Consider the following 56,189-nt stretch of genomic DNA (forward strand, 5'->3'; position numbering starts at 1 on the left):
GCTGGTCGCCGGTGGCGGCATCATCAACGCCGATGCCTGCGACAAGCTGGTGGAGTTCGCCGAGCTGACCGGTATCCCGGTGATCCCGACCCTGATGGGCTGGGGCATCATCCCCGACGATCACCCGCTGATGGTGGGCATGGTCGGCCTGCAGACTTCGCACCGCTACGGCAACGCCACCATGCTCAAGTCCGACGTGGTGCTGGGTATCGGCAACCGTTGGGCCAACCGTCACACTGGCTCCGTTGACGTTTACACCGAAGGCCGTCGCTTCATTCACGTCGACATCGAGCCGACCCAGATTGGCCGGGTATTCACCCCGGATCTGGGTATCGTTTCCGACGCTGGCGCCGCCCTGGACGTGTTCCTCGAAGTGGCCCGCGAGTGGAAAGCCGCCGGCAAGCTCAAGGACCGCAGCGCCTGGCTGGAAGATTGCCAACAGCGCAAATCGAGCCTGCAACGCAAGACCCATTTCGACAACGTGCCGGTCAAGCCACAGCGCGTTTACCAGGAAATGAACCAGGTCTTCGGCAAGGACACCTGCTACGTCAGCACCATCGGTCTGTCGCAGATCGCCGGCGCGCAGTTCCTTCACGTCTACAAGCCGCGTCACTGGATCAACTGCGGCCAGGCCGGCCCGCTGGGCTGGACCATCCCTGCCGCCCTCGGCGTGGTCAAGGCTGATCCGACCCGCAAGGTCGTGGCGCTGTCGGGCGACTATGACTTCCAGTTCATGATCGAAGAACTGGCAGTGGGCGCGCAGTTCAACCTGCCGTACATCCACGTGCTGGTGAACAACTCCTACCTGGGGCTGATCCGCCAGGCTCAGCGCGGCTTCGAGATGGATTACTGTGTGCAGCTGGCGTTCGAGAACGTCAACGCGCCGGAGCTCAACGGTTATGGCGTCGATCACGTCGCGGTGGTCGAAGGCCTGGGCTGCAAGGCTCTGCGCGTGACCGAACCTGGCGAGATCGCCCCGGCCCTGCTCAAGGCGCAGAAACTGGCCGAAGAGTTCCGGGTACCGGTGGTGGTCGAGGTTATCCTCGAGCGCGTGACCAACATTTCCATGGGCACCGAGATCAACGCGGTCAACGAATTCGAAGACCTGGCGCTGGTCGGCAACGACGCGCCAACCGCGATTTCCCTGCTCGACTGATCGCTGCGAAGGCCCTGCTGCCGGGTGCACAGGGCCCCTTTTTGCAAGGAGACAACCATGCCACGTTTCGCCGCCAACCTGTCCATGCTGTTCACCGAGCAGGACTTCCTCGCCCGTTTCAAGGCTGCTGCCGACGCTGGTTTCAGCGGTGTCGAGTACCTGTTCCCGTACGACTTCAGCTCGGCTGAAATCAAGCAGCAGCTCGATGCCCACGGCCTGACCCAGGTGCTGTTCAACCTGCCGGCCGGCGACTGGGCCAAGGGTGACCGCGGGATCGCCTGCGACCCGGCCCGAGTCGAGGAATTCCGTGCCGGTGTCGATCTGGCCATCGCCTATGCCCAGGTGCTGGGCAACACCCAGGTCAACTGCCTGGCCGGCATCCGCCCACAAGGCCCGGACTGCGCCACGGTGCGCAAGACCTTCGTCGACAACCTCAAGTTTGCCGCCGACAAGCTGCAGGCGGCCGGGATCAAGCTGGTCATGGAAATGATCAACACCCGCGACATCCCCGGCTTCTACCTGAACACCACCAAGCAGGCGCTGGACATCCAGGCGGAAGTGGCCAGCAGCAACCTGTACCTGCAATACGACATCTACCACATGCAGATCATGGAGGGCGACCTGGCCCGCACCGTGGAAAGCAACCTGGCCAAGATCAACCACATCCAGCTGGCCGACAACCCGGGCCGCAATGAGCCGGGTACTGGCGAGATCAACTATCGCTTCCTCTTCGAACACCTGGACCGCATCGGTTACCAGGGCTGGGTGGGCTGTGAATACAAGCCGCTGACCACCACCGAAGCGGGCCTTGGCTGGCTGAAGAGCCACAACGCGATCTGACGCACTGACGGGCCTCGACCATCCCTGTGGGAGCTGGCTTGCCAGCGATGAGGCCCTCACAGCTACACCGCATTGTTCCCATCGCTGGCAAGCCAGCTCCCACAGGGGCCCGGCCCGCCAGCCGAGATTGAATAATTACAAGAGGCATTTCTCATGGCTAAAATCGGATTTATCGGCACCGGCATCATGGGCCGTCCAATGGCGCAGAACCTGCAAAAAGCCGGTCACAGCCTGTTCATCTCCACCCACCACGATGCCGCGCCTGCCGACCTGGTCGCCGCTGGCGCCGTGGCCCTGGCCAACCCGAAAGAAGTGGCCCAGGAAGCTGAATTCATCATCGTCATGGTCCCCGATACCCCGCAGGTTGAAGCGGTGCTGTTCGGCGACAACGGCGTGGCCCAGGGCGTTGGCCCGAACAAGGTGGTGATCGACATGAGCTCGATCTCGCCGACCGCCACCAAAGCCTTCGCCGAGAAGATCAAAGCCACCGGCGCCACCTACCTCGACGCGCCGGTTTCCGGTGGCGAAGTCGGTGCCAAGGCCGCGACCCTGAGCATCATGGTCGGCGGTTGCCCGAACGCTTTCGAACGCGCCCTGCCGCTGTTCCAGGTCATGGGCAAGAACATCACCCGCGTCGGCGGCAGCGGCGACGGCCAGACCGCCAAGGTCGCCAACCAGATCATCGTTGCCCTGAACATCCAGGCCGTGGCCGAAGCCCTGCTGTTCGCCGCCAAGAACGGTGCAGACCCGGCCAAGGTGCGTGAAGCACTGATGGGCGGCTTCGCCTCCTCGAAGATCCTCGAAGTGCACGGCGAGCGCATGATCAAGGGCACCTTCGATCCGGGCTTCCGCATCAGCCTGCACCAGAAGGACCTGAACCTGGCCCTGCAAGGCGCCAAGGAGCTGAACATCAACCTGCCCAACACCGCCAACACCCAGCAAGTGTTCAGCACCTGCGCCGCGATCGGCGGCGCCAACTGGGACCACTCGGCATTGATCAAGGGCCTGGAACACATGGCCAACTTCTCGATCCGCGACGACAAATAAGACCCCGGGCAACACCGCCCCTGGGTCAGCCTGCACGGAGGCGGGCCCAGGGGCGTTTTTGATTCCGAAGAACAATAAGATTGGAGCCTGCCATGTCGGTCGATCCGCAACACTTTCTGCGCGAGCTGTTCGCCACGGCCATCGATGCCGCGCATCCCCGCCAGGTCCTTGAAGCCCACCTGCCCAGCGACCGCAGCGGTCGCGTTATTGTCATCGGCGCCGGCAAGGCCGCTGCGGCCATGGCCGAAGTCGTCGAACGCGCCTGGAAGGGCCCGGTCTCCGGCCTGGTGGTCACCCGCTACGGCCACGGCGCCAGCTGCTCGAAAATCGAAGTGGTCGAAGCCGCCCACCCGGTCCCGGACGCCGCCGGCCTGGCCGTGGCCAAACGGGTGCTGGAAATGGTCAGCAACCTCACGGCTGACGACCGGGTGATCTTCCTGCTCTCCGGTGGCGGTTCGGCGCTGCTGGCGCTGCCTGCCGAAGGCCTGACCCTGGCCGACAAGCAACAGATCAACAAGGCCCTGCTCAAATCCGGCGCGACCATCGGCGAGATGAACTGCGTACGCAAGCACCTCTCGGCGATCAAGGGCGGGCGCCTGGCCAAGGCCTGCTGGCCGGCCACCGTCTACACCTATGCGATTTCCGATGTACCGGGGGATCTGGCCACGGTGATCGCCTCCGGCCCGACCGTGGCCGACCCGAGCACTTCGGCCGAGGCCCTGGCGATCCTCAAGCGCTACAACATCGAAGCGCCCGCGGCGGTTACCGCCTGGCTGAACAACCCGGCTTCCGAGACCGTCAAGGCCGATGACCCGGCCCTGGCCCGCAGCCACTTCCAGCTCATCGCCCGGCCCCAGCAGTCGCTCGAAGCGGCGGCGGTCAAAGCCCGCCAGGCCGGTTTCAGCCCGCTGATCCTCGGCGACCTGGAAGGCGAATCACGCGAGGTGGCCAAGGTCCATGCCGGCATCGCCCGGCAGATCGTCCAGCACGGCCAACCGCTGTCGCCGCCTTGCGTGATCCTCTCCGGTGGCGAGACCACCGTGACCGTGCGCGGCAATGGCCGTGGCGGGCGCAATGCCGAATTCCTGCTGAGCCTGACCGAAAGCCTCAAGGGCCTGCCCGGGGTCTATGCCCTGGCCGGTGACACCGACGGCATCGACGGCTCCGAAGACAACGCCGGCGCGCTGATGACTCCGGACAGCTACGCCCGCGCCGCGGCCCTGGGCCTGTCGGCCAGCGATGAACTGGACAACAACAACGGCTACGGCTACTTCGCCGCGCTCGATGCCCTGATCGTCACCGAGCCGACGCGGACCAACGTCAACGATTTTCGCGCCATCCTGATCCTCGAGAGTGCCTGACATGACGCCCGATAAAAAAGTCAAAATCCTTGCCACCCTCGGTCCTGCGATCAAGGGCATCGACGACATCCGCCAGCTGGTCGAGGCCGGGGTGAACATCTTTCGCCTGAACTTCAGCCACGGCGAGCACGAAGACCACGCCCTGCGCTACCAGTGGATCCGCGAGGTGGAGAGCCAGCTCAACTACCCGCTGGGCATCCTCATGGACCTGCAAGGGCCCAAGCTGCGCGTTGGCCGTTTTGCCGAGGGCAAAGTCCAACTGCAGCGCGGCCAGACCCTGCGCCTGGACCTGGACAGCACCCCGGGCACTGCCTCGCGGGTCAACCTGCCGCATCCGGAAATCATCGCCGCCCTGGAACCGGGCATGGACCTGCTGCTCGATGACGGCAAGCTGCGCCTGCGGGTGACCGCCAAGCACAGCGATGCGATCGAGACCGAAGTCCTCAACGGCGGCGAGCTGTCCGACCGCAAGGGTGTCAACGTGCCGCAAGCGGTGCTGGACCTCAGCCCGCTGACCGCCAAGGACCGCCGCGACCTGAGCTTCGGCCTGGAGCTGGGCGTGGACTGGGTGGCGCTGTCGTTCGTGCAGCGCCCGGAAGACATCGTCGAAGCGCGCCAGCTGATCGGTGACCGCGCCTACCTGATGGCCAAGATCGAGAAACCTTCGGCGGTCACCCAACTGCGCGCCATTGCCGAGCTGAGCGACGCGATCATGGTCGCCCGTGGCGACCTGGGCGTGGAAGTGCCGGCCGAAAGCGTGCCGCAGATCCAGAAGAGCATCATCAACACCTGCCGCGAACTGGGTAAACCGGTGGTGGTGGCCACGCAGATGCTCGAATCGATGCGCTTCTCCCCGGCCCCGACCCGCGCCGAAGTCACCGACGTGGCCAACGCCGTGGCCGAAGGCGCCGATGCGGTGATGCTCTCGGCCGAGACCGCCTCGGGTGACTACCCGCTGGAAGCGGTGCAGATGATGAGCAAGATCATCCGCCAGGTGGAGAATGGCCCGGACTACCAGGCTCAGCTCGACGTCGGCCGGCCGAAAGCCGAAGCCACCGTATCGGACGCCATCAGCTGCGCGATCCGCCGCATCAGCGGCATCCTGCCGGTGGCGGTGCTGGTCAACTACAGCGAGTCGGGGGCTTCGACCCTGCGCGCCGCCCGCGAGCGGCCACGGGCACCGATCCTCAACCTGACTCCCAACCTGTCCACCGCCCGGCGCCTGAGCGTGGCCTGGGGTGTGCACTCGGTAGTCAACGATCGCCTGCGCCAGGTCGACGAGATCTGCTCCACCGCCCTGGAAATCGCTCAGGCCCAGGGCATGGCCAGCCGTGGCGATACGCTGTTGATCACCGCCGGTGTGCCTTTTGGCAAGCCCGGGTCGACTAACACGCTGCGGATCGAGAGCTTGATCTGAGTTGAACCCCATCGCTGGCAAGCCAGCTCCCACAGGTGCTGTGCACACCGAACCTGTGGGAGCTGGCTTGCCAGCGATGAGGCCAGACCGGCCAACAACAATTCCGGTGGGACAACCCGGCCCAAAGAGGCTCCCCACTCCACATCAACCCAGACTGCCCCCATGTACACCAAGAATTTCGTCAACCCGTGCCCCGACTGGGCCACGGCCTTGCTCAACGGCTTCAGCCAGGTGCTGCTGCAGCGCAACCCGCTGTGTGGCCTGTGCTGCCTGCTGGCGATCACCCTGACCGCGCCCGACCTGGTCGGCGGCGCGCTGCTCGGTGCCCTCGCCGGGCTGCTGACCGCGCAACGCCGCGGCTACAACCGCAGCGACCGCCAGGCCGGCCTGTACAGCTACAACGGCGTGCTGATCGGCCTGTTGATCAGCTATGCCCTGCCCTGGTCGGCGATCCTGCCGCCACTGATCATCGCCGCCGGCGGCCTGAGCAGCATGCTCGTGCACCAGTGGCTCAAGCGCGGCCCCAAGCAATTGCTGCCCGCCTACACGGCGCCGTTCGTGTTGCTCGGCTGGGCTGCGCTGACCATGGCCGAACCCGCCGGCGCCGCCAGTACCGGCGTCGAGGCCAACCCGCTGTTTGCCCTGGCCCGTGGCCTCGGGCAGATCTTCTTGCTCGACCAGCCCCTGGCCGGCGTGCTGATTGCCATCGGCCTGCTGATCTCCAATCGCTACGCGGCAGTCTGGGCCTTGCTCGGCTCGGCCATCGGTGGCAGCGTGGCGTTGATCGGTGGCGAGGCCACGGCGGCCTATAACGGCCTGTTCGGCTTCAACGCCGCCCTGGCCGCCCTGGCCTTCAGCCAGGAGCGCCAGCGGCCCTGGTTGCCGCTGCTGGCCATCGTCCTGGCGATTGCCCTGCAACCGCTGTTCAGCCTGCTGCCGGTCGCCGGCCTGACCGCGCCGTTCATCCTCGCCTGTTGGCTGCTGCATGCCGGTGGCCGCCTGCTACGCGTGCCGGCGTCCCACAGCCGGCGTCGCTTGCACAGCTGAGGTGCAGCCCCTAGGCTCTGCCCATCTGCCTTTGGAACGAGCCTATGGACACCCCTTCGAGTTGGCGCGAGCAGCTCTACGTCATCGTCTTTCAAACCGACACCGTCGCCGGCCGACGCTTCGACAAGATCCTGCTGCTGATCATTCTCGCCAGCCTGGTGACGGTGATCCTGGACAGCATCGACGAGGTGCACCAGAGCTACGCCGGGCTGCTGGCGGCCATCGAGTGGGGCTTTACCGCGATCTTCCTGGTCGAGTACCTGATCCGCCTGTACTGCTCGCCCAAGCCCTTGCGCTACGCCTTCAGCTTCTATGGCCTGGTCGACCTGCTGGCCATCGTCCCGGGGATCATCGCCCTGTATTACAGCGACGCCCAGTACCTGCTGATCATCCGCGTCATCCGTATGCTGCGGATCTTCCGGGTGCTCAAGCTCAGCCCTTACCTGAAGCAGGCCAACTACCTGCTCACGGCGTTGCGCGGCAGCAAGCAGAAGATCATCGTCTTTTTGCTCAGCGTCTCGACCCTGGTGACCGTGTTCGGCACCCTGATGTACGTAGTCGAAGGCCCCGAGCATGGCTTTACCAGCATCCCCAAGGGCATCTACTGGGCCATCGTCACCCTGACCACGGTCGGTTTTGGCGACATCGTGCCCAAGACTCCGCTGGGCCAGGTGCTGTCGTCGATGGTAATGATCACCGGTTATTCGATCATTGCCGTGCCCACCGGGATTTTCACCGCGGAGCTGGCCAACGCCATGCGCGGCGAACAGCTGCAGCACGACTGCCCGGTGTGTCGGAAAAACAGCCATGAACACGGCGCCGCGTTCTGCTCCCGTTGCGGTAACGCACTGTTCAATAAAACGTAATAAGCAAAGCACTTTTTAATCTTTTAGCGCCTAAGGTCCAACCGCTATAGTCGCTGGCATAATGCCTTTAACGCCAACTCGAACAAGGAATGCGCAGTGAAAAAACTCTTCAGTGCCTCGCTTCTGGCCGCCGGCCTCGCCTTCGGCTCCGTGGCCCAGGCTGCTCCGGCACCTTTGCTGAACGTCTCGTATGACGTGATGCGCGACTTCTACAAGGACTACAACGCCGCGTTCCAGAAGCACTGGGAAGCCGAGCACAAAGAGAAGATCACCGTGCAGATGTCCTTCGGTGGTTCGAGCAAGCAGGCCCGTTCGGTGATCGATGGCCTGCCGGCTGACGTCATCACCATGAACATGGCCACCGACATCAATGCCCTGGCCGACAATGGCAAGCTGGTGCCGGACAATTGGGTCAGCCGCCTGCCGAACAACAGCGCGCCGTTCACTTCGGCCACCGTGTTCATCGTCCGCAAGGGCAACCCCAAGGCCCTGAAAGACTGGCCCGACCTGCTCAAGGACGGCGTCCAGGTCATCGTGCCTAACCCGAAAACCTCCGGCAACGGCCGCTACACCTACCTCTCGGCCTGGGGCTATGTGCTGAAGAACGGCGGTGACGAGAACAAGGCCAAGGACTTTGTCGGCAAGCTATTCAAGCAGGCGCCAGTGCTCGACACCGGTGGCCGCGCCGCGACCACCACCTTCATGACCAACCAGATCGGCGACGTGCTGGTGACCTTCGAGAACGAAGCCGAAATGATCGCCCGCGAGTTCGGTCGCGATCAGTTCGAAGTGATCTACCCGAGCGTCTCCGCCGAGGCCGAGCCGCCAGTGAGCGTGGTCGACAAGGTGGTCGACAAGAAAGGCAGCCGCGCCACCGCCGAGGAATACCTGAAGTACCTGTGGTCGCCAGAGGCGCAGGAAATTGCTGCCAACAACTACCTGCGTCCGCGTGATGCGGCGGTACTGGCCAAGTACACTGACCGCTTCCCGAAAGTCGACTTCCTGTCGGTAGAGAAGACCTTCGGTGACTGGCGCACCGTGCAGAAAACCCACTTCAACGATGGCGGGATTTTCGACCAGATCTATACCGGGCAGTAAGGGCCTCATCGCCGGGCAAGCCCGCTCCTACTGAATGTGTAGGAGCGGGTTTGCCCGGCGATTGCTTCGCGCAATACAACCCGCCGCCGCTGAAACTCACCGAACAACAGGCCTGATTCGGCTTTAACGCCTGCGGGCATCGGTGCTAAAGTCGCGGCCATGAACCGCACCCCCTCCGACCGCCCGCTGATTGCCTGGACCTTGTACTTCTGTGTCCTGTTCAATCTGTTCGCCTGCGGGATCGGTCACGGGCAGATGATGGGCCTGCAGCTCAATGGCATTGGCGGCGCCTATTGCTCAGCCATGGGCAGCGCCGGGCCGACACTGAAAAGCGATTTCGACGACCAGTCGGTGGCCGGCTGGGACAGCATGCAAACCTGCCCGGTGTGCGCCGCCGCCGTAGTTTGCCTGGGCCTTGCGCTGGTCATCGGCTGGCTGCTGGCGGTCACTCGTGTACGTCGCTATCACCGTGAGCTGCGCAGCAAAGCACCGCCGCGCTATTGCTGGCCCGCCGCCAACCCCCGCGCCTCCCCGCTTCTGGCTTGAACCTCCTGGCAGCTCCCCGGGCTGCCTGAACCGGCCGTTTTTGCTGCGCCTGCCTGACAGGTGCAGGCGGCCGCTGGCTCAATTTCCAGAGTGTGATTCATGCCCTACTCCTATCGCCTTTCCGGTTGCGCGGCGCTGCTGTGCGCGCTGTCCTTCAATGCTGTGGCCGAGGCGCCGCTGACCCTGCCCGACCTGCGCATCAACGGCCGCGCCGACGCCGAAGACGGCGTACTGCTCGACACCCCGTCGCAAACCGGCTCACGCCTTGGCCTGACGCCACGGGAAACCCCGGCTTCGGTGAACATCGTCAACCGCCAGCAGATTCAGCAGCGCGGCGCCCAGACTACCCAGGACGTGCTCAACGGCGTGCCCGGCATGACCGCCGCCTCGCCGCCCGGCTCTGCCGGCTCAGTGGCTTATCGGGGCTTTTCCGGGGCACAGATCACCCAGCTGTTCAACGGCATCAGCGTGCAATACGACTCCATCGCCGCGCGCCCGGTGGACAGCTGGATCTATGACCGGGTCGAAGCCGTCGGCGGGCCGTCGAGCTTCCTCTTCGGTGCCGGTGCCGTGGGTGGATCGATCAACTACATCACCAAGCTGGCCAGCCGCGACGAGAACTTCAACGAGGGGCGAATCAAGTACGGCTCCTATGACAGCAGCGAGACCTCGTTCGGCTTCAACCATGCGCTCAACGACGGCGACGGCATCCGCAACTACGCCCGCCTGGATTTCAGCCACAGCAAAAGCAATGGCTATGTCGATCGCGAAGAGCGCGATGCCTGGACCGTGGCGTTCTCCCTGCTCACCGACATCAACGACCAGCTGTCCCACACCCTGGCCGTGGAGTATCAGAACGAAACGGTCGACAGCCCCTATTGGGGCAGCCCGGTGCTCAACCCGCTGGGTGGCGAAATGAAGGTCGACGAGAGCCGCCGCTTCGAGAACTACAACGTCGAAGACGGCCGCTACGAACAGCGCGTGCGCTGGCTGCGCTCGATCACCGACTACCGTTTCAACGACAACACCTCGCTGCGCAACACCCTTTACCACTACAACACCGAGCGTAACTTCCGTAACCTCGAAACCTACGCCTACAACGCCGACAACAGCCGGGTAAACCGCTCCAACGCGCTGCTGCAACGCCACGACCAGGAACTCAACGGCAACCGCTTCGAGCTGCTCCACGAAGGCCAGTTGTTCGGCTTGAACAGCCAGTGGTCGGCGGGCCTGGACTACAGCCACAACGTGCAGATGAGCTACCCGCGCTCGATCACCGGCATTTTCGACAGCGTCGACCCGGCCACCTTCGAACCCGGGCATTTCTATGATCTGAACGGCATGGTCCCGGGCTATCAGAAGAACCGCGAGAACACCGTCGACACCTGGGCGGCGTTCGTCGAAAACCGTCTGCAACTGACTGAGCGCCTGTCGCTGCTCACTGGTTTGCGCTACGACCATATCGACCTCGATGTGCACAACTACCGCACGGTCGATGCCAACAACCCGCTGGACTTCCAGCGCAGCTACGAGCCCACCACCGGGCGCATCGGCCTGGTCTACGAACTGACCCCGGCGGCCAACGTCTACGTGCAGTACAGCACCGCCGCCGACCCGCCCTCGGGCATGCTCAGCACCGCCAGCTTCGCCTCGGTACGCGACTTCGACCTGAGCACCGGCAAGCAACTGGAAGTGGGCAGCAAGTTCAGCTTCCTCGACGGCCGTGGTGCCGCTACCGTCGCCGCCTACCATATCGAGCGCAAGAACCTGGCCACCGCCGACGCCGCCAACCCCAGCGTCACCCAGCCGGTGGGCAAGCAATCCTCACGCGGGGTCGAGGTGGCCGCGTCGCTGCACGTCACGCCGAAGCTGCTGGCCGAGGGCAACTTCGCCTATGTCGACGCCCAGTACGATGAGTTCAACGAGAACGTCGGCGGCCGCTCGATCTCGCGCAAGGGCAACACCCCGACCAACATCCCCGAGCGGGTCGCCAACCTGTGGCTGACCTACGACATCGACCCGAGCTGGCAAGTCGGTGCCGACAGCCGCTATGTATCTTCGGTGTATGCCGATGCAGCCAACACCCGCTATGCGCCGTCATACACGATCTTCGGCGCCTTCCTCGGTTTCAAGGTCGATGACGACACGCGCATCACCGCCCGGGTGCGCAACCTGACCGACGAGGTGTACGCCCGCTGGACCTCTGCGAGCATGCTCTACCTCGGTGCCCCGCGCACCCTGGAGCTGGCCGTGCAGACGCGCTTCTAGGACGCCACCGATGAAACGTTACCTGTACCTGTGGCACCGCTGGCTGGGCATCGGGCTGTGCCTGTTCATGGCCCTGTGGTTCTTTTCGGGGATGGTCATGCTCTATGTCGGCTACCCCAAGCTGACCCCGCGCGAGCACTTCGCTCACCTGCCGCAGTTGCGCCTGCAGGATTGCTGCGTCGACCTCGGCACTGCCCTGCGCAGCGCCGATGCCGAGCGCAACCCGGCAAGCATCCGCCTGATCATGGTGGCCGGCACGCCGCGCTACCTGTTCGGCTATCCGGGTCACGCCAGCGTGGCGGTGGATGCCCGCACGGGCCAGCGCCTGCAACCGATCGACCGCGACCAGGCGCTGGCCAGTGCTCGTCAGTACGACCCGGGGGCAAAGGCCAGCTATCGCGGCGCAGTGAGTGAGGACCTGTGGAGCCACTCGCGCGCCCTGGACGCCGAGCGGCCGTTACAGCGGGTCCAGCTCGACGATGGCGAGCGTACCCTGCTGTACATCTCCGGCCATACCGGTGAAGTGGTGCGCGATGCCAGCGCCCTGGAGCGCGGCTGGAACCTGGTCGGCGCCTGGCTGCACTGGCTGTACCCGTTGCGTGGCATTGGCGCGGACGGCCTGTGGAGCAACCTGGTGATCTACCTGTCGCTGGCCGGCACGCTGATGGCGCTGCTCGGCGCGGTGATCGGCATCCTCCGTTGGCGTCTGCGCCAGCCCTACCGCAGTGGCTCGCGCTCGCCCTACCGCGGGTTTGCCCGCTGGCACCATATCGGTGGCTTGCTGTTCGGCGTGCTGGCGATCACCTGGATCTTCAGTGGCTTGATGTCGATGAACCCGTGGCGGCTGTTCAGCAGTTCAGCGCCCTTGAACGTTGCGGCCTATCAAGGCGGGCCTTTGACCGCGGCGGCTTTCCCGCTCTCGGCCAACGAGGCGCTGGCGCGGTTTGGCCAGCAAGGCTTCAAGGCCCGTGAACTTGAGTGGCGCTTGATCGGCGGTGCGGGCTATCTGGTCGGCCATGAGGGTGCTGGCCGAACCCGGGTGCTGTCGATGGCCGACGGGCAGGTACTCGAGCGCCTGCCACGGGACGTACTGGAGCGTGCAGCGCAAGCGATTTTGCCTCAGGGCCAGATGCACAGCGAGCAGCTAGAAACCTACGACTTCTACTACTACGCCAGGGCCGAGCACAGCATGCTCGGCCACCTGGAAAAGCGTTTGCCGGTGTTGCGCGTACGCTTTGAAGACCCGCAGCAGAGCTGGCTGCACCTGGACCTGTACACCGGCGAGATGCTGGGCGTGCTGGACCAGCCCCGGCGCGTGTCGCGCTGGTTGTTCTCATTGCTGCACAGCTGGGACTGGTTGCCATTGCTGCAACAGCGGCCGCTGTGGGATGCCTGGATGATCCTGTTCAGCCTGGGCGGGCTGGTGCTGAGTGTCAGTGGTGTGGTGCTCGGCTGGCGACGGTTAGCCAAGTAGGAGCGGGCTTGCCCCGCGATGCGCGATGGCTGACAGAATGCTATCGCGGGGCAAGCCCGCGTCTACACAAGGTCCCTGAATACCAGGGCCTTGAGCCCGCCCGCCGGATCGCTGTCGGGGAATTCCGGCGGGTTGCCCAGGCGTTCGACGAAGGCCAGCCCCGGCGCTTCTGCGGCCATGCCTTCGATGAGAAAGTCCGGGCCGATCGCCGGGTCGTTAACGCAGGCCAGCACCGTGCCGCCGTCGTTCAACAGCTCCGGCAGGCGCCGCAGGATCTTGCGGTAATCCTGGGTCAGGACGAAGCTGCCTTTCTGGAAGGTCGGCGGGTCGATGATGATCAGGTCATAGGGCCCGGACTTGCGCACCTTGCCCCACGACTTGAACAGCTCATGACCAAGAAAACTCACCTTGCCCAGGTCATGGCCGTTATGCCGATGGTTGTCGCGCCCACGGCTCAGCGCTGAACGCGCCATGTCCAGATTCACCACCTGCTCGGCGCCACCGGCAATCGCCGCCAGCGAAAACCCGCAGGTATAGGCGAACAGGTTGAGCACACGCTTGCCCGCCGCCTGCTCGCGTACCCAGCGCCGGCCATAACGCATGTCGAGGAACAAACCGGTGTTCTGCTTCAGGCCCAGGTCCAGCTGATAACGCAGGCCGTCCTCATCGATCAGCCAGTGCTCGCTGGGCGTACCCAGCAACCATTGGCCGGGGCTGTCCGGCAGGTAGCGGTGCTGGATCAGGATCGCCTGGCCGCTCCAGCACGGCGCTTCGGCCAGGGCCAGGAGCATCTGCTCCAGCGCCGGCAACTGGCCTTCGGGCGGCTCGCGAAACAGCGACACCAGCAGCACACCCTGCAGCCAGTCCACGGTGATCTGCTCCAACCCCGGCCAGCAGCGCCCGCGGCCATGGAACAGGCGGCGGGTTTCGCCCGGCGCCGGGTCAAGGGCGGCGAGCAGGTGCTGCTGGAGGGTATCGATCACGGAAGTCATGGGCACAATCAGTTGGCTAAAGGCGCCCATTCTACCTTGCCCGGCCCGTGCTGGCAGGCCGTTCGGCCATCGATGAAGGGGATGGGAGGATTAGCTGCACTTTTGTCGCTTTTTTCTCCCCCAGCCGCTGTGGATAGTGCCTCCATCCCCTCTGCTATCGGGTCACTACCATGTCCTCCTTGAAAGTCGAATTTTTCCACGATGTCGTCTGCGGCTGGTGCTTCGTCCTCGCCCCGCGGCTCAAGCAGCTGCAAGCCGAACTCGACCTGGATATCCAGCACCGCAGTTTCATTCTGCAAACCAGCCGTGAGGCGATGATCGAGCGCTTCGGCTCGATGCCCCAGGCCAAGGACACCATCCTCGGCCACTGGCAAGCCTGCGCCCGCGCCGAGGATGAAAAACGCATCAACATCGAAGGCATGCGCCAGCAACCGTTCGAATACCCCAACGGCCTGCTCGCCGCCCGCGCCTGCCAGACCGCCAATGCGCTGGGGGGCAATGCCGCTCACGAGCAGATGTTCGATCGCCTGCAACTGGCGCACCTGGTGCAAAGCCGCAACATCGGCGACAAGGCCACGGTACTGGCGATTGCCGCCGAAGCCGGCTTTGACCCGCAGGCCTTCGAGCACGCCTTCGAGCATGACGCTCCGGCCCTGCTCGAACAGGACCTGCGCCTGGGCCGCCACCTGGGCATCAGCTCGGTGCCGTCGCTGGTGATTGCCGATCGGTACCTGATCCCAGGCGCCCTGGGGCTTGAGCAACTGCGCCAGTCACTGAACAACATTCGTCAGGAACTGGCGGCCAAGCCAGAAGGAGCGGTGCAATGAAAGCGCGCTACTGGGTAGGTTCAGGCAGCGCCGTCGCGGCATTGGCGGCAGCCTTCATGGTCTGGTCGCCAAACGGCGTCAGCGACACCAGCGCACCGGCACCGACCGCGGCGCCAGCTACCCCGGTGGCCGTGGCCAATGTGCAGTCGGGGCCGATGCCGGTGGTGCTGTCCAGCGTCGGCACCCTGGCCGCGGTGCAACAGGTGCAGGTATCGCCGGAAGTCGGCGGACGCATCGTCGAACTCAATTTCACCGCCGGCAAGGCCGTCAGCGCCAACCAGGTGCTGCTCAAGCTCAACGACGGCCCGGAGCAAGGCGACCTGGCCAAGCTCCAGGCCCAGGCCAAGAACGCCAAGCTGGCCCTGGAGCGCACGCGCAAGGTGTTGCTGCTGGCCTCGACCCAGTCGCAACTGGACCAGGCCCAGGCCAACTACGATCAAGTCCGTGGCGAGATCGCCCGGGTCCAGGCGGTGATCAACCAGAAGACCATCCGCGCGCCGTTCGCCGGCGTGCTGGGGATCCGCAAGGTCGACCTGGGCCAGTACATCAGCCCCGGCGACAGCGTGGTGACCCTGACCCAGCTGTCGCGCCTGTACGTGAACTTCTCGCTGCCGGAACAGGCCGCCGCCCAGTTGCAACCCGGGCAGCTGATCAACCTCAAGGTCGACGCCTGGCCGCAGCGCCCGTTCCAGGCCACGGTCACCACCCTGGAGCCGCAGATCGACCCCGGCGCCCGTTCGATGCAGGTCCAGGCGACCCTGGACAACCCCGAACTGCTGCTCAAGCCGGGCATGTTCGCCAACGTCAGCGTCGAGCTGCCGAGCCTGGCCGATGTGCTCAGCGTTCCGGAAACCGCGATCAGCTACAACGCCTACGGCAACTCGCTGTTCGTCCTGCGCGAGAACAACGGCCAGCTGAATGTCGAGCAGGTCTTCGTCAAGCTCGGCGCGCGGCGCAATGACCGGGTGGTGGTACTCGATGCGATCAATGCCAACGACCGGGTGGTGGTCTCCGGGCAGATCCGCCTGAGCAACGGCATGCCAGTGCGCCTGACCCAGGATGCCATGGCCGCCAGCGACCTGAAGAAACCCGACGTGGCCCAGCAACTGTAACGCCGACCTGCGCCTTGCGTGCCTTTGAAAGGGACTTGTTCCGCTATGAAATTCACTGACCTGTTCATCCGTCGGCCAGTGCTGACGCTGGTCGTCTGTTCGATGATCGTCATGCTCGGCCTGCTGGCCTTGCTGAACCTGCCGATCCGCCAGTACCCGCAGCTGGAAAGCGCGACCATCACCGTCACTACCGAATACCCGGGGGCCCGCTCCTCCTTGATGCAGGGCTTCGTCACCCAGCCCATCGCCCAGGCGGTCGCCTCGGTGGACGGCGTCGACTACCTGAGTTCGACCTCGACCCAGGGCAAGAGCGTGATCAGCATCCGCCTCAAGCTCAACGCCGATTCGAACAAGGCGCTCACCGAGATCATGGCCGCGGTCAACCAGGTGAAGTACCGCCTGCCCGAAGGCGCCTATGACTCGGTGATTGCCAAGTCCTCGGGGGAAGGCACGGCGGTGATCTATGTCGGCTTCTCGAGCAAGGAGATCGGCCTGCCGGCCATCACCGACTATATCTCGCGGGTGGTGCAACCGCTGTTCGCCTCGGTGGACGGCGTCGCCGAAGCGCAGATCCTCGGCGGGCAGAAACTGGCCATGCGCCTGTGGCTGGACCCGGCGCGCATGGCGGCGCGCAACATCTCTGCCAGCGATGTCGCCGAAGCGATCCGCAACAATAACTTCCAGGCCGCCCCAGGCCAGACCAAGGGCCAGTACGTCTCGGCCAACATCAACGTCAACACCGACCTGACCAGCGTCGAGCAGTTCCGCCAGATGGTGGTCAAGACCCAGGGCGACACCCTGATCCGCCTCAGCGATATCGGCACCGCCGAGCTGGGCGCCACGTCCTTTGACACCAGCGGCATCATGGACGGTGAACCGAGCGTGTTCATCGGCCTGCACCCGACCCCTACCGGCAACCCGCTGACCATCGTCCAGGGGGTCAAGGACCTGATGCCGCAAGTTCGCGAAAACATGCCGCCGGGCATGACCGCGAACATCGTCTTCGAGGTGGCGCGCTTCATCCAGGCGTCGATCGACGAAGTGCTCAAGACCCTGGTCGAAGCGGTGATCATCGTCGCCGTGGTGATCTTCCTGTTCCTCGGTTCGCTGCGCACCGTGCTGATCCCGCTGGTGACCATTCCGCTGTCGCTGATCGGTGCGGCGGCGATCATGAGCCTGTTCGGTTTCAGCATCAACCTGCTGACCCTGCTGGCCATGGTCCTGGCCATCGGCCTGGTGGTCGACGATGCGATCGTGGTGGTGGAGAACGTCCACCGCCATATCGAGTCGGGCAAGTCGCCGCTGCATGCGGCGCTGGTCGGCGCCCGGGAAATCGCCGGGCCGGTGATTGCCATGACCCTGACCCTGGCGGCGGTGTATGCACCGATCGGCCTGATGGGCGGGCTGACCGGGGCGCTGTTCAAGGAGTTCGCCTTTACCCTGGCCGGGGCGGTGGTGGTGTCCGGGGTGGTGGCCCTGACCCTGTCGCCGGTGATGAGCTCGTTCCTGCTCAGCCGCCAGGTCAACGAAGGGCCGATGGCCCGCGCCGCCGAACGGTTCTTCCACAGCCTGGGCAATAGCTACCGGCGCCTGCTGGACATCTCCCTGCACCATCGCAGCGTGACCCTGGTGGTGGCGGCGGCGGTGTTCATCAGCCTGCCGGTCCTGTACCTCGGCGCCCAGCGCGAACTGGCGCCGGTCGAAGACCAGGCCCAGGTGCTGGCCGTGGCCAAGGCGCCGCAATACGCCAACATCGATTACACCGAAGTCTATGCCATGAAGATGGACCGCCTGTTCGCCAGCTTTCCGGAAACCGACATCACCTGGGTGGTCAATGGCAACGATGGCCCGCGCACCGCTTTCGGCGGCGCCAACCTCAGCGTCTGGGAAGAGCGTGAACGCAGCGCCGACGAACTTCAAGGCGAGATCCAGAAGGCGGTCGGTGAAATCGAGGGTGTCAGCATCTTCGCCTTCCAGCTGCCGTCGCTGCCAGGCTCCACCGGTGGCCTGCCGGTGCAGATGGTGATCCAGAGCTCCCAGGAACACCGGGTGGTATTCGAGGCGATGGAGAAGATCAAGCAGGCCGCCATGGCCAGCGGCCTGTTTGCCGTGGTCGACAGCGACCTGGACTTCAACAGCCCCTTGGTCAACATCACCATCGACCGCAACAAGGCCAACGACCTGGGCATCAGCATGCAGGCCATCGGCGATGCCCTGGCGGTACTGGTGGGCGAGAACTACATCAACCGCTTCGCCCTCAACGGCCGTTCCTACGATGTGATTCCGCAGGTGCTGCGCAACCAGCGCATGTCCGCCGAGATGCTGGTCGGGCAATACGTCAAGGCAGCCAACGGCGCACAGATCCCGCTGTCGACCCTGGTCAGTTTCGACATGTCGATCGAGGCCAACAAGCTGACCCAGTTCAACCAGCTCAACTCGGCCACCCTGCAGGCCGTGCCGGCGCCGGGGGTGAGCATCGGCGCTGCGGTGCAGTTCCTCAGCGCCCAGGCCGACAACCTGCCGGTGGGCTTCAGCCATGACTGGCTGTCCGACGCCCGCCAGTTCGTGCAGGAAGGCAGCGCCCTGGTGATCACCTTCATCTTCGCCATCCTGGTGATTTACCTGGTGCTGGCCGCGCAGTTCGAAAGCCTGCGCGATCCGCTGGTGATCCTCATCAGCGTGCCGATGTCGATCTGCGGTGCGCTGATCCCGCTGTACCTGGGCTATGCCACGGTGAACATCTACACGCAGATCGGCCTGGTGACCCTGATCGGCCTGATCAGCAAGCACGGCATCCTCATGGTCGAGTTCGCCAACGAACTGCAACAGGCCGAACAGCTCGACCGCCGCAGCGCCATCGAACGCGCCGCAGAGATCCGCCTGCGGCCGATCCTGATGACCACCGCGGCCATGGTCGTCGGCCTGGTACCGCTGCTGCTGGCCAGTGGCGCCGGCGCCCACAGCCGCTTCAGCCTGGGCCTGGTGATCGTGGTCGGGATGCTCATCGGCACCCTGTTCACCCTGTTCATCCTGCCGACCGTGTACTCCTTGCTGGCCAAGGACCACCGCGCCGCCAACCAGTCGCCACGCCACCAGGAACTGGCCGACGTGAGCGCCCTGGCCTGACTTCAACCGGGCACGGCCTGCGCCCTGCCCGCCTGTTTCCCTCCGCCATCCCCGGTGGCCCCCAAGGGCTGCTGCGGGACCGGCTTGGTAAAAAAAGAGAACCGCACATGTTTCGAAAGTCGATCCTGACCCTGCTGATCCTGGCGCCGCTGGCCCAGGCCGAAGAGGCTAACCGCAGCAGCCTGATGTCGGTGTACACCCAGGTGGTGGCACACAATAGTGAAATGGCCGCCGCCCGGGAGAACTACCTGGCGCGCCAGGAGGGCGTGCCCCAAGCCCGCGCCGAGTTGCTGCCACAGGTGGCCCTGGAAGCTGATGCCGGCAATCGCCGCAGCGACCGCCATAATGTCGAGGAACGCAGCGGCAGCCTCTATCGCCTGACCCTCAACCAGCCGCTGTTCGATGCCTCGCGCTGGTTCACCTTCAAGGCTGCGCAAGCCGAGAGCGAGCAGGCCGAGCTGGATTTCTCGGCATTCCAGCAGCAGTTGATCCTGCGCACCGCCGAGGCCTACTTCAACACCCTGCTGACCGAGGACAACCTGGCCGCGACCAAGGCCGAACTGCGCGCCTTCGAGCGCCAGTTGCGCCAGACCCGCCAGAGTTTCGATGCCGGCCTCTCCGACCAGAACGACGTGCTCTCGGCCCAGGCCAGTTTCGACCGCGCCAACGCCAACCTGATCGACAGCCAGCGCCGCAGCGATGATGCCTACCAGGCCCTGATGCGCCTGACCGGGCAGGCGCAGCCGCCGCTGATCGGCATCCGCCACAGCCTGCCGGTGGTGGCGCCGGTGCCGAACCAGGTCGAGCCCTGGGTTGACCAGGCGCTGAGCCAGAACCTGCGCCTGCGCGCCAGCCAGTCGCAATTGAAGGTTGCCGAACAGACCCTGCGCAGCAGCAAGGCCGAACACCTGCCGACCCTAAACCTGGCGCTGGGCTATGCCGAAGGCGACAGCGACCTGATGGACAACCCCAGCCACTTTGGCCAGCGTGCGGGCAACCAGCGCGACAGTTCGGTGATGGTGCAGTTCAAGCTGCCGATTTTCAGCGGTGGCGGCACCAGCTCGCGAGTGCGCCAGGCCAGCCATCGCCTGGACCAGAGCGAATACGACCAGACCAGCCTGCAGCGGGAAGTGGTGGAGCGTTCGCGCAACGCCTTTCGTGCGGTCAACAGTGATGTCGAGCAGGTACGGGCGCGGCGCCAGACCATCATCTCCAGCCAGGGTTCGCTCAAGGCCACCGAAGCCGGTTACGAGGTGGGCAACCGCAACATCGTCGATATCCTCGATGCCCAGCGGGATCTGTACAACGCCGTGCGCGACTACAACATCGCCCGCTACGGCTACATCCTCAATGGCCTGCGCCTCAAGCTTGAGGCCGGCAGCCTCAACCCCGGCGACCTGCAGAGCCTGGCCCAGTTCCTCAAGCCCGACTACGATCCGGACAAGGATTTCCTGCCCGCCGACCTGGCCCGCCAGGGCTGAACCAGGCCGGCGCCGGTTCAGCTGACCAGGCGCTGCGCGCTGTCCTTGTGCTGCTGGCACAGCTCACGAATGATCTGCGCCATCAGCCGCACCTCCGGGCTGTGCTTGAACTCTTCGGCATAGCCCATGTACATCGGCACTTCGCGCTCGCGCTGGTGCTGCAGCGGCACTCGGCGCAGGCTGCCGTCGGCCAGCTCGTCGGCGATTACGTGCTCTGGCAGCCAGGCAAAGCCCAGGCCGCGCTCGACGAAGGTCTTGGCCGCCGCCAGGCTGCTGACCGTCCAGCGCTGCGAGGTACCGAGCCAGCCGCTGTTCTGCGAACTGCGCGTACCCGAATCGCGGATCACCACCTGGCGGTGAGTCTTCATGTCATCCAGGCTCAGCTCGCCCTCGACCGCCGCCAGCGGATGGTCGGCGGCCACCACGCAGATCAGCGAGACATTGAGCAGGAACTCCTGCAGGTAACCGGATGGCAGGCTGCTGGCGATACCCAATTCGACCTTGCCGTCTTCCAGCAGCTCGCGGGCTCCGGACAGGGCGGTTTCGTACAAACGGATGCGGTGGTCCTTGAAGGTCGAGGAGAACTCATGCAAGCCCTGCTGGAGCAATTCGATGGGAAACAACACGTCAACCGCCATCGCATGCTCGGTAAACAGTCCCGGCTGATACTGGTTGGCCAGGTGCTCGAGCTTCTGCGCCGCCCCCAGCAGGTGCTTGGCCTGGGGCAACAGGGCCTTGCCCAGCGGCGTCAGCACCGCCTTGCGCCCCTCGATGATGAACAGCTCCTGGCCCAGCAGCATCTCCATGCGATTGACCGAATGGCTGATCGCCGACTGGGATTTGTACATGTGCTCGCCAGCCTGCTGAAAGCCGCCGCACTCCACGGTGGAGACGAACGCGCGCCACTGATCGAGACTGATCTTGGAAAACATGCCTACCTCCTTGTATGACCGGCATCGGGACGTCAACTACGTCACCCCGGCGTTTGTACCACAGGCGCAGCGGATACATGAAGCGGGTGACCGGTTCAGCGCTACTTAATTCACTTTTCCCGGCCTTCGCCTTCATGCGACAACTGAATAGCAAAGCGATTGTTCAATCAGGGATGAAACGCCGACCTTCAGGGAGAACGCTATGGATTCAGCGACTCAGGCACGAACAACTAAAGCAACAGCGAAACGGGTGTACAGCGCCCGCCCCTACCGGCATAAACATTCAATAAAGCGACCTCCACCCGGCGCCGCCTGATTATTTAAATAAACAGTTATTGTCGAACAAACCGGCAAAATAAAATAATACTTGTCTTTCACCTGTTCTTTTCGCTTCGTGCTTGCGCGAGGCTTTAGCCTGCCTGTTACAAAGCCCTGCATAGCTGAATGAATACGACACCAGCGCCGTAAAACAACGGCTGCCTGTCATAAAAAAACAACAGTCAACAACCCATGAACCCCCCTCATGAATCCTATCTGAATATTTCGCTTTTCCTGATTGAACCTTCAGCCGCAATAATTCTACCGCCACTTGCAACTGGATAAGTCGGCACCGGAAAACTACAACCCGGGCGTGTATCTGGAACTTCTCGAACGAATAATAAATGGGCATACACATGAAAATCGGCATTGACGATATTGGGCTGTTTGTACCGGAGCACTTCTTTCCACTCGATGAACTTGCCGCACGGCATAATATCGACCCTAATAAATACCTGGTGGGTATTGGCCAGGAACTCATGGCCGTCCCCGCCCCTGACGAAGACATCGTCACCCTGGCGGCCAACGCTGCACTGCCGTTGATCGACAGCGCAACCCGGGCCAGCATTGCCACGGTGATCCTGGCCACTGAAAGCGGCATCGACCAGTCGAAATCGGCCGGTCTGTTCGTCCATAGCCTGCTCGGCCTGCGTGCCGACTGCCGGGTGGTGGAGTTCAAGCAGGCCTGCTACGGCGCCACTGCCGGCTTGCAGATGGCCTGTGCCCTGGTCCGCCAGCGCCCACAGGAAAAAGTCCTGGTGATCGCCACCGACATCGCCCGCTACGAGCAGAACTCCGAGGGTGAATGCACCCAGGGCGCCGGCGCCGTGGCGATGATCGTCAGCGAAAACCCGCGCCTGCTGGAGATCCATCCGCACCAGGGCCGCTACAGCCTGGACGTCATGGACTTCTGGCGGCCGAACTACCGCAGCACCGCGCTGGTGGACGGCAAACTGTCGATCGATGTCTACCTCGAGTCGCTGCAACACGCCTGGCAGAACTACCGTGCCGATGGCGGCCTGGCCCTCACTGACATCAGCTACCTGTGCTTCCACCAGCCGTTCACCAAGATGGCGAAAAAAGCCTTCTCGGTGTTCGAGAATATCGAGCCGGAAGCCGCCAAGGCCCTCGGCGACAAGGCCTACAGCACCAGCCAGCTATACGGCAAAGCCATCGGCAACTGCTACACCGCCTCGCTGTACATCGCCCTGCTGTCGCTGCTGGACAAGACCGAGGAAGACCTCAGCGGCCAGCACATCGGCCTGTTCAGCTACGGTTCGGGCAGCGTCGGCGAGTTCTTCAGCGCCACCGTGGTCAAGGGTTACCAGGCCCATTCGCGACGCCAGCAACATGCGCGCATGCTCGCCCAGCGCACGCGCCTGAGCCACGCCCAGTACAGCGACTGGTTCTACGGCAACAACCAGCCGGCCAGCGCCGACTACAGCACCCCGCGCGTGACCACTGGCGCCTTCCGCTACTGCGGCGCCGAAGGTTACCGCCGTCTGTACGAAAGCACCGCCCAGCAGCTGCAGATGGCGAGCTAGGCCATGAGCGAAGTGCTTCTGAGCTGGCTGCAGCCGACGGTTGCCTGCCTGACCCTGAACCGTCCCCATGCCGGCAACGCCCTCAATGAAAGCCTGTTGCGGGCCTTGACCGGGCATCTGGATGAACTGGCCAGCCGCCCCGGGCTGCGGGCCCTGGTGCTGGACGGCGCCGGCGAGCATTTCTGCACCGGTGCCGACCTTGAGTGGATGCGTCGCAGCCTGGCTTTCAGCGAAGCCCAGAACCTGCAGGACGCCGGCCTTCTGGCCGCCGTCCTGCAACAACTGGACAACTTCCCGGTGCCGGTCATCGTCGTCGCCAAGGGTTCGGTGTTCGGCGGTGCCCTGGGCCTGCTGTGCTGCGCCGACTATGTGCTGGCAGCCGAACAGACGCGATTCTCCTTCAGCGAAGCGCGCCTGGGCCTGGCGCCGGCGATGATCAGCCCCTACGTAGTGCGCGCCATGGGCCTGCGCCAGGCGCGGCGCTACATGCTGTCGGCAGAGATTTTCGACGGCGACAGCGCGGTGCAGCTGCAACTGGTGCACAAGCAGGTGCCGCTGCAGGTGCTTGAGAGTTGCCGCGACCGTTGGCTGGGACTGCTGCTGCAGACCGGCCCCCAGGCCAGCCGCGCGGTCAAGCACATGCTCCTGCGCCTGGGCCGCCAGGACGGCCTGCTCGAAGAGCAACCGGAAAACCTGCGGCTGATCGCCCGCCTGCGCACTTCGCCAGAAGGCCAGCACGGACTCAACGCTTTTTTCAATCGCACCCGGCCTGACTGGGTGGAGTGAACCCTGATGTGTTGCGGGTGAGTTTGCCCCCGCTACCCGGCGCCGCCCGATGACGACGCCCGACCTCATTCAAAAAGGAATTTGCCATGTGTGGTTTTATCGGTGTGTATCAGTCCAATCGCCACAATGTTCCCGACCAGGCAGTGCTTGATGCCCTGGTCGCCATCAATCACCGCGGTCCGGACGAACACAGCCTCTGGCGTGACCCCGGCGAGCACGCCGTGCTCGGCCATACCCGTCTGAGCATCATCGGCCTGGACAACGGCATGCAGCCGATCGTTGCCGACGAAGGTGACCTGGTGATCGTGGTCAATGGTGAGTTCTACGACCACGAACGCATCCGCGCCGAGCTCGAAGCTGACGGTGCCACCTTCAAGACCGCCTCGGACAGCGAGATCGCCCTGCACCTGTACCGCCGCTCGGGCCTGGCCGGGCTCAACCGCCTGCGCGGCGAGTTCTCGATGGTGCTGTTCGACCGTCAGCGCCGCCTGATGCTGGCAGTGCGTGACCGCCTGGGGATCAAGCCGCTGTTCTACGCCCAGCATGAGGGCAACTGGTACTTCGCTTCGGAGATCAAGGCCCTGGTGGCGGCCGGTGTCAGCGCCGAGTGGGATGAAAACGCCTACGCCAGCCGCGCCTTCTACCTGCGCGATCACACCCTGTTCAAGGGTGTACGCAGTGTGCAGCCGGGCTGCTGGATCATGGTCGACCACGGCGGCTTGCACAGCGGCCGCTACTGGGACATGGAGTTTGCCCGCCGCGACGCAGTGGCACCGTCCGACGAAGCCGGGATGATCCAGGCAGTGCGCGAAGCCATCGAGGAATCGGTGCGCCTGCGCCTGCGTGCCGATGTGCCCATGGGCGTTTACCTGAGCGGCGGCATCGACTCCTCGGCCATGCTCGGGATCGCCACCAAGCTGCATGGCGAGCCGCTGGATGCCTTCAACCTGTCGTTCACCGACATGGACGACTACGACGAGAACCGCTTCGCGCGCCTGGCTGCCGAGCACAACAATGCACGCTTCCACACCATCGAAATCACCCAGGACCACCTGGCGGACAATTTCGAGCAGGCCCTGTGGCACAACGAAACGCCATTCTTCAACGCCCACGGCGTGGCCAAGTACATCCTCAGCCGCGAAGTGCGCAAGGCCGGCATGAAGGTCGTGCTGACCGGTGAAGGCGCCGATGAAGTGTTCGCCGGCTACCCGCATTTTCGTCGCGACATGCTGCTGTACAACAACGAGCAGCAGGACCCGAAAGTCATCAGCCTGCTGCGCCAGCGGATCAAGGACAACGAACAGGGCTACACCGGCGCCAACATGCCCCATGACATCCACTGGATGGTCAATCAGCTCAAGCACGGCGTGTCCTGGCTGGACAACCAGGCCGGCTGGTTCAAAGCCCTGGAAGGCCTGTACCGCGCCGATTTCCGCGATCACTTCGCCGGTATCGACCCGTACCGCCAGTTCTTCGACCGTCTCGACCACAGCAAGCTGCAAGGCCGCGATCCGGTGCACAACTCGATGTACCTGTGGGCCAAGTCGTACCTGCCCAACTTCGTCCTCACCACCCTCGGTGACCGCATGGAGATGGCCAACAGCATCGAAGGCCGGGTACCGCTGCTGGACCACCACGTGGTCGAGCTGGCCTGCCAGATGCCAGTGTGGATGAAGGTGCGTGGCGCCACCGAGAAGTTCGTCTTCCGCGAAGCCATGCGCCCCTACCTGCCGACTGCACTGTACGAGCGCAAGAAGCACTACTTCCGCGCGCCGCCGGCCACCCTGCAGCAGCAAGGACGCCTGTATCAACTGGTCCAGGACACCCTCAACAGCAGCGACCTGGACGCCCTGCCGTTCTTCGATGCGGCCAAGGTGCGTGCCCTGCTCAACCAACTGCCGAGCCTGTCGGCCCAGGAACAGGGCCTGCTTGACCCGATGCTGATGGAGCTGACCAGCCTGTGCCTGCTGCAACGTCGCTACCGCATGACCAGCCAGCAATGGAACCCCCTGGATGCAGGGGTGGCGGCATGAAAATCGCGATCATTGGCGCGGGCCTCAATGGCCTGGCCTGTGCCCTCATGCTCAAGCGCTTCGGCCTGGACTGCACGGTCTACGAACGCAGCCACGGGCCACGGGATTCCGGGACCGGGATCTACGTCTGGCCCCAGGGCGTGCAGGTGTTGCGCTTTCTGTTCAACGATCGTGAGTTCATGCAGCACGGCAAAGCCATCGAGTACCTCGACACCCATGGTCGCGATGGCCAGTTGATCCACAGCCAGCCGGTGCGTCCGGCCGGGCTGGGGATCCCGGCACCGGCGGTGATGTTCCCGCGCAGCGAGCTGTTCGGCCTGCTGCGCGAGAAGCTCGGTGGCGAGCAGGTACGCTACGAAATGGGCTGCGAGCGGATCGAGAACCTCGGCGATCGGGCCCGGGTGCACTTCAGCAATGGTCATCAACAGGACTTTGACTTGGTGATCGGCAGCGATGGCGTCGGCTCGACCGTACGCCAATGCCTGGAGCCGGGGCTCGAGCCCTACGACACCGGCCTGGTGGCCAGCCGCGGCATGGTCGAGTTCGACTCGCCGCTGCTGCACAGCGACCGCTGCCAGATCTTCACCTCGGCCTTCTCGCGGGTGGTCACCTACCCGCTGGCCGCCGACCGGCCGTACCGGTACTGGTTCGCCGCTTACCAGCACCACAACCAGCCGTTGCACGACCGTGACGGGCTGCTGGAGCTGTTCGCCGACCTGCCCGCGGACATCCTGCGGATGATCGAGCGGACCCCGCACGAGCAGATCCTCACCCACAAGATGATGGCCCTGACCGGCGCCGGGCGCTGGCACAACGGCCGGGTGGCGATGCTCGGCGACAGCATCCACGCCATGCTGCCGACGCTCGGCTATGGCCTGACCCTGGGCCTGGAGAACGGCTTCATGCTCGCCCAGGCCCTGGTCGGCCTGTGCGACGACAGCCTCGATGCCGCCCTGCAGCGCTACGAAGTGCGCGCTGCCGAGCGCTCGCGGGTGATGCTGGAAGTGATGCGCGACATGACCGACCTGTACTACTTCGAAGAAGACAGCGCGGTCACCCCGGCGCGCATCCTGCCGATCGTCAACCGCTTCCACGACCTGGCCCATACCACCGTATTCTGAGGGAACGAGCATGAGCGAAGCCTATCGCAACGACGTGCGCGCCTTTGTCAGCCAGCACATCAGCCCCAATGTGGCGCAGTGGGAAGAGTCCGGGGCCTACCCGCCACAACTCAATCAACTGGCCGGCGAAGCCGGGTTGCTCAACCTGGGCCATACCAGCGCAGTGTTGCCGGACGATCCACAGCGCCTGGCGATCCTGGTCGAGGAACTGACCCGCAGCGGTGCCCAAGGCATCACCATGGGCCTGGGTTCGCACCTTGTGAGCCTCAAGGCCCTGCAGGCCAGCGCCCCGGAACTGGCCGCCGACCTGATCCCGGCGGTGCTCGATGGCCGCCAGAGCATCGCCCTGGCGATCACCGAAAGCCAGGCCGGCTCCGACCTGCGCGCCCTCACCTGCCGCGCCGAACGCCACGCCGACGGCTACCGGTTAAGCGGCCACAAGGCGTTCATCTGCAACGGCGCGCGGGCCGACTGGCTGTTGCTGGTCGGCCACTGTGAAGACGGCCTGGCCTTGTTCCTGGTCGACGGCAAGGCCGCCGGTATCAGCCATACGCCGCGCCAATGCCTGGGCTGGCGCTGCCTGCCGCTGGCCGACCTGAGCTTCGACAACACCCCCGTGGTACGCCTGACCCAGGGCGGCGGTGTCGGCCGTCTGCTGCAAGGTAGCCTGCAGCAGGAGCGTCTGAACCTGGCGGTAATGGCCAGCACCTCTGCCGATATCGCCCTGCAGCAAGCCATTGCCTGGTGCAGGCAGCGCAAGGTCGGCGGCAAGGCCCTGATCGACAAATCGGTGATTCGCCATCGCCTGAGCGAGCACTACGCGCAACTGAGCGTCAGCCGTCATTACGTGCAGGCCTGCGTGACCTTGCAGGCCGCCGGCCAGTTGAGCCCGCACCAGGTGGCAATCGCCAAGAACAGCGCGGTACAGACCCTGGAAACCATCGCCCGCGATGCCGTGCAATTGCAGGGCGCCCACGGTTGCATGGCGCCCAACGGCGTCGAACGCATTCACCGCGACGCCCGCCTGCTGGCGATCGGCGGCGGTACCCACGAAATCATGCTGGAAATCATTGCCCGGCAACTGTGAAGGAACACAGCCATGAGTCAGATCAGTGAACACGCCGCCGCCCACTCCAGTGCGCTGCTCGAACACGCCTACCAGCGCTACTGCGGGCTCGAACTGCTGGAGCAATCGCCTGGCGCCTGCACCTGCCGCCTGCGGGTCACCGAAGCCATCGACAACCTCAGCCACACCCTGCACGGCGGGGTGATCTATTCGATGCTCGATGTGGTCAGCATGCTTGCCACGCTGCCGATTCTCGGCCCCGAGGAATATGCCCTGACCAGCAGTTTCAATACCATGCTGATGTCGGCCAGCCCCTTGCACAGCGAGCTGGAGTTCAAGGCCCGGGTGATCCGTGACGGGCGCAATCTGATCTTCACCCAGGCCGACGCCTGGCGGCTCAATGCCGATAGCAGCCGCACCCAGGTGGCCAGCGCGCAACTGACCAAGTTTCGCCTCAAACACCAGTGGTAAGGGCTGCTCCCGCAGCCCCGGCAAACAGCCCGGTAGCGCACTCGCCTGCGCCACCGGGCTGTTTGCGTTGGGGGCCGGGAAATACATGAAGACCCTTGAAGTTTGAACCTGAATATATGCGCTATTTTTGTCCGGCCAATTGTTAAAAACTCTAGTGACTCCCTCATCACAAGAGTTCAAGCCATGAATCACAAAGTATTGGTCATTCGTTCTTCGATCAAAACCGACGGCGGTTTTTCCGGGCAACTGGTCGACAACTTCCTTGCAGAACTCAAGGAGGTGATTCCAGAAGCCTCGATTGTCGTGCGCGACCTGCACGCCCAGCCGATCCCGCACCTCAACGCGGTGACCATGGATGCCCTGTACGGCGGCGATGCCAGCAGCGCCGAAGCCAGCGCCGCGCTGAAACTGTCCAACGAACTGATCGAAGAACTGCAGGAAGCCGACCGCGTGGTCATCGGCCTGCCCCGCTACAACTTCGGCGCACCGTCGATCCTGCATGCCTGGGTCGACTATCTGGTACGCGCCGGCGTCACCTTCAACTACGTCGATGGCGCCCCGGTCGGGTTGATCAACGACAAACCGGTGCATGTGCTCAACACCAGCGGTGGCGTCTACAGCCAGGGCAGCGACAGCCTGGCCGGCTGGCTCTCGCAGACCCTGGGCTTCATCGGCCTGCAGCACGTCGAATTCATCTACGCCGAAGGCCTGGGCATGGGCGAGGAAAGCCTGGCCAACGGCCTGGCCGCTGCCCGTCGGCAGATCCAGCACAGCATTGAATCCATGGGCGCACGCCCGCGCCTGAGCCTGGCTGCCGCGCAAGGGAGGTAACATGTCCAAAGCGAACGACAACACCCTGGGTGAAGCGCTGATCCTCAGCGAACTGGTGGCCGAACCCAACCGCTATCACCTGTACATCTCCCACGCCTGCCCATTCTCGCACCGCGTGCACCTGGTGCAGAGCCTGCTGGGCCTGGGCGATGCGCTGGATGTCACCTCGGTGGCGGCGCGTCGCTACGACAAGGGCTGGGAGTTCGATGAACGCGACCAGGATCCACTGCACAAGGACGTAACGCTGCTGTCGACCCTGTACCAACGCTCGCACCCGGACTTCAGCGGCAACCAGTCGGTGCCGGTGCTCTGGGACCGGCGCAAGGACTGCATCGCCCACAACGATTCGGCCGAACTGGCCCTGCAGATGGCCACCCGCCTGCTGCCCCTGGCGCGCACCCCGCTGGACCTGGTGCCGGAGCGCTCCAGCTGCGACATCGTCGAGCTCAACAGCTGGCTGCACACCAACATCAACCGCATGGTCTACCACATGGGCTTTGCCCCCGACCAGCACAGCTACGACAAGGCCTACGCGCAGTTCTTCGCGGCCATGGACAGCCTGGAAAACCGGCTGCGCAAGCAGCCTTACCTGGTCGGTGGCACGCTGAGCCTGAGCGACCTGTTCCTGCTGCCGACGCTGATCCGCTATGAAGCGGTGTACTACGTGCACTTCAAGGCCAACTTCAAGACCTTGAGCGAATACCCGGCGCTGTATGAGTACCTGTGCCGCCTGGTACGGATTCCGGAGATCTACCGCACCATCGACATGGCCCATATCAAGCTGCATTACTACTACTCCCACGACCACATCAACCCGACCCGTATCGTCCCCCAGGGCCCAGCCCTGCCCTGGCTGAACTGACCTGGGCCTGTCGCGGCGCCGTGGCCCGCGGCAGGACTCCTCGCAATCAGGCAGGAGCGTCTACACTGGCTTTCCCACCCTTAGCTGGAGAACGGCCATGAGCGACACCCCATCCATTGTCCTGGTTCATGGTTTCTGGGGCGGCGCCGCCCACTGGAGCCGGGTCATCCTTGAGCTGTCACGCCTGGGCCACCGCAACCTGCATGCGGTGGAAATGCCCCTGACCTCGCTTGCCGACGACGCCGAACGCACGCGCAAGATGGTCGCCTCAATACCCGGCAAGGTGTTGTTGGTCGGTCATTCCTATGGCGGCGCGGTGATTACCCAGATGGGCAACCAGAAAAATGTCGCGGGCCTGGTCTACATTGCCGCCTTTGCCCCTGATAACGGCGAGAGCCCCGGCGGCATCACCGCCCAGCACCCGCCGGAAGCGGCCGCCAACCTGCAACCGGACGGCGATGGCTACCTGTGGATCAAACCCGACAAGATGCATGAGAGTTTTTGCCAGGACCTGGGCAAGGACGAAGGGCTGGTCATGAGCGTGACCCAGAAAGCGCCGCTGGCCAGCACCTTCGGCGACACCATCGGCGACCCTGCGTGGAAACACAAACCCACCTGGTACCAGCTCTCGACCCACGACCGGATGATCCACCCGGACAACCAGCAACTCATGGCTCAACGCATGCAACCCAAGGAGCTGCTCAAGCTGGACGCCAGCCACGCCTCACTGGCCTCCAGGGCCGCCGAAGTGGCAGCCCTGATCGACCGTGCGGCGGTCAGTCTGGCTTGACCGCCGGGACCTTCAGCGCGGGTTTGAACCACCAGCCTTGCTGCATGCCGGCCGCGGCCAGCAGGATCGCGGCCACGCCCAGCCATTGCAGTGGTTCAAGCCGATGGCCGAAGGCGAACCAGTCGACGAAGATCGCCGCGATCGGGTAGATGAACGACAGCGCCCCGGTCAAGGCGGTCGGCAGTTTCTGGATCGCGCCATACAGCAGCACGTACATCACCCCGGTGTGAACGATGCCCAGGGTCACCAGGCTGGCGAGCGCGCCGACATCGCCTGGCAGGCCGCTGGTGTTGGCCCAGGGCGCCAGCAGGAGAATGCCGGTGCACACCTGGATCAGGGCGATCAGGTGCGGCGGGGTGCCGCTCAGGCGCTTGATGATCAACGCCGCCACTGCATAGAGAAGCGCCGCGCCCAAGGCCAGGGCGATGCCCAGCAGGTAATCGTTGCCACTACCGCCCTGGCTGCCATGGGCACTGACGATCGCCAGCATCCCGGCAAAGGAAACCGCCAGCCAGAACAGCTTGGGCACGGTGATCTTCTCACCGAGAAACAGCGCCGCCAGGCCGACCAGCATGAACGGTTGGACGTTGTACACCGCGGTACCGATGGCAATCGAGGCGCGGGAATAAGACGCGAACAGCAACACCCAATTGCCGACGATGGCCACGCCGCTGAGCACCGCCAAGGCGAAGGTGGTCAGGGTCAGGAGGCTGGGCTTGAGAAAGCCCATGGCCAGGCAGATCAGCAACAAGGTCCCGGCACCGAACACGCAGCGCCAGAACACCACATCCAGCACCGGTTGCCCGGACACCAGCACAAACCAGCCAATGGTCCCGGAAATCAACATCGCGGCGACCATTTCGAACGACCCACGGCGTATTGAACTGTCCATCACTCACCTCCTTGACGATGGGCAAATTATGGCAAGGGTGCCGGGGCCCGTTCCAGTTGATAAAACAGGCTAGACTGACTCTCTACCTTTACTATCAAGGCAGTTTTCGATTTTTGCCTAACGAGGCCCGTATGACCGACGACATTGACCAGCTGTTGATCAAGGCACTGATGGAAGACTCGCGGCGCTCGCTCAAGGCCCTGGCGCAGCTCAGCGGTTTGTCTTCGCCCAGCGTCAGTGAACGCCTGCGCCGGCTGGAGGAGCGCGGCGTGCTCAAGGGCTACACGGTGGAGATCGACCCGCGCTGCTTCGGTTACCAGCTGCAGGCCATTGTGCGGGTGCGGCCGTTGCCGGGGCAGTTGCAAGAGGTTGAACGGCAGATCATGGCCATCCCCGAGTTCACCGAGTGCGACAAGGTCACCGGCGATGACTGCTTTATCGCACGCTTGCACGTACGCTCGATGGAAGAGCTCGACACCGTGCTGGACAAGCTCAACAGCCATGCCGAGACCAACACCGCAATCGTCAAGAAAACCCCGGTGAAACGGCGCTTGCCACCGATGGCCTGAACGATCCGCGGCCACTGTGGGAGCTGGCTTTGCCAGCGATCGAGCGCGCAGCGGTCGCAGTCAGGCCGCAGATGGGGTGCTGACCGCACTGGCCTCATCGCCGGCAAGGCCGGCTCCCACAGTGGCGCTGTGTGTCCCCTGCAAGAGCTGGGGCGTTACTGCACCGGCTCACTCGAGGGCCTGGCAATCAGGCCCTTCAGTTCACTGGTCATCGGAAACTCCAGGTTCAGGCCATTGGGCGGGATCGGCTGCTGGAACCAGCGGTTGTAGATTGCCTCGATGCGCCCGCTGCGATAGACATCCGCCAGCGCCTCGTTGACCAGCGCCAGCAAGCCGTCATCACCCTTGCGCACCATGCAGCTGTAGATCTCCTTCGATTGCGCCTTGCCCACCACCACCCAGTCGTGCGGGTTGCGCGCCTTGGCCCGCTCGCCGTACAGCAGTGCATCGTCCATGTAGAACGCCGCAGCGCGCCCGGACTGCAGCATCATGAACGCCTCGCCGTGGTCCTTGGCACTGATCACCGAAGCCCCCAACTGGTGCTCCAGGTTGTAGTTCTTCAGGTACTTCTCATTGGTGGTGCCCGCCGTGCTCACCACATTCTTGCCCTTGAGGTCATCCAGGCCCTGGATGCCGCTGTCCTTTTTGGTCAGCAGCTGGCCTTTGACGAAAATAAAGCCATAGGAGAAATCCACCTGCTTCTGCCGCTCGGCAGTAACCCCGGTGGTTCCGCACTCCAGATCGACCGTACCGTTCTGCACCAGCGGGATACGCGTCTGTGAGGTCACCAGGTTGTAGCGCACCTTAAGCGGTGGCACTGCCAGCTTAGCCTGCAGGTGCTTGACGATTTCAGCCGCCAGGTCGACCGAGTAGCCCATGGGCTTGCCGCTGTGATCGCCCACATAAGAAAAAGGAATGGACGAGTCGCGATAGCCGAGGGTGATGCTGCCGGACTCGGCGATCTTCTTCAGGCTGCCGGTGAGCGGCGGCGTTTCAGCCAGAATCGGCTGTGCAAAACACAATGACAGGGCAAGTAGAGCAGGACGGTGCAAACGGGTAATCGACATCGGGACACTCCTTGCGTTTGTTGTTCTTGTTCAGGTCAGGCCGCCCGTGGGGTCAGGCCGTGCAGGTCGATCGACGGCGCGCGGCCGCCTATCAGTTCGGCCAACAGTCGGCCACTGGCGCAGGCCAGAGTGAAGCCCAGAGCACCGTGGCCAAGGTTGAGCCAGAGGTTGCGATACGCCGTAGCACCGAGCAACGGCACGCCACTGGGGGTTGCCGGGCGCATGCCGGCCCATTCGCGGGCATGCTGATAATCGGCGGCACCGGGCAAGGTCGCCTCAGCCAACTGACGCATGCTGGCCAGCCGCGGCGGATCCAGCGATTCATCAAAGCCGACAATATCGACCATGGCGGCAATGCGTAGCTGGTTTTCGAGGCGGGCATAGACGATCTTGCGGTCGTAGTCGGTAATGCTCACCTCAGGCGCCCGGTGCCCGGCCTGGATCGACGCAGTCAGGCTGTAGCCCTTGAGGGGATAGATTGGCAGGTGCAGCCCGGGCAGGCCGAGGCTGGCACTGCGGTGCCCGGCACACAGCACCAGACGCTCCACCGGCAAGACCTGCTCACCCAGTTCCAGCGCCTGCACCACCCCGCCACTGTGGTGGATGCGCGTCACCGCCTGGCCGAGCATCAAGCGGCATTGCCCCGAAGCCTGAAGGCGCTCGACCAGGGCCAGGCAGAAGCGGTGACAATCAGCGACCTCCTCGTCGGCGGTGAACACCCCGCCAATGAACGGCGCATGGGTCAATGCCGGCTCCAATGCGCTGATCTCCTGCGCATCCAATACCTGCTGACCATGCGGGTCGAGCAGATGCAGGCGGGCATGCTCGAAGCTTGCGCGGTTGCGAAAGGTCACCAGCTTGCCGTTGCGCCGCCAGGCAAAGCCGTCCAGGCCATCTTCCTCGCGCCATTGCGCCAAGGTGCTCTGGCTGTGCAGCGCCAGGCGCAGCAGGTGTGCGGCATTGGCGCGATTGACCGAACTGCGGCAGGCGGCCATGAACGCGCCCATCCAGCGCCACTGCGCCAGGTCCAGGCGGGGGCGCAGTTTCAGCGGCGATTCGCTGCGCAGCAGCCAGCCCAGCGCTTGCAGCGGCACCCCGGCATCGGCCAGCGGCGCGACATAGCGATAGGACAGCTGCCCGCCATTGGCAAAGCTGGTGCCGCCCGCAAGGTTGTCCCGCGCCTCGATCAGGTCGACGGCAAAGCCTTCGCGCACCAGGGCATACGCCGTTGCCAGACCAATAACGCCGCCGCCGATGACCGTTACCCGCTGTGCCATGTGCTTTTCATCCGCCAATCTGAAGGCCTTCAGACTAGGCCCGGTGACAGCCTGGCGATAATGAATAAAAATGGGTAAAGCATAAACAAAGGTTATGGGCGATCCCATGCGCTTGCGTCATATCGAAGTGTTCCAGGCCATCCGCCAGACCGGCTCCATCAGCGGCGCCGCGCAACTGCTGCACGTGACTCAGCCAGCGGTGTCGAAGATACTCCAGCATGCCGAAGCACAGCTGGGCTTCCCGCTGTTCCTGCGGGTGCGCGGCAAGTTGCAGATCACCCCCGAGGCCCTGGCGCTGGAGCGCGAAGTCGACAAGGTCAGCGACAGCGTAGAGGGGGTTCGGCGCCTGGCTGCCAGCCTGCGCCGGCAACCGGGCATGACCCTGCGCATGGGGGCAACGCCGGCGTTGGCGCTGTCGCTGTTCCCCCCGGTGATCAGCCAGTGGGCCGAGCGCCATCCACAATCCGAGTGCGAACTGTCGAGCTTGCACAGCCGCGAGCTGGTGCAGCAGTTGTTGATGCGCGAGATCGATGTCGCCCTGACCTTGCGCCATCCCGAACACCCCGGCCTGAATGTGCAGCCTCTGGCCCATGGAATGCTGGTGGTACTGGCGCCCAGAGGCTATTGGAGCGAAGACCGCCAGGGCGTGCCGCTGGCAGTCGAGTCCCTGGCCGATGCGCCGTTGATCGGCCTGAGCAGCAGTGACCCGCTGGCCGCCCAGGTCGGCCACTACCTGAAGAACCTGGAGCCGGCGCCGCGGATCAGCATCCGCGTGCAGACCTATTCCCTGGCCCGGGCCATGGTCGAGTCCGGTGCAGGGTTGGCGTTGATCGATCCTTTTACCGCCCAGGATTCGGCGCGAACGCTGGTTCGGCCGTTGAATCCTGCCCTGCCTATTACCCTTTACGCCCTGACCCGCGCCAACGAGAGCCACCCGCACACACTGGATGAGTTGCTGGAGCATTTTGCCGAGCGTGCGCGGGAGCAGATTGCGCGGGTCACCAGAGGCGTTTGAGCCGGCATGAAAAAGGCCCCGCCTGAGCGGGGCCTTGCACCAGCAAAGAAGCACCCCGAGAGTGCTTCTGATGGCGCATCAGATCATGAAGCCGGACCGTATTTTTTCGACGTCACGAAGCCAGGCGCTACCCACTTTGGACCTTTGATAGGGTGGCCATTGTTATCCGTGGCGAATACGCCATCGGCAAACAGCTTCTCGAATGTACGTTGCAGCTCGCCACTCTTGATGACCTCGAACTTGTAATCCACGTACATCCGGTCAATGCGCGGATACGAAGATCCCGGAATCAATGCCGTCAGTACATCCGCTACCGACTCATTCAAGATAATGTCTTTGATAGTGCTCATTTCAAATTCCTCATTGCTTCCCTGTATTCCTGCCGGTCACCCGCCTCTTTGGCTTCCTGGGTATACAGCGGATTAGTCCGTTCATTGATGCTGTAATCTTCAAGCGTTGCCGTATGGGCATCGTTCCATACCGAACGATCTTCGTGACCGTCCTTGACGCCTAGCGCTCGATAACGCTCCAGTTCCCTGACTTCATGCGTGTAAAAGCGTTTGTCCGTATCAGTGACCGGAATCTCGCCCCGCAGGATCTTTTCCAAGCGATCAATCATGACATTGTTGGCATCAGAGGGTGCGAAACGCCCGGTGTGAAGCTTGACCTGCGCGAGCCCCGCCTGAGTGACCGATGCGCTCTTCCAATCCAGCTCCCGGACGGGGCCGCCCGCCTTGGCAGGGTTGTACTTTCGTCCGCTATGCACGCCGACAGTGGTGGCACCATCATAAGGCGAGCTGAACACACCATACAGTGGCGCCAATCCCGAGTCGGCCGGAAAGACGTAAATGCCGTCATGGATATCCAACGGGTTAAGCGCTGGAAAGACCTCACCCTCAACCTGGACCGGCGTCAGGGTAACCCCGTTGTAAACTGGAACGTCTACAGGTTTTGCCGGGGTACCCGTGGAGCTGTTGCCGGGCGATGCGATCGGAAAGCTCAGGGTGATTGGCGGCGTATCGGCGCTGGTGAACGTGTAGGCACTGCGCGCAGGATTGAGCGTCAGCATCCTGACCTTGACCTTCGGCGACAGGCCACCTGCCGAACCGGTCTTGACCACCGAGTACTGCGTACGGCTGCCAACCACCCGATACGGCAGGTCGACCGTACCGCCAGCAGCGGCGATCGCCGCCAGGTTCTGCGGCAGATTCGGCGCCAGGCTGCTGGCCGGAACGGTCAGCGAGGTCGATGGAAATCGGTCACTGTTGCCTAGCGAGGGTGAGTAAACCAGCAAACCGATACCCACGCCGGTGGCGCGATCGAGCACAACACCGGCTGCAGCTTGCAACAGTTTTATAGCACCCTGGATGGCGGCATCGAGGGTGAACTTCGAACCCGTGGCGAGGCCAATGGAACCTGCCACGGCACTGAGTTGGGCCTTGTTTCCGGCAACCGGCACCCGGAAGGTGTTGGCCGCGCGAATCGCCTCCTCGGCCGCCAGACGTGCCTGTTCCTCGGCTTTACGCTTGGCTTCGGCCAGACGCGCTTGCTCTTCGGCCTGACGCTTGGCTTCAGCCAGGCGCGCTTGCTCTTCGGCCTGACGCTTGGCTTCAGCCAGGCGCGCTTGCTCTTCAGCCTGGCGCTTGATTTCGGCCAGACGACGCGCCTCCTGTTCGGCCGCAACCCGCCGCGCCTCGGCTTCAGCAGCCTGAACCTGAGCCAGCCGCGCCGCCAGCGCAGCCGACTTGCGGTTGAGAATGGCGATGGCTTCGGCAAGGATCCTGGCCTGATAGGCGGCACTGTAAGAGTCGCCGAAGCTGTCTTGCTGAGCTTTGCCCAGCGCCGGGTACTGGCCCAGGTTCCAGCCCATTTCCCGAGCTACGATCTGCAACTTTTGGGCATCCGTAAGCGTCAGCGGATCGCTGCCGGAATAAACCAGCGCCAAGGCCTGATAGGCACCGAGCAGGGCATTTTTTGTTTGAATCAGGCCATCTACCGTGCGCTTGGCGTTTTCGGTTTCGACCGAGGTCTGGTAAGTGGCCTCGTTGCGCACACCGGCTGCCTGCAACTCGCTTTCGGTATCAGTCGAAACTGTTGCCAACTTGGCCGAAAAGAAGGCTTTGAGTTTGCTCTCGATCGCACGCAGCGAGGAATACACCCGACCCCGTAAGTGCTGTTTGGTCAGCGACTGCAGCGCATCCGGCTGCTGAAGAATGGCGAGGTTGTAGCTCAAGTCCGCGTTGGGATCGTAGCCACCGCCCCCACCCGGACCGTAAATCTGTTCCCTACCGGTGATGATGATAGGGGGTAATACAAGGCTTCCTGGCATGTTTCTATCCTTTTACTGCTTGGACGTTTTCAATCAAGACATGGTTTTTGAACCCCGGTCGTTGGTTGGTCACCCTTCGTGGGCGACAAAACTACTGTATATTTGAACAGTATTATTTTACCAGCTCATTTTGCACATGATTCAACGGAAAGACGTTAAAGAGAAATACTCTCAAATGGAGCTGACTGTTGACGCATATCCAGTCGCCGCCGCCCCTCAGGTTTGCTAGCCTTGCGCTGTTTTTTCGCATGGACGCCCAGCTCAAATGATCCCCCTCCCAAGGCTGCTGCTCTCGCTCAGCCTGGCAACCCTGTTGCCCTGCGCCACTGTTGAAGCGGCCCTTCCCGTCAGTGTCTACCAAGGCACCCAGGGCGATACCGCCGTGGAAGTCGCCCTGACCTACGACGCCCAGCACCAGACCGTCGAGGGGTACTGGCTGGAGGAGCAGCGCCAGTGGCTGATCCCGCTTGAACGCACGCCCTACGACCATCGCTTGCCGCTGCTGATCAATCTCCTGGATAACCCGGACCTGCCATCCGCCGCGCTGCTGATTCAGCCTTTCGCCTTTAGCCACGACCGCGAACTGCGCGGAACCCGGGTGAACCTGCGCAACCGCGAGCGACAAGCGCTGGAGCTCAAGCGCGTTACGCGTTTCAGTGACCGCCGGGACGCCTCCTGGCAGGGCGAACTGCTGCAACTTCCGCTGGACGGGCGCAGGCTGTTTCGCGTGCACGCGCACAAGACCGCAGGCGAGTATGTCGGCACCGTCGACCGCATCACTATCCTCGATCGCACCAGCGGCCAGCCGGTGCAGGTCATCGACAACCTGGCGCTGTTCTTCCAGGGCAGCGCCAGCCTGAGCTTTGCCGACTTCAACGGTGATGGGGTGATCGATTTCAAAGCCACCCCGGTCGGGCAGCTGGCCAGCGGCGGTGCAGCCGGACAAGACCCGCAGTACTACGTCTACCAACCGGCGAGCAATCGCTACGAGCTCAAGACCGAGCAGCAAGCCAGGGAGCGCAACCGATGAACACCTTGGGCAAATGCCTGCTGGCCGCCGGGTTGCTTGGCCTGAGCCTCGGCACCCAGGCCTACCAGTCTGTTTATCAGGGCTCCCTGGGCAAGCAGGCGATCACCCTGGTGATCGAGAAAACCAATGACTACAAGCATGGGTTCTACTTCTATGATCGCTACCGCACGCCGATCCGCCTCAAGCGCTCGGTCAACAATGGCCGCCAGTTATCCATGGATGAACTGGACAGCAGCGGTCTGCCCACGGCTCGCCTGAGGTTCTACAACCCCGACGACAACGGCGCCTCGAAGCCCATGCTCGGCACTTGGACGGCTTACGCCAATGCCAGGCAGCTACCCCTGGAGTTGCGCCTGGTGGCTGACTTCGGTCATCAGCAGGTCTGGCCGGCGGGCACCCCGTCGTTACCCCAGGCGGCATCTACCGAGCGCTTCTATTTCCAGATTCCGCTGGCCGACGACCACGACCGGGTGAAGACCATCGAGGTCATGGACAAGGCCAGCGGCAAACGCGTGCAAACCCTCGACGTAGGCCTGCCCGGTTGCTACAGCCAGGGTATCGACAGCGTCAAGGTACGTCTCGAAGGCGGCAGTACCCAGGTGCTGCTGGAAACCAACAGCTATTGCCTGGGCAAGGTGTTTGAATGGCGCGAGGCCAAGGGGCAGTTCGAAGCATTGAACTGAGCATCAGCTCGGGCAGGTGTGCTCGCCGTTGTTCAGGCCCTGCTTGTAATTGCGGCTGAGCAGGCTGGCCTTGCCATCGTGCCAGGTGAGGGTCAGCACATACATCGAGTCGAAATCCTCGCCATCCCAATCGTCGGTGATCACCCGTTTTTCACCCAGGGCCTTGCCGGCCACGGTGTTGATCAGTTCCGGCAGGTAGCCGTGGGACCAGGCGGTATAGACGGTGGCGTTGCGGTATTTATCCTGCAGCAGCTCGTCGGCCAGCTCGCCGGTGTCGTTGGCGCCGAAGTCGATGTTCACCGGCAGGCCAAGCTTGATGGCGCTGGGGCTGATGGTCATCAACGGGCGGATGTAGCTGTAGGCGTCGTCCTTGCTGCCCTCTTCGACGTGCCGGGAGGGGTTGGCGGCAAACACATAATCGGCCTTGCCGAATTTCTCTGGCAGCAGCGTGGCCAGGTCCAGCGCCCGGTTGAGTCCCTGGCAATTGAGTTGCCCAAGGCCTTCGCCGGGCTTTTCGGCGTGGCGCAGGAACACCAGGGTCTGTACACCGTCCATCGGTTCGGCGCGGCTTTCCACCGCCTCGACGGCCAGCAGGCCGACTCCGGCAAGCAGGGCAAGGGACAACGCAGCGTGACGGTGACGCTTGAACAGGGACGGCAACTTCATAGGGCTCTTCACAGCAAAAAGGGTTGAGGCTGACCCGCCTGTGCCCCCGCGGCCGAAGCCGCGGGGGAATCCCTGTCTGATGTTCCATCCGTGGAATCGGGCATGCTTCAGAGTACAAGAATGCCTTTTGGTTCGATCCCTGAGCGCTCGGCCCTGAGCCAGAGCCACTGTAGCGTGGTGATGTTGCTGAATTAAGACGGACGGCGCTCAATCGTCGCGGGTAAGGACTTCGAGCAGTTCGATCTCGAAGGTCAGGTCGGCATTGGGCGGGATCTTGCCCATGCTGCGTTCGCCGTAAGCCAGATGCGCCGGCACCAGCAGCTTGCGCTTGCCGCCGACCTGCATGCCCATCAGGCCCTGGTCCCAGCCCTTGATCACCCGGCCGGTGCCGATCACGCACTGGAACGGTTTGCCGCGGCTGTGGGAAGAATCGAATTCGCTGCCGTCGGCGAGCCAGCCGGTGTAATGGGTAGTGATCAGCGCGCCCTTGACCACGGCCTTGCCATCGCCTGGCTGGATATCGATGATTTGCAGTTCGCTGCTCATGCTTGACCTCGTTGAAGCGGGATATGCCTTTAGTGGGCAGCGTTTTCGCAGGGTTGGCAGGGTTTTGCAAGGCCCATGACCATCATGGTATCGCAGGGCAAGCCCGCCCCCACACATGCCTCAGGCTGTCGCTGGCGCCCTGCCCGGCTCATGCTGGCGCATCGACCAGCACACACCGCCGATCACCAGGACAATCGCCAGACCTTCCAGCAGGCTCGGGCCGCTCTGGCGCCAGATGAAGGCATAGAGCAAGGCAAACAGGGTCTCGAAGACAATCAACTGGCCGCTCAGGGTCAACGGCATGCGCTTGGACGCGGCATTCCACAACAACGCCGCCAGCCACGAGCCGAACACCGCGCAACCCAGGCTGTACAGCCAGAACAGCGTCCAGCGCTCAGGCGCCGCCTCGACCTGCAACTGGGTTGGCTGCCACAAGGCAAGCACCAGCACCAGTACCAGGCTCAACACCCCGGTCATCACCCCGCTGAGCACCGACCACTGGTGGCTGTCGAAATGCCCACACTGCTTGAGGTAGCGGCTGTTGTGCACCGCGTACCAGGTCCAGCAGGCCAGCGCGCCGAGGGCATAGAGCACACCGGCAAGCTTGTCGGCCAGTGCACCGGGTTCGACCGCAAAAGTCTGCAGGTTGATGCACAGCATGCCGGCGAGAATCAGGCCCAGCGGCAGGAGTAATTGCCGCAGCGTCACCCCGCCACTGTCGTGACGACCGTACAGGGTGATGGTCAACGGCAGCACGCCGACGATCAACGACGCCGGCGCCACGCCCAGGCGCTGGATTGCCGCCACCAGGCAGATGAAATACAGCAGATTGCCGATCAGGGCCAGGCGCCCGATCATCCACAGGTCGCTCAGGGTCAAGCGGCCCAGGGCCGTGCGCATGGGAATCGCCAGTACCAGGGTCACCAGGCCGAACAGGACAAAGCGCGCACAACTGAGCAGCACCGGGCTGAACTCCGGCAACAGCTGCGGCACCATCAGCACCAGCCCCCACATCGCACCGGCTACACCGGCGTAAGCCACACCCCGTTTCACTTGCCTGCTCCTGTTCAAAGAAGTGCGCAGGCTAACGCCAGAGCGCCGTTCCGACAAAAGATGATTTGGTATGCAGACATTCCCACAGGGAATACCTTTCATGCCGAAAGCATCGACCTTATGATTGAGGCATTCCCCAGACTGGACCCTAAGCATGAGCCGCTTCAGCCGTCACTTGCCGCCGCTGGACACCCTGATTGCCTTCGAAGCGGTGGTCCGCACCGGCAGCTTCACCCGCGCCGCCAGCGAGCTGTACCTGACCCAGAGCGCAGTGAGCAAACAGATCAAGGTGCTGGAAGAGCACCTCGGCGCGATCCTGTTCGAGCGCCGCGCCCGGGGTATCGCCCTGACGACAGCCGGTGAAGGCTTCAACGCCATTGTCGAACCCATGCTGGAAAGCCTGTTGAACAATGTGCTGCGCCTGAAAAGCGGCCACGGCAGCCGTAATGTCAGCGTCATCTGCACCCATGCGGTGGCCCAGTACTGGTTGTTCCCGCGCCTGCTGCGCTTCAACGAGCAGCACCCGGAGCTGACGGTGAACATTCACGCCAGCAACGAAATCAGCGAAAGCGATATCGGCAACTACGACTTCGGCATCCTCTATGGCCATGGCCACTGGAGTTCACTCAAGGCCAGCAAGTTGTTCGATGAGGCCATCTACCCCATTGCCAGCGTCAAACGTGCCCTGCCCGCAGTGCATTCACTGAGCGAGCTGCAGGCATTGCCGTTGATCCAACTGGACGCCTCGGCCTGGAACTGCCTGGACTGGCAGGACTGGTTCGGCCACCAGGGCTTGCGCTACCAGGCGCCGGCCAATGCGGTGACCTTCAACCAGGTCAACCTGGTGTTCGATGCGGTGATGCAGGGGATGGGCGTGGGGCTGGGCTGGGAGTTCATGGCCCGCGAGCGGATCGACAACGGCTTGATCCGCCAGGTGTCGGCGTTTGTCGTGCACACCGGCCAGGCCGACTACCTGGTGCACGACAAACAGGCCCTGCGCTCGCCGGCGGCGCAAGTGTTCGAGGCATGGTTACTGGCGCTTAGCTGAACAGCGCCTCGACTTCAGCTGCAGTCATTGTCGGTGTGCCTCTGGCCAGACAGTAATACTCCGGTTTCTTGTCTATATACACCTGCAGATCGAAGATCCAGTCGGTATCGCCCTCCAGCACGCCGACCGACACCGCATCGAAATTGCCGGATTTCAGCCGGTACAACAGGTGCGTGCCACAGGTGCCACAGAAACCGCGCTGGGCCCAGTCGGATGAGTCATGGAACACCGGCTGGCCGCGGGTGAACTGCACCGGCTCAGCGCAATGCACCGACAGGAACGGCCCGCCGCCCCACTGCCGGCACATGCTGCAATGGCAGGCGTTGACGCTGGCTTTCTCCAGGCTGACGCTGAGTTTGACGGCGCCGCACAGGCAACTGCCGTGTTTTTCCAGGGACATGGTCAAGGCTCCTTGCTGGGAGAGGTAGGCGGCAAGTCTAGCAGCTGTCAGCCGGTGACCGGCGTCAGCACCGGCTCGCCGGCAAAGAATGCCTGCAGGTTCTTCAGCACCAGTTGCACCGTGTCGCGCGCGGCCTCCGGCGACTGACCGGCGACATGCGGCGTCAGCACCACATTGGGCAAGGCCTTCAGGGTGACGGGCACTGCCGGTTCTTCATCGAACACATCCAGCGCCGCACCGGCTATCACCCCGTTTGCCAAGGCCTCGACCAGATCAGTGGTGCTAACCACGCTGGCCCGGGCGATGTTGACCAGAAAACCCTCTGCGCCCAGGGCTTCAAGCACCGGCCTGTCGATCAGCTGGCGGGTATTGGCACCACCCGGGGTAGCGACGATCAGAAAGTCCGATTCACGGGCTAATGCCAAGGGGCTGTCGCAGTAGTGATAGACCACATCGGTACGCGGGTTGCGGTTGTGATAGCTCACCTGCATATCGAAGCCCTGCGCCGCACGTTTGGCAATCGCCAGGCCGACCGCGCCAAGGCCGAGAATACCCAGGCGCTTGCCGCTGACCGACGGGCTGATCACCCGGTTCCACTCGCCACGGCGGGTCGAGGCATCGGCACGGGGAATATCGCGCACAACCGCCAACAGCAAGGCCATGGCATGGTCAGCCACCGCCTTGGCATTGGCGCCAGCGCCGTTGGTCACGGTGATACCCTGCGCAGCGGCGGCCGCCAGATCGACCTGCTCGTAACCGGCGCCGATCACGCAGATGATTTTCAAGGCGGGCAAGGCAGCAATTTCATCGGCGTACAGGCCCAGCGGACCGCGGGTCAGTACCGCATCGATCTCGCTGCCATGACGGGCAATGGCCTCGGCACGCAAAGCCGGGGTCTGCGCGCGGATCAGGCGAAAACCGTTGCTCTCCAACAGGGGCAGGTAGGCGTCGACCGTTTCTACCAGCACCAGTACCGTCTGTGTCATGCCAAGCTCCCGGGCTATTCGCGAGGGGGCATTATGCGGACTTCAGGCTACTGGGCGAAAGCCCGGCCCAGACCGCCCGGCACGCCACTGCTGTCGGTTTCCTGCCAGGGACCGTTGAGGTTGGTCGACCAGCTCCAGCCGTTGTTCCAGCGGTAATAGGTGCGCTGGCGGTAGAAGGTGTTGGGCTTGCCGTCGAGCACGTACACACCCAGGCGCGGGTCCCAGTGGCTGGCACCACCGGGCGGTGGTGCAAAGCTCGGTGAGGTGCGCTGTACCGGCTTGGGCACCGGGGTGACGGCCGGTTTGCTCGGCACCGCGCCCGGCTTGGGCGCAGGCTTGGTGCTCGGACCAGGCGGCAGGGTCTCGATCGGCGGCGCGGTGGGTTCGGAGGGCTGATGAACGGTACATGCACTCAAGCCCACAACCAGGGAGAGAAGGGTCAGGCGTGCGATGCTGTTCATAGTCGGTCTCTTACTGGTCCGGGCTGTCGATGGTCAGGTGTTGCGCGGCGGTAGTGCTGCTGGCCAGCGGAGCACCCTTGCCAACCCATTCGCCCTGGGTCGGCTGGCCAGCGCGAGAGATGCGCGCAACCAGTTGGACTTCAGGGAAGCTCGACAGTTTCATGTTCGGCATCATCGCATCGCTGTCGCTCAACTCCACTTCGATCGGCAACTGCGCCACGGTAACCCGCTTGGCCGCCAGCGGCATCGGCGGGCCGGAACTTGCACGGGCGAAGATGAACACGGTGTCGTCAGGCTTGACCTTGTCCTTGAGCGCCGCTGCCAGTTCCACCCGTACCTTCAGGCGTGCCGTGCCCTGCTCGGCAACTGCCGGTGCGGCCTTGCCCTCGCCAGCCTTGAGCTTTTCGCTGGCGCGTTCGATACCGCCCTGCAACGCTGCCCGCGAGGCGTCGCCTTCAGGCAGTTGTACCAGCAGGCGGTTCCAGTAGTCGATGGCTTGCTGGTAGTGCTCGGACTCAAACGCAGCGATGCCGAGCAGGCCGAGGCTGGTGACTTCGTTCGCGTCGGCCTTGAGCGCTTCGTCGGTCAGGGCCTGGGTCTGGGCGTTCCACTGCTTGTTGTTGGCAAAGTACAACGCCTGGGCCCACTGTCCGAGCAGCTCCGGCTCACGCCCGGCAACCGCCACGGCGCGCTCGAAGACCTTGGCGGCATCGGCGGGACGCTCCTGGGCCATGTAGGCACGACCGAGGAAGTACAGGCCTTCGGCCGAGTCCGGCTGGGCCTGCACCGCCAGCTCCAGGCGGCGGGTCATTTCTTCCATGGACTGCGGCGCCTTGGCAAATTGCTGGGTCAGCTCGACCTGCTCGCTGGCACCGAAATGCAGGTACAGGCCCAGGCCCATCAATGGCACCAGCACCGCCGCCAGCAGCGGCAAGGGTTTGCCCAGGCGACCCAGGCGCTGCGGTTCGACGCCCTCGGTATCGGCCAGCAGCTCGCGCGCGGCCTCATCGCGGCCTTTGCCGAACTGCTCGGCATCGAGCACCCCGGCGGCCTGCTGGGCAGCCAGCTCGGCAACGCGTTCCTGGTACAGGGCAACGTTGAGGGCGGTGCGGTCTTCTTCCTGTTGCGCACGACGGCTGCGCAACACCGGGATCAGCAAAAAGCTCAGGGCCACCAGCAACAGCAGGCCTGCAGCAAGCCAGAAATCAGTCATGGGTCTGTTCTTTGTCCAGCAATTTGGCGAGGCGCTCACGCTCCTCGGGGGAAAGGTCGGCGCTGCCTGCAGCTGCCTGGCCACGGCGCTTGCGCACAATCAGCGCAAGCACGGTAAAGCCGCCCAGCAGCAACACGCCCGGGCCGAACCACAGCAGCCAGGTACGAGCACTCAGGGCGGGCTTGTAGCGGACGAAGTCACCGTAGCGATCAACCATGAAATCGACGATCTGCTGGTTGCTCTTGCCTTCGCCGAGCATGCGGAAGATCTCCCGACGCAGGTCGGCGGCGATCGGCGCATTGGAGTCGGCGATGTCCTGGTTCTGGCACTTGGGGCAGCGCAGTTCCTTGGTCAACTCGTGATAACGCTCACGTTCCGCCTCATCGGCAAACTGGTAGGTGTCGATTGCCGCCTGGGTCACCCCGGCCAGGCTCAGGCCGAGTACGGCGGCTGCCAGCCAGCGCTTCATGGCTTGGCCTCATCGACCAGGCTCTGGTACTGCGGCGCCAGTTGCTCGCGCCAGACGGTGGCGTCGACCACGCCTACGTGCTTGTAGCGGATGATGCCCTTGGCGTCGATCAGGAAGGTTTCCGGCGCGCCGTACACCCCCAGGTCCAGGCCCAGGCTGCCCTGCTCGTCACGGATATCCAGCTGGTACGGGTTGTGGAACTCGGCCAGCCATTTCAGTGCGGCGGCGTTGTCGTCCTTGTAGTTGACCCCGTGGATCACCACGCCCTGCTCGGCCAGCTTGTTCAGGTACGGATGCTCGATCTTGCACGACGGGCACCAGGTGGCCCAGACGTTGACCAGCGCCGGCTTGCCGAGCAGGTCGGCCTCGGTCAGCGGTTTGCCGTCTACCGACGCCAGGGCAAAGGCCGGGAACGGCTTGCCGATCATCGCCGAGGGCAGTTCGCTCGGGTCGAGGAACAGGCCGCGATAGAGAAACACCGCCACCAGCAGAAACACCGCCAGCGGCAGCACCATGATCCAACGCTTCATGCAGTTGCTCCAGACATGCCCAGTGCCTCACGCACGCGGGTTTTCACCTTGACGCGATAACGACCATCCAGTGCTGCCAGCAAGCCGCCCAGGCCGGTCAGCAAACCACCCAGCCAGATCCAGCGCACGAACGGCTTGACGTGCACCCGCACCGCCCAGGCGCCGTTATCCAGCGGCTCACCGAGGGCAACATAGAGGTCACGGGTGAAACCGGCATCGATACCGGCTTCTGTCATCATCGACTGCTGCACGGTGTACAGGCGTTTTTCCGGGTGCAGGACGCTGATCTCGCGGCCATTCTCGACCACTCGCACGGTGCCCTTGTCGGAAGTGAAGTTCGGCCCTTCGAAGTGCTTGGCGCCTTCGAAGATGAACTGGTAGCCGGCCAGTTCCACCGACTCGCCCGGTGCCAGGCGCAGGTCGCGTTCGGCGCTGTTGTTGCTCGACAGCACCACGCCCAGGGCGCACACCGCCAGGCCCAGGTGCGCCACCTGCATGCCCCAGTAGCTGCGGCTCAGGCCGCGCAGGCCCTTGAACAGGCCTTTGTGGCGGGTCTTGTCGAGGATGTCGCGGGCACCGGCGAGGATGACCCACGCGGCCAGGGCGAAGGTGGTCAGCACCTGCCAGTCGAAATCGTCGACCAGAAAGCCGCCGATCGGCGCCAGCACGGCGCTGGCGATCAGCACCGGGGTGAGCATGCCCAGCAGCCATTGGCTCGGGGTGTCTTTCCAGCGCACGATCACGCCCACCGCCATCACCACCATCAGCACTGCCATCAACGGAATGAACAGTGCATCGAAGTACGGCGGGCCGACCGACAGCTTGGCGCCGGTCAGGGCGTCGAGGATCAACGGGTACAGGGTGCCCAGGAGGATCATCGAAGCCGCCACCACCAGCACCAGGTTGTTGGCCAGCAGCAGGGTTTCCCGCGACCACAGGGCAAAGCCGACCTGGCTCTTGACCACCGGTGCACGCAGGGCAAACAGGGTCAGCGAACCACCGACCACGAACAACAGGAAAATCAGGATGAAGATGCCGCGCTCGGGGTCGGAGGCGAAGGCATGCACCGAGGTCAGTACCCCGGAACGGACCAGGAAGGTCCCCAGCAGGCTCAGGGAGAACGCGGCGATCGCCAGCAATACCGTCCAGCTTTTGAACACGCCGCGCTTCTCGGTGACCGCCAGCGAGTGAATCAGCGCGGTGCCCACCAGCCAGGGCATGAACGAGGCGTTTTCGACCGGGTCCCAGAACCACCAACCACCCCAGCCCAACTCGTAGTAAGCCCACCAGGAACCGAGGGTGATACCGATACCCAGGAAGGCCCAGGCGACGATGGTCCACGGCCGCGACCAGCGGGCCCAGGCGGCGTCCAGGCGGCCGCCGAGCAAGGCGGCAATGGCGAAGGCAAAGGCTACCGAAAAGCCCACGTAGCCCATGTACAGCATCGGCGGATGGACGATCAGGCCAATGTCCTGGAGCAGCGGGTTGAGGTCGGCGCCGTCGCTTGGCACCTGCGGCAGCAGGCGTTTGAACGGGTTGGAGGTGATGATCAGGAACGACAGGAAGCCGACGCTGATCATGCCCATCACCGCCAGCACCCGCGCCAGCATCACCTGCGGCAATTGCCGGGAGAAGATCGACACGGCAAAGGTCCAGCCGCCGAGGATCATCGCCCAGAGCAGCAGCGAGCCTTCGTGGGCGCCCCACACGGCGCTGAACTTGAAGTACCAGGGCAAGGCACTGTTGGAGTTGTTGGCGACATAGGCGACCGAGAAGTTGTCGGTCATGAAGGCGTGGGTCAGGCAGGCGAAGGCGAACGCCAAAAAGGCGAACTGGCCCCAGGCTGCCGGGCGCGCCAGGCTCATCCACAGGCTGTCGCCGCGCCAGGCGCCGAGCAGCGGGATGGTGGCCTGGACGCAAGCGAAACAGATCGCCAGGATCATCGCCAGCTGGCCCAGTTCAGGAATGATCAGTGCCGCATTCATGGCTTGGCTCCAGCATCGGTGGCGGCCTGGCCGCTTTCCTTGAGGGCTTTGGTGACTTCCGGCGGCATGTATTTCTCGTCGTGCTTGGCCAGCACTTCATCGGCCACCACCACGCCTTCGGCATTGAGCTTGCCCAGGGCGACGATACCCTGTCCTTCGCGGAACAGGTCCGGGAGGATGCCGCGGTAGGTGATAGGCACCGACTTGCTGAAGTCGGTGACCACAAAGCGCACGTCCAGCGAGTCACCGGAGCGTTGCAGCGAGCCTTTCTCGACCATGCCGCCAGCGCGGATGCGGGTGTCCAGCGGCGCTTCGCCATTGGCGATCTGGGTCGGGGTATAGAACAGGTTGATGTTCTGCTGCAGGGCGCTCAGGGCCAGGCCCACGGCGATGCCAATCCCGGCCAGCAGGCCGAGGATGATGAACAGACGCTTTTTACGCTGCGGATTCACGGTTTGTTCTCCCGGCGCAGACGGCGCGCCTGTTCTTGCAGGTAACGGCGCTTGGCGCGCACGGGCGCGGCGACGTTGAAGGCCAGCACCAGCAGGCAGATGCCGTAGGCCGACCAGACGTACAGGCCGTGATGGCCCATGGCGAGAAAATCACTGAAGGAGGTAAAGCTCATCGTGCCATCTCCCGACCCAGGCTGTTCAATACCTCCTCCTTGACCCAGCTGGCGCGCGCCTCGCGCTTGAGCACTTCAAGGCGCATGCGCAGCAACAGCACGGCGCCGAAGAAGCAGTAGAAGCCCAGTACCGTCAGCAGCAGCGGCAGCCACATCTCGGCAGGCATCGCCGGTTTTTCGGTGAGGGTGAAGGTGGCGCCCTGGTGCAGGGTGTTCCACCACTCCACCGAATACTTGATGATCGGGATGTTGATCACCCCGACGATGGCCAGCACCGCGCAGGCCTTGGCCGCGCTCTCACGATTGCTGATTGCATGGCTCAGGGCAATGAGACCGAAGTACAGAAAAAGCAGGATCAGCATCGACGTCAGTCGTGCATCCCAGACCCACCAGCTGCCCCAGGTCGGCTTGCCCCAGATGGCGCCGGTGACCAGCGCCACGGCGGTCATCCAGGCACCGATGGGCGCCGCGCACTGCAGGGCGACGTCGGCGATTTTCATCTTCCACACCAGGCCCACCACTCCGGCGACCGCCAGCATCACATAGCAGGACTGGGCGAGCATCGCCGCCGGCACGTGGATGTAGATGATCCTGAAGCTGTTACCTTGCTGGTAGTCCTGTGGCGCGAAGGCCAGGCCCCAGACCACGCCGATGCCGATCAGCAGGATGGCGGCAATCGCCAGCCACGGCAGCATCCGCCCGCTGATGGAATAGAACCATTTGGGTGAACCCAGTTTGTGAAACCACGTCCAGCTGATTGCGCTGCTTTTCATCACGGTACATCCAGGGTCTTTGCTGGGCAGGGCCCAGACCTCATTATTCGCCGACGCTGATCTTCAGGCCAGCCGCTATTGCAAAGGGTGCCAGAGTTACTGCCAGGGCGGTCAGGCTGCCAAGCCAGAGCAGATAACCGGTCGCCGGCATAGCTTGCAATGCCGCCTGCAAGGCGCCACTGCCCAGGATCAATACCGGGATATATAACGGCAAAATAAGTAGCGCCAGCAGCAGGCCGCCACGTTTCAAGCCGACTGTCAGGGCTGCACCCACAGCGCCCAACAGGCTCAGTACCGGGGTACCGAGCAAAAGCGATGCCAGCAGTACCGGCAGGCACGCCGCAGGCAAACCTAGCATCAGTGCCAGCAAGGGTGCCAACAATACCAGTGCCAGGCCAGAAAAGGCCCAGTGTGCCAGTACTTTCGCCAGCACCAGAAGAGGCAGGGGGTGCGACGAAAGGACCCACTGCTCCAGCGACCCGTCCTCGAAATCACTGCGGAAAAGCCCGTCCAGCGAGAGCAGAACCGATAAAAGCGCGGCGACCCAGACCAGTCCCGGAGACAAGGTTTGCAACAATTGAGTCTCCGGACCGACCGCCAACGGGAACAGGGCGACGACGATGGCGAAGAACACCAACGGATTGGCAAGCTCGGCCGGACGTCGGCACAGCAGACGCGCTTCACGACGCAACAACAGTACAAACACACTCATGCGGCCCACTGCCCCAGGTTCAGTTCACGGTAACCGGACGGCTTGCGTTCCAGCGTGTGGTGGGTGGTCAGCACAACCATGCCGCCCTGCTCGCAATGGGCGGCCAGGTGCGCTTCGAGCTGGGCCACGCCCTGCTTGTCGAGGGCAGTGAAGGGTTCGTCGAGAATCCACAGCGGCGGGCTGTCCAGGTACAGTCGGGCCAGGGCCACGCGGCGTTGCTGGCCGGCCGACAGGGTATGGCAGGGGACGTCTTCGAAACCGCGCAGGCCGACCGCTTCCAGGGCCGTGCGGATTGCCGCCGGCGCGGCCGGGCGATGCAGGGCGCAGAGCCAGGCGAGGTTCTCTTCGGGGCTGAGGACATCCTTGATGCCGGCCGCGTGACCGATCCACAAGAGGATGCGCGCCAGTTCGTTGCGTTGTTCAGCCAAAGGCTTGCCGCTGAGGAGAATCTGCCCGGCGGTCGGGCTCATGAGGCCGGCCATCAAGCGCAGCAGGCTGGTTTTGCCGCTGCCGTTGGGGCCGCTGATCTGCAGCATGTCGCCTGCGCCCAGGTGCAATTCGAGGTTTTCGAAGAGCATTCGCCAGTCGCGCTCGCAGGCCAGGCCCACGGCTTGGAGATGAGGGGTCACGGTTTCGCCTTATGCTTGGGATGCCTGTCTCAAGTCGGTCCCGGCCTTGCCGTTATACTGGCAACGACGATGTGGCCCGGCCGCGCTGATCGCCAAAGATCGGGCGGCATTATACATGTGATGTCCTACTGCAAAGAGGGCTATTTCAACAGGTTGCGAGCGGATGACAGGCGAAATCAACAACCTTGCTGCACAGATTCCGGCCAACCCGCAGCTGCGCTCGGCGATGACCGGTGAGCTGCTGCGCCTGCTGCAACCGCAACAGGCCTTGCTGGCCCCGGGCGAAACCGCCAAGGCCGAGGTATTGGCCCTGCGCCAGGTCGGCCAGGACTTCCAGATGCTGCTCAAGCTGACCCAGGACAACGGCAAGCAGACCAACATCCAGGCCAGCAGCACCCTGCCCCTGGCCCAGGGCAGCCAACTGGCGGTGAGCCAGAGCAGCAGCGCCAACCTGACCATCACCGTGCAGCAGGCCATCGCCAGCAGCGTGGCCACCCTGACCCGCATCGACACCCGCGAACTGCCTGTTGGCACCCTGCTGCAAGGCAAGGTCGTAACCAGCCAGGCGCTCCCTCAGAACCCCGGTCAACTGGCCCAGTTCCGCTCGCTGGTGACCTTGCTCGGCGGCCCTCAGGCCGGCGCCACCCTGGCCATCGACAGCCCGCGCCCGCTGCCGGTGGGCAGCCTGCTCAGCGCTCGGGTGCAAAGTGATCAATCGCTGAGCTTCGTACCGCTCAGCGGGCGCCAGGAGCAACTGGCGATTACCCAGCAGCTAAGCACCCAGCAGAGCCGCCAGGCGTCCCTGCAAGGCTTGCTCGCGACCCTGCAACAATTGCGCAACGACAATAGCCAAACGGGCGAAGTGCGCGCCACGGTAGACAAGCTGCTGGCCAGCCTGCCGGACATACGCCAGCTCAGCGACCCCAAGGGCCTGGCACAGGCCTTGAGCAACAGCGGCGTGTTTCTTGAGGCCAAGCTGCTGGCCGGGCTGCCCGCTGCGCTTGCACCCGACCTTAAAGCCCAAGTGGTGCGCCTGGTGGCGCAACTGCTGCCGGGGCTACCCGGCAACGCCACGTTCAACCCGGCTGCCGCCGCCAGCACCCTGGCCCAGGTCATGCCCGGCATGGTCCGCAATGCCCTGGGCATGCTCGGCCAGGTCAGCCCGCGGCCACATCCCGGTGGCTTTCCCCTGCCCTCGCGCCTGCTGCAGAGCCAGGACGGCGAAGGTGACCTTGAGCATTTGCTGCGCCTGGCCGCTGCGGCCATATCGCGCCTGCAAAGCCATCAGCTGGCAAGCCTGGAACAGACCGGCACCACCGCCGATGGCAACCTGCAGACCACCTGGCAACTGGAGATCCCGCTGCGCACCGGCCAGGACTTCATGCCGCTACAGATGAAACTGCAGCGCGAAGAAACCCCCGAGCAGCAAGGCGACCCGGAGCGCGAACGCCGCGACCCGCTGGAAATGCTCTGGCGCATCGAGCTGTCCTTCGACCTGCATCCGCTGGGGCCGCTGCAGGTACAGGCGCAGATCAGCCAGGGCAGCCTGTCCAGCCAGCTCTGGGCCGAACTGCCGAGCACCGCACAATTGATCGAAAGCCAGCTCGGCCACCTGCGCGAACGCCTGCTGGCGCGGGGCCTGAACGTCACCGAACTGCACTGCCATCACGGCACACCGCCCCAGGGGCCGCGCACGCACCTGGAACAAAGATGGGTGGATGAACAGGCATGATTGATAAGACTCCACGCCAGGCCATTGCCCTGACCTACGACGGCCAGCAGGCCCCGACCCTTAGTGCCAAGGGCGACGACGAGCTGGCCGAGGCAATCCTGGCGATTGCCCGCGAGCACGAAGTGCCGATCTATGAAAATGCCGAACTGGTGCGCCTGCTGGCGCGCATGGAACTGGGCGATCAGATTCCCGAGGCGCTGTACCTGACCATCGCCGAAATCATCGCCTTTGCCTGGCAGCTCAAGGGTAAGGTGCCAATGGGGTTTGTCGATGAAGGGCCGCAGGAGCGCGATATCACCCCCACCGACCTGAGATTGCCGGGTACCTGAAAGCATCGCGGGGCAAGCCCGCTTGTATGGTAAGACTTGAAGGGATTGTGCAAAACCTGTGGGAGCTGGCTTGCCAGCGATGAGGCCGGTATAGCCAGCACACCAGGCAGTGACTGGATCACGACCGCTGCGCGGTCGATCGCCGGCAAGGCCGGCTCCCACAGGCCGCGATTGATTTCAGCTGCGGTGCAACTTGCTCATCAACTCCGCCTCAGCCTGGGTCAAACCGCAGGACTGGGTCAGTTCATCAACGCTGGCACCCATGCCCACCAGCCGCGCCGCTTGCGCGAACGACAGGCTGTTGGGGTCACGCTGTTCCAGTTGCAGGAGCTTGTCCGGCAAGGGCGCAACCACCGCCCGCAGCTCGTGCAGGGCTTCACCCATGCGCACGCTGCCGTTCTGGTAGTCGTCCAGGCGTTTGCCCAGGTCCTTGATGCGCTGGTCACGCACAGCATCGCCCTGGGCCTGTTGCGCGGCCAGCTCACGCTGGCGCTTGCTGTAGTTCAGGAAGAACCACAGGCTGACCGCCCACAGCAGCGCCAGAAATATGACTGCAACCTCGAGGATCAACTCAGATGTTCTCCAGCTCGGACCACTCTTCCTCGGTCATCATCTTGTCCAGCTCGACCAGGATCAGCAGTTCGTTGTTCTTGTTGCACACGCCCTGGATGAACTTGGCCGATTCCTCGTTGCCGACATTCGGCGCGGTCTCGATTTCCGACTGACGCAGGTAAACCACTTCAGCGACGCTGTCGACCAGGATGCCGACCACTTGCTTGTCGGCCTCGATGATGACAATACGGGTATTGTCGGTGATCTCGCTCGACAGCAGGCCGAAGCGCTGGCGGGTGTCGATCACGGTGACCACGTTACCGCGCAGGTTGATGATGCCCAGCACGTAGCTCGGGGCACCCGGGACCGGGGCGATCTCGGTGTAGCGCAGGACTTCCTGCACCTGCATCACGTTGATGCCGTAGGACTCGTTGTCCAGCTTGAAGGTCACCCACTGCAGGATCGGATCTTCGGAACCTTGTGCAGACGATTTTTTCATTCCCCTATCCCTCAAAATCCGCCATCGGCGGAGTGCTCAGTGCGGTCGCGGCAGATGCGGCCGATTATTTATGGGTGCTGTGCAGTTGCTTGACCGCACCGCTGGCGATCAACTCGGCCAGTTCGGCGACGTCGAGCAACGCGCACATGTGTTCGATAACGGTGCCAGCCAGCCAAGGCCGCTGGCCACGCTGGCTGCGCCATTTGATTTCGTTGGGGTCCAGACGCAGCGAACGGCTGACCTGATGTACCGCCAGGCCCCATTCGTAGCCCTGGACCGAAATCACGTACTGCAAGCCCTGGCGAAAATCATCCCGGTAACGATCGGGCATGACCCAGCGGGCGGTGTCCAGGACCTTGAGGTTGCCGCTCTGGCTCGGCAGGATGCCGAGGAACCAGTCAGGCTGGCCGAACAACGGTGTCAATTCGTGGCCCGCCAACGAGTAGATCGAGCCAAGGCACACCAGCGGTACCGCCAGGGTCAGCCCCGCGACGTCGAACAACAGGCATTCGAACGGCTCGGCGGCCCAGGCCGGACGGCCGTCGATCGTGGCCGGCGGTACCGGTTGATTCGGTGCCGGCGGCAGGTGCACATCCACCAGTGGCTCGATCGGCGCAACCTGGGCGACCTCGACCGCAGGCTCAGGCTCAGGCTCAGGCACTTCGACCACGGGCTCGACCACCGGCGGCAAGGTCAGCGGCAACACC

At 63.7% G+C, this 56,189-nt stretch carries 56 protein-coding genes (2 of these 56 only partly in view); 31 read left to right on the forward strand and 25 right to left on the reverse strand.

The window, feature by feature from the left end:
- From gcl to CCOS864_RS19915, 11 genes are all read left to right on the forward strand, one after another.
- Positions 1-1,156, forward strand: the 3' portion of a protein-coding gene (gene gcl / locus CCOS864_RS19865) for a glyoxylate carboligase (RefSeq protein ID WP_115088013.1). 620 nt of this gene lie to the left of the window's left edge; the window shows 1,156 of its 1,776 coding nt (coding positions 621-1,776); its start codon lies off the left edge, out of view; the stop codon is at positions 1,154-1,156.
- Between the two features lie 57 nt (positions 1,157-1,213).
- The gene (gene hyi / locus CCOS864_RS19870; protein WP_115088014.1) at positions 1,214-1,996 is read left to right on the forward strand and encodes a hydroxypyruvate isomerase; all 783 of its coding nucleotides are present in this window, start codon (positions 1,214-1,216) and stop codon (positions 1,994-1,996) included.
- Positions 1,997-2,149: 153 nt separating this feature from the next.
- Positions 2,150-3,043, forward strand: a complete 894-nt coding sequence (locus tag CCOS864_RS19875; protein ID WP_115088015.1) for a 2-hydroxy-3-oxopropionate reductase — start codon at positions 2,150-2,152, stop codon at positions 3,041-3,043.
- Positions 3,044-3,135: 92 nt separating this feature from the next.
- Positions 3,136-4,404, forward strand: coding sequence for a glycerate kinase type-2 family protein (locus CCOS864_RS19880; protein ID WP_115088016.1), 1,269 nt, complete (start codon positions 3,136-3,138; stop codon positions 4,402-4,404).
- 1 nt (position 4,405) lies between these two features.
- Positions 4,406-5,821: a pyruvate kinase gene (gene pyk / locus CCOS864_RS19885; RefSeq protein ID WP_115088017.1), complete on the forward strand. Its 1,416-nt coding sequence runs from the start codon at positions 4,406-4,408 to the stop codon at positions 5,819-5,821.
- Between the two features lie 162 nt (positions 5,822-5,983).
- Positions 5,984-6,868 (forward strand): urea transporter, encoded by an 885-nt coding sequence (locus CCOS864_RS19890; RefSeq protein WP_115088018.1) that lies wholly within the window; start codon positions 5,984-5,986, stop codon positions 6,866-6,868.
- Between the two features lie 44 nt (positions 6,869-6,912).
- On the forward strand, positions 6,913-7,734 hold the full coding sequence (locus CCOS864_RS19895; protein WP_115088019.1) for an ion transporter: 822 nt from the start codon (positions 6,913-6,915) through the stop codon (positions 7,732-7,734).
- A gap of 96 nt (positions 7,735-7,830) precedes the next feature.
- A complete protein-coding gene (locus tag CCOS864_RS19900) occupies positions 7,831-8,832 on the forward strand; it encodes a sulfate ABC transporter substrate-binding protein (protein WP_115088020.1) in 1,002 nt (333 codons plus the stop codon).
- Positions 8,833-8,991: 159 nt separating this feature from the next.
- A complete protein-coding gene (locus CCOS864_RS19905; protein ID WP_115088021.1) occupies positions 8,992-9,378 on the forward strand; it encodes a DUF2946 domain-containing protein in 387 nt (128 codons plus the stop codon).
- Positions 9,379-9,477: 99 nt separating this feature from the next.
- Positions 9,478-11,646, forward strand: coding sequence for a TonB-dependent receptor (locus tag CCOS864_RS19910; protein WP_115088022.1), 2,169 nt, complete (start codon positions 9,478-9,480; stop codon positions 11,644-11,646).
- A 10-nt stretch (positions 11,647-11,656) separates the two neighbouring features.
- Entirely contained in the window at positions 11,657-13,120 is a 1,464-nt protein-coding gene (locus tag CCOS864_RS19915) for a PepSY domain-containing protein (protein ID WP_115088023.1), read from the forward strand.
- Positions 13,121-13,182: 62 nt separating this feature from the next.
- Here CCOS864_RS19915 and CCOS864_RS19920 read toward each other — a convergent pair whose 3' ends face one another.
- Complete coding sequence (locus CCOS864_RS19920) at positions 13,183-14,112, reverse strand: class I SAM-dependent methyltransferase (protein WP_115088500.1); 930 nt, start codon at positions 14,110-14,112, stop codon at positions 13,183-13,185.
- Positions 14,113-14,282: 170 nt separating this feature from the next.
- Here CCOS864_RS19920 and CCOS864_RS19925 point away from each other — a divergent pair, with 170 nt between their 5' ends.
- From CCOS864_RS19925 to CCOS864_RS19940, 4 genes are all read left to right on the forward strand, one after another.
- Positions 14,283-14,939 (forward strand): DsbA family oxidoreductase, encoded by a 657-nt coding sequence (locus CCOS864_RS19925; protein WP_115088024.1) that lies wholly within the window; start codon positions 14,283-14,285, stop codon positions 14,937-14,939.
- Positions 14,936-16,051: an efflux RND transporter periplasmic adaptor subunit gene (locus CCOS864_RS19930; protein ID WP_115088025.1), complete on the forward strand. Its 1,116-nt coding sequence runs from the start codon at positions 14,936-14,938 to the stop codon at positions 16,049-16,051. The genes CCOS864_RS19925 and CCOS864_RS19930 overlap by 4 nt, the downstream gene beginning before the upstream one ends.
- Before the next feature lie 45 nt (positions 16,052-16,096).
- Positions 16,097-19,177, forward strand: a complete 3,081-nt coding sequence (locus CCOS864_RS19935) for a MexW/MexI family multidrug efflux RND transporter permease subunit (RefSeq protein WP_115088026.1) — start codon at positions 16,097-16,099, stop codon at positions 19,175-19,177.
- Positions 19,178-19,284: 107 nt separating this feature from the next.
- Positions 19,285-20,658, forward strand: coding sequence for a TolC family outer membrane protein (locus tag CCOS864_RS19940; RefSeq protein ID WP_115088027.1), 1,374 nt, complete (start codon positions 19,285-19,287; stop codon positions 20,656-20,658).
- Positions 20,659-20,675: 17 nt separating this feature from the next.
- Here the strand turns inward: CCOS864_RS19940 and CCOS864_RS19945 are convergent, their stop codons facing one another.
- A complete protein-coding gene (locus CCOS864_RS19945; RefSeq protein ID WP_115088028.1) occupies positions 20,676-21,590 on the reverse strand; it encodes a LysR family transcriptional regulator in 915 nt (304 codons plus the stop codon).
- A 674-nt stretch (positions 21,591-22,264) separates the two neighbouring features.
- Here CCOS864_RS19945 and CCOS864_RS19950 point away from each other — a divergent pair.
- The 9 genes from CCOS864_RS19950 (at position 22,265) to CCOS864_RS19990 (ending at position 31,412) form a co-directional block, all read left to right on the forward strand.
- Positions 22,265-23,452 (forward strand): hydroxymethylglutaryl-CoA synthase, encoded by a 1,188-nt coding sequence (locus CCOS864_RS19950; protein WP_115088029.1) that lies wholly within the window; start codon positions 22,265-22,267, stop codon positions 23,450-23,452.
- A 3-nt stretch (positions 23,453-23,455) separates the two neighbouring features.
- Positions 23,456-24,238 (forward strand): enoyl-CoA hydratase-related protein, encoded by a 783-nt coding sequence (locus CCOS864_RS19955; protein ID WP_115088030.1) that lies wholly within the window; start codon positions 23,456-23,458, stop codon positions 24,236-24,238.
- Between the two features lie 86 nt (positions 24,239-24,324).
- Complete coding sequence (gene asnB, locus CCOS864_RS19960) at positions 24,325-26,271, forward strand: asparagine synthase (glutamine-hydrolyzing) (protein ID WP_115088031.1); 1,947 nt, start codon at positions 24,325-24,327, stop codon at positions 26,269-26,271.
- On the forward strand, positions 26,268-27,392 hold the full coding sequence (locus tag CCOS864_RS19965; RefSeq protein WP_115088032.1) for an FAD-dependent oxidoreductase: 1,125 nt from the start codon (positions 26,268-26,270) through the stop codon (positions 27,390-27,392). Before asnB ends, CCOS864_RS19965 begins: the two co-directional genes overlap by 4 nt.
- Positions 27,393-27,402: 10 nt before the next feature.
- Positions 27,403-28,479, forward strand: a complete 1,077-nt coding sequence (locus tag CCOS864_RS19970; protein WP_115088033.1) for an acyl-CoA dehydrogenase family protein — start codon at positions 27,403-27,405, stop codon at positions 28,477-28,479.
- Between the two features lie 12 nt (positions 28,480-28,491).
- Complete coding sequence (locus tag CCOS864_RS19975; protein WP_115088034.1) at positions 28,492-28,929, forward strand: PaaI family thioesterase; 438 nt, start codon at positions 28,492-28,494, stop codon at positions 28,927-28,929.
- Positions 28,930-29,112: 183 nt separating this feature from the next.
- Complete coding sequence (locus tag CCOS864_RS19980) at positions 29,113-29,760, forward strand: FMN-dependent NADH-azoreductase (protein ID WP_115088035.1); 648 nt, start codon at positions 29,113-29,115, stop codon at positions 29,758-29,760.
- Position 29,761: 1 nt separating this feature from the next.
- A complete protein-coding gene (locus CCOS864_RS19985) occupies positions 29,762-30,622 on the forward strand; it encodes a glutathione S-transferase C-terminal domain-containing protein (protein WP_115088036.1) in 861 nt (286 codons plus the stop codon).
- Between the two features lie 97 nt (positions 30,623-30,719).
- Positions 30,720-31,412, forward strand: coding sequence for an alpha/beta hydrolase (locus tag CCOS864_RS19990; protein ID WP_115088037.1), 693 nt, complete (start codon positions 30,720-30,722; stop codon positions 31,410-31,412).
- On the opposite strand, the gene CCOS864_RS19995 is transcribed toward CCOS864_RS19990, so the two are convergent.
- Entirely contained in the window at positions 31,399-32,304 is a 906-nt protein-coding gene (locus CCOS864_RS19995) for a DMT family transporter (RefSeq protein WP_115088038.1), read from the reverse strand. The genes CCOS864_RS19990 and CCOS864_RS19995 overlap by 14 nt on opposite strands.
- A gap of 131 nt (positions 32,305-32,435) precedes the next feature.
- Between CCOS864_RS19995 and CCOS864_RS20000 the strand changes: the two genes are divergently transcribed.
- Positions 32,436-32,873: an Lrp/AsnC family transcriptional regulator gene (locus CCOS864_RS20000; protein WP_115088039.1), complete on the forward strand. Its 438-nt coding sequence runs from the start codon at positions 32,436-32,438 to the stop codon at positions 32,871-32,873.
- A gap of 155 nt (positions 32,874-33,028) precedes the next feature.
- Here the strand turns inward: CCOS864_RS20000 and CCOS864_RS20005 are convergent, their stop codons facing one another.
- Together CCOS864_RS20005 and CCOS864_RS20010 are read right to left on the reverse strand one after the other, a co-directional pair.
- Positions 33,029-33,940 (reverse strand): transporter substrate-binding domain-containing protein, encoded by a 912-nt coding sequence (locus CCOS864_RS20005; RefSeq protein ID WP_115088040.1) that lies wholly within the window; start codon positions 33,938-33,940, stop codon positions 33,029-33,031.
- Positions 33,941-33,975: 35 nt separating this feature from the next.
- Positions 33,976-35,217: a D-amino acid dehydrogenase gene (locus CCOS864_RS20010; RefSeq protein WP_115088041.1), complete on the reverse strand. Its 1,242-nt coding sequence runs from the start codon at positions 35,215-35,217 to the stop codon at positions 33,976-33,978.
- Positions 35,218-35,323: 106 nt separating this feature from the next.
- On the opposite strand from CCOS864_RS20010, the gene CCOS864_RS20015 reads away from it, so the two are divergent.
- Complete coding sequence (locus CCOS864_RS20015; protein WP_115088501.1) at positions 35,324-36,232, forward strand: LysR family transcriptional regulator; 909 nt, start codon at positions 35,324-35,326, stop codon at positions 36,230-36,232.
- An 83-nt stretch (positions 36,233-36,315) separates the two neighbouring features.
- On the opposite strand, the gene CCOS864_RS20020 is transcribed toward CCOS864_RS20015, so the two are convergent.
- Positions 36,316-36,582, reverse strand: coding sequence for an immunity protein (locus CCOS864_RS20020; RefSeq protein ID WP_115088042.1), 267 nt, complete (start codon positions 36,580-36,582; stop codon positions 36,316-36,318).
- Complete coding sequence (locus CCOS864_RS20025; RefSeq protein WP_115088043.1) at positions 36,579-38,561, reverse strand: S-type pyocin domain-containing protein; 1,983 nt, start codon at positions 38,559-38,561, stop codon at positions 36,579-36,581. Before CCOS864_RS20025 ends, CCOS864_RS20020 begins: the two co-directional genes overlap by 4 nt.
- Positions 38,562-38,826: 265 nt before the next feature.
- On the opposite strand from CCOS864_RS20025, the gene CCOS864_RS20030 reads away from it, so the two are divergent.
- Together CCOS864_RS20030 and CCOS864_RS20035 are read left to right on the forward strand one after the other, a co-directional pair.
- Positions 38,827-39,591, forward strand: coding sequence for a hypothetical protein (locus CCOS864_RS20030; RefSeq protein WP_115088044.1), 765 nt, complete (start codon positions 38,827-38,829; stop codon positions 39,589-39,591).
- A complete protein-coding gene (locus CCOS864_RS20035) occupies positions 39,588-40,274 on the forward strand; it encodes a hypothetical protein (protein ID WP_115088045.1) in 687 nt (228 codons plus the stop codon). The genes CCOS864_RS20030 and CCOS864_RS20035 overlap by 4 nt, the downstream gene beginning before the upstream one ends.
- A 3-nt stretch (positions 40,275-40,277) precedes the next feature.
- Here CCOS864_RS20035 and CCOS864_RS20040 read toward each other — a convergent pair whose 3' ends face one another.
- The 3 genes from CCOS864_RS20040 to CCOS864_RS20050 all read right to left on the reverse strand — a co-directional run bounded on the left by CCOS864_RS20040 (position 40,278) and on the right by CCOS864_RS20050 (position 42,539).
- A complete protein-coding gene (locus CCOS864_RS20040) occupies positions 40,278-40,940 on the reverse strand; it encodes a histidine phosphatase family protein (protein ID WP_115088046.1) in 663 nt (220 codons plus the stop codon).
- A gap of 207 nt (positions 40,941-41,147) precedes the next feature.
- On the reverse strand, positions 41,148-41,486 hold the full coding sequence (locus CCOS864_RS20045) for an FKBP-type peptidyl-prolyl cis-trans isomerase (protein WP_115088047.1): 339 nt from the start codon (positions 41,484-41,486) through the stop codon (positions 41,148-41,150).
- A gap of 120 nt (positions 41,487-41,606) precedes the next feature.
- Positions 41,607-42,539: a DMT family transporter gene (locus tag CCOS864_RS20050; RefSeq protein WP_115088048.1), complete on the reverse strand. Its 933-nt coding sequence runs from the start codon at positions 42,537-42,539 to the stop codon at positions 41,607-41,609.
- Between the two features lie 154 nt (positions 42,540-42,693).
- On the opposite strand from CCOS864_RS20050, the gene CCOS864_RS20055 reads away from it, so the two are divergent.
- Positions 42,694-43,587 (forward strand): LysR substrate-binding domain-containing protein, encoded by an 894-nt coding sequence (locus CCOS864_RS20055; RefSeq protein WP_115088049.1) that lies wholly within the window; start codon positions 42,694-42,696, stop codon positions 43,585-43,587.
- Here CCOS864_RS20055 and CCOS864_RS20060 read toward each other — a convergent pair.
- From CCOS864_RS20060 to ccmA, 12 genes are read right to left on the reverse strand one after another with little or no spacing between them, the layout of a single operon-like run.
- Entirely contained in the window at positions 43,580-43,987 is a 408-nt protein-coding gene (locus tag CCOS864_RS20060) for a GFA family protein (protein WP_115088050.1), read from the reverse strand. The two genes, CCOS864_RS20055 and CCOS864_RS20060, sit on opposite strands and share 8 nt — an antisense overlap.
- A gap of 47 nt (positions 43,988-44,034) precedes the next feature.
- Positions 44,035-44,973, reverse strand: coding sequence for a 2-hydroxyacid dehydrogenase (locus CCOS864_RS20065; protein ID WP_115088051.1), 939 nt, complete (start codon positions 44,971-44,973; stop codon positions 44,035-44,037).
- Positions 44,974-45,020: 47 nt separating this feature from the next.
- Entirely contained in the window at positions 45,021-45,434 is a 414-nt protein-coding gene (locus CCOS864_RS20070) for a hypothetical protein (RefSeq protein ID WP_010225056.1), read from the reverse strand.
- Between the two features lie 10 nt (positions 45,435-45,444).
- Positions 45,445-46,647 carry a c-type cytochrome biogenesis protein CcmI gene (gene ccmI / locus CCOS864_RS20075; RefSeq protein WP_115088052.1) on the reverse strand — a complete coding sequence of 401 codons (1,203 nt, stop codon included), beginning with the start codon at positions 46,645-46,647 and terminating at the stop codon, positions 45,445-45,447.
- Positions 46,640-47,116: a cytochrome c-type biogenesis protein gene (locus CCOS864_RS20080; protein WP_115088053.1), complete on the reverse strand. Its 477-nt coding sequence runs from the start codon at positions 47,114-47,116 to the stop codon at positions 46,640-46,642. Before CCOS864_RS20080 ends, ccmI begins: the two co-directional genes overlap by 8 nt.
- Positions 47,113-47,646, reverse strand: coding sequence for a DsbE family thiol:disulfide interchange protein (locus tag CCOS864_RS20085; RefSeq protein ID WP_115088054.1), 534 nt, complete (start codon positions 47,644-47,646; stop codon positions 47,113-47,115). Before CCOS864_RS20085 ends, CCOS864_RS20080 begins: the two co-directional genes overlap by 4 nt.
- Positions 47,643-49,616, reverse strand: a complete 1,974-nt coding sequence (locus CCOS864_RS20090; protein WP_177414889.1) for a heme lyase CcmF/NrfE family subunit — start codon at positions 49,614-49,616, stop codon at positions 47,643-47,645. The genes CCOS864_RS20085 and CCOS864_RS20090 overlap by 4 nt, the downstream gene beginning before the upstream one ends.
- 11 nt (positions 49,617-49,627) lie before the next feature.
- On the reverse strand, positions 49,628-50,083 hold the full coding sequence (gene ccmE / locus CCOS864_RS20095; protein ID WP_115088056.1) for a cytochrome c maturation protein CcmE: 456 nt from the start codon (positions 50,081-50,083) through the stop codon (positions 49,628-49,630).
- Positions 50,080-50,256, reverse strand: a complete 177-nt coding sequence (gene ccmD / locus CCOS864_RS20100; RefSeq protein WP_115088057.1) for a heme exporter protein CcmD — start codon at positions 50,254-50,256, stop codon at positions 50,080-50,082. The genes ccmE and ccmD overlap by 4 nt, the downstream gene beginning before the upstream one ends.
- Positions 50,253-51,029 (reverse strand): heme ABC transporter permease, encoded by a 777-nt coding sequence (locus tag CCOS864_RS20105; protein ID WP_038996353.1) that lies wholly within the window; start codon positions 51,027-51,029, stop codon positions 50,253-50,255. Before CCOS864_RS20105 ends, ccmD begins: the two co-directional genes overlap by 4 nt.
- A 43-nt stretch (positions 51,030-51,072) precedes the next feature.
- A complete protein-coding gene (gene ccmB / locus CCOS864_RS20110) occupies positions 51,073-51,741 on the reverse strand; it encodes a heme exporter protein CcmB (protein ID WP_026001415.1) in 669 nt (222 codons plus the stop codon).
- Positions 51,738-52,370 carry a cytochrome c biogenesis heme-transporting ATPase CcmA gene (ccmA, locus tag CCOS864_RS20115; protein WP_115088058.1) on the reverse strand — a complete coding sequence of 211 codons (633 nt, stop codon included), beginning with the start codon at positions 52,368-52,370 and terminating at the stop codon, positions 51,738-51,740. Before ccmA ends, ccmB begins: the two co-directional genes overlap by 4 nt.
- A 163-nt stretch (positions 52,371-52,533) precedes the next feature.
- Between ccmA and fliK the strand changes: the two genes are divergently transcribed.
- Positions 52,534-54,102 carry a flagellar hook-length control protein FliK gene (fliK, locus tag CCOS864_RS20120; protein ID WP_115088059.1) on the forward strand — a complete coding sequence of 523 codons (1,569 nt, stop codon included), beginning with the start codon at positions 52,534-52,536 and terminating at the stop codon, positions 54,100-54,102.
- Positions 54,099-54,431: an EscU/YscU/HrcU family type III secretion system export apparatus switch protein gene (locus CCOS864_RS20125; RefSeq protein WP_115088060.1), complete on the forward strand. Its 333-nt coding sequence runs from the start codon at positions 54,099-54,101 to the stop codon at positions 54,429-54,431. The genes fliK and CCOS864_RS20125 overlap by 4 nt, the downstream gene beginning before the upstream one ends.
- A 177-nt stretch (positions 54,432-54,608) precedes the next feature.
- Here CCOS864_RS20125 and CCOS864_RS20130 read toward each other — a convergent pair whose 3' ends face one another.
- The 3 genes from CCOS864_RS20130 to CCOS864_RS20140 all read right to left on the reverse strand — a co-directional run.
- Positions 54,609-55,001, reverse strand: coding sequence for a DUF2802 domain-containing protein (locus CCOS864_RS20130; RefSeq protein WP_010225042.1), 393 nt, complete (start codon positions 54,999-55,001; stop codon positions 54,609-54,611).
- Between the two features lies 1 nt (position 55,002).
- Positions 55,003-55,482, reverse strand: a complete 480-nt coding sequence (locus tag CCOS864_RS20135) for a chemotaxis protein CheW (RefSeq protein WP_010225041.1) — start codon at positions 55,480-55,482, stop codon at positions 55,003-55,005.
- A 64-nt stretch (positions 55,483-55,546) separates the two neighbouring features.
- Positions 55,547-56,189, reverse strand: partial view of a CheW domain-containing protein gene (locus CCOS864_RS20140; protein WP_115088061.1) — the 3' portion only. Its footprint extends 227 nt past the window's final position; the window shows 643 of its 870 coding nt (coding positions 228-870); its start codon lies off the right edge, out of view; it ends in the stop codon at positions 55,547-55,549.

This window comes from Pseudomonas wadenswilerensis, from assembly GCF_900497695.1.
GTDB classification, from domain to species: Bacteria; Pseudomonadota; Gammaproteobacteria; order Pseudomonadales; family Pseudomonadaceae; genus Aquipseudomonas; species Aquipseudomonas wadenswilerensis.

Coding starts and splice junctions, on each gene's coding strand:
- hyi (WP_115088014.1), top strand. CDS start 1,214: ATGCCACGTTTCGCCGCCAACCTGTCCATGCTGTTCACCGAGCAGGAC.
- CCOS864_RS19875 (WP_115088015.1), top strand. CDS start 2,150: ATGGCTAAAATCGGATTTATCGGCACCGGCATCATGGGCCGTCCAATG.
- CCOS864_RS19880 (WP_115088016.1), top strand. CDS start 3,136: ATGTCGGTCGATCCGCAACACTTTCTGCGCGAGCTGTTCGCCACGGCC.
- pyk (WP_115088017.1), top strand. CDS start 4,406: ATGACGCCCGATAAAAAAGTCAAAATCCTTGCCACCCTCGGTCCTGCG.
- CCOS864_RS19890 (WP_115088018.1), top strand. CDS start 5,984: ATGTACACCAAGAATTTCGTCAACCCGTGCCCCGACTGGGCCACGGCC.
- CCOS864_RS19895 (WP_115088019.1), top strand. CDS start 6,913: ATGGACACCCCTTCGAGTTGGCGCGAGCAGCTCTACGTCATCGTCTTT.
- CCOS864_RS19905 (WP_115088021.1), top strand. CDS start 8,992: ATGAACCGCACCCCCTCCGACCGCCCGCTGATTGCCTGGACCTTGTAC.
- CCOS864_RS19910 (WP_115088022.1), top strand. CDS start 9,478: ATGCCCTACTCCTATCGCCTTTCCGGTTGCGCGGCGCTGCTGTGCGCG.
- CCOS864_RS19915 (WP_115088023.1), top strand. CDS start 11,657: ATGAAACGTTACCTGTACCTGTGGCACCGCTGGCTGGGCATCGGGCTG.
- CCOS864_RS19920 (WP_115088500.1), bottom strand. CDS start 14,112: ATGACTTCCGTGATCGATACCCTCCAGCAGCACCTGCTCGCCGCCCTT.
- CCOS864_RS19925 (WP_115088024.1), top strand. CDS start 14,283: ATGTCCTCCTTGAAAGTCGAATTTTTCCACGATGTCGTCTGCGGCTGG.
- CCOS864_RS19930 (WP_115088025.1), top strand. CDS start 14,936: ATGAAAGCGCGCTACTGGGTAGGTTCAGGCAGCGCCGTCGCGGCATTG.
- CCOS864_RS19935 (WP_115088026.1), top strand. CDS start 16,097: ATGAAATTCACTGACCTGTTCATCCGTCGGCCAGTGCTGACGCTGGTC.
- CCOS864_RS19940 (WP_115088027.1), top strand. CDS start 19,285: ATGTTTCGAAAGTCGATCCTGACCCTGCTGATCCTGGCGCCGCTGGCC.
- CCOS864_RS19945 (WP_115088028.1), bottom strand. CDS start 21,590: ATGTTTTCCAAGATCAGTCTCGATCAGTGGCGCGCGTTCGTCTCCACC.
- CCOS864_RS19950 (WP_115088029.1), top strand. CDS start 22,265: ATGAAAATCGGCATTGACGATATTGGGCTGTTTGTACCGGAGCACTTC.
- CCOS864_RS19955 (WP_115088030.1), top strand. CDS start 23,456: ATGAGCGAAGTGCTTCTGAGCTGGCTGCAGCCGACGGTTGCCTGCCTG.
- asnB (WP_115088031.1), top strand. CDS start 24,325: ATGTGTGGTTTTATCGGTGTGTATCAGTCCAATCGCCACAATGTTCCC.
- CCOS864_RS19965 (WP_115088032.1), top strand. CDS start 26,268: ATGAAAATCGCGATCATTGGCGCGGGCCTCAATGGCCTGGCCTGTGCC.
- CCOS864_RS19970 (WP_115088033.1), top strand. CDS start 27,403: ATGAGCGAAGCCTATCGCAACGACGTGCGCGCCTTTGTCAGCCAGCAC.
- CCOS864_RS19975 (WP_115088034.1), top strand. CDS start 28,492: ATGAGTCAGATCAGTGAACACGCCGCCGCCCACTCCAGTGCGCTGCTC.
- CCOS864_RS19980 (WP_115088035.1), top strand. CDS start 29,113: ATGAATCACAAAGTATTGGTCATTCGTTCTTCGATCAAAACCGACGGC.
- CCOS864_RS19985 (WP_115088036.1), top strand. CDS start 29,762: ATGTCCAAAGCGAACGACAACACCCTGGGTGAAGCGCTGATCCTCAGC.
- CCOS864_RS19990 (WP_115088037.1), top strand. CDS start 30,720: ATGAGCGACACCCCATCCATTGTCCTGGTTCATGGTTTCTGGGGCGGC.
- CCOS864_RS19995 (WP_115088038.1), bottom strand. CDS start 32,304: ATGGACAGTTCAATACGCCGTGGGTCGTTCGAAATGGTCGCCGCGATG.
- CCOS864_RS20000 (WP_115088039.1), top strand. CDS start 32,436: ATGACCGACGACATTGACCAGCTGTTGATCAAGGCACTGATGGAAGAC.
- CCOS864_RS20005 (WP_115088040.1), bottom strand. CDS start 33,940: ATGTCGATTACCCGTTTGCACCGTCCTGCTCTACTTGCCCTGTCATTG.
- CCOS864_RS20010 (WP_115088041.1), bottom strand. CDS start 35,217: ATGGCACAGCGGGTAACGGTCATCGGCGGCGGCGTTATTGGTCTGGCA.
- CCOS864_RS20015 (WP_115088501.1), top strand. CDS start 35,324: ATGCGCTTGCGTCATATCGAAGTGTTCCAGGCCATCCGCCAGACCGGC.
- CCOS864_RS20020 (WP_115088042.1), bottom strand. CDS start 36,582: ATGAGCACTATCAAAGACATTATCTTGAATGAGTCGGTAGCGGATGTA.
- CCOS864_RS20025 (WP_115088043.1), bottom strand. CDS start 38,561: ATGCCAGGAAGCCTTGTATTACCCCCTATCATCATCACCGGTAGGGAA.
- CCOS864_RS20030 (WP_115088044.1), top strand. CDS start 38,827: ATGATCCCCCTCCCAAGGCTGCTGCTCTCGCTCAGCCTGGCAACCCTG.
- CCOS864_RS20035 (WP_115088045.1), top strand. CDS start 39,588: ATGAACACCTTGGGCAAATGCCTGCTGGCCGCCGGGTTGCTTGGCCTG.
- CCOS864_RS20040 (WP_115088046.1), bottom strand. CDS start 40,940: ATGAAGTTGCCGTCCCTGTTCAAGCGTCACCGTCACGCTGCGTTGTCC.
- CCOS864_RS20045 (WP_115088047.1), bottom strand. CDS start 41,486: ATGAGCAGCGAACTGCAAATCATCGATATCCAGCCAGGCGATGGCAAG.
- CCOS864_RS20055 (WP_115088049.1), top strand. CDS start 42,694: ATGAGCCGCTTCAGCCGTCACTTGCCGCCGCTGGACACCCTGATTGCC.
- CCOS864_RS20060 (WP_115088050.1), bottom strand. CDS start 43,987: ATGTCCCTGGAAAAACACGGCAGTTGCCTGTGCGGCGCCGTCAAACTC.
- CCOS864_RS20065 (WP_115088051.1), bottom strand. CDS start 44,973: ATGACACAGACGGTACTGGTGCTGGTAGAAACGGTCGACGCCTACCTG.
- CCOS864_RS20070 (WP_010225056.1), bottom strand. CDS start 45,434: ATGAACAGCATCGCACGCCTGACCCTTCTCTCCCTGGTTGTGGGCTTG.
- ccmI (WP_115088052.1), bottom strand. CDS start 46,647: ATGACTGATTTCTGGCTTGCTGCAGGCCTGCTGTTGCTGGTGGCCCTG.
- CCOS864_RS20080 (WP_115088053.1), bottom strand. CDS start 47,116: ATGAAGCGCTGGCTGGCAGCCGCCGTACTCGGCCTGAGCCTGGCCGGG.
- CCOS864_RS20085 (WP_115088054.1), bottom strand. CDS start 47,646: ATGAAGCGTTGGATCATGGTGCTGCCGCTGGCGGTGTTTCTGCTGGTG.
- ccmD (WP_115088057.1), bottom strand. CDS start 50,256: ATGAGCTTTACCTCCTTCAGTGATTTTCTCGCCATGGGCCATCACGGC.
- CCOS864_RS20105 (WP_038996353.1), bottom strand. CDS start 51,029: ATGAAAAGCAGCGCAATCAGCTGGACGTGGTTTCACAAACTGGGTTCA.
- ccmB (WP_026001415.1), bottom strand. CDS start 51,741: ATGAGTGTGTTTGTACTGTTGTTGCGTCGTGAAGCGCGTCTGCTGTGC.
- fliK (WP_115088059.1), top strand. CDS start 52,534: ATGACAGGCGAAATCAACAACCTTGCTGCACAGATTCCGGCCAACCCG.
- CCOS864_RS20125 (WP_115088060.1), top strand. CDS start 54,099: ATGATTGATAAGACTCCACGCCAGGCCATTGCCCTGACCTACGACGGC.
- CCOS864_RS20135 (WP_010225041.1), bottom strand. CDS start 55,482: ATGAAAAAATCGTCTGCACAAGGTTCCGAAGATCCGATCCTGCAGTGG.